General features: G+C 39.1%; 52 protein-coding genes and 1 riboswitch (1 of these 53 running past the window's edge). Of the genes, 28 read left to right on the forward strand and 24 right to left on the reverse strand.

What is annotated here, in order from left to right:
- Nucleotides 1-50: 50 nt before the first annotated feature.
- From QL986_RS02450 to QL986_RS02470, 5 genes are all read right to left on the reverse strand, one after another.
- Nucleotides 51-743, reverse strand: coding sequence for a hypothetical protein (locus QL986_RS02450; protein ID WP_290191088.1), 693 nt, complete (start codon nt 741-743; stop codon nt 51-53).
- Between the two features lie 77 nt (nt 744-820).
- Nucleotides 821-1099 carry a peptidylprolyl isomerase PpiC gene (ppiC, locus tag QL986_RS02455; protein WP_008464312.1) on the reverse strand — a complete coding sequence of 93 codons (279 nt, stop codon included), beginning with the start codon at nt 1097-1099 and terminating at the stop codon, nt 821-823.
- 84 nt (nt 1100-1183) lie between these two features.
- Nucleotides 1184-1603: a DCC1-like thiol-disulfide oxidoreductase family protein gene (locus QL986_RS02460; RefSeq protein ID WP_290191089.1), complete on the reverse strand. Its 420-nt coding sequence runs from the start codon at nt 1601-1603 to the stop codon at nt 1184-1186.
- 23 nt (nt 1604-1626) lie between these two features.
- Nucleotides 1627-2151 (reverse strand): response regulator, encoded by a 525-nt coding sequence (locus QL986_RS02465; protein WP_290191090.1) that lies wholly within the window; start codon nt 2149-2151, stop codon nt 1627-1629.
- A complete protein-coding gene (locus QL986_RS02470) occupies nt 2148-3386 on the reverse strand; it encodes an ATP-binding protein (protein WP_064663846.1) in 1239 nt (412 codons plus the stop codon). Before QL986_RS02470 ends, QL986_RS02465 begins: the two co-directional genes overlap by 4 nt.
- A gap of 380 nt (nt 3387-3766) precedes the next feature.
- Between QL986_RS02470 and QL986_RS02475 the strand changes: the two genes are divergently transcribed.
- Nucleotides 3767-4846: a ketoacyl-ACP synthase III gene (locus tag QL986_RS02475; RefSeq protein WP_028834141.1), complete on the forward strand. Its 1080-nt coding sequence runs from the start codon at nt 3767-3769 to the stop codon at nt 4844-4846.
- An 89-nt stretch (nt 4847-4935) separates the two neighbouring features.
- Nucleotides 4936-5322, forward strand: coding sequence for a VOC family protein (locus QL986_RS02480; protein WP_008464296.1), 387 nt, complete (start codon nt 4936-4938; stop codon nt 5320-5322).
- Between the two features lie 39 nt (nt 5323-5361).
- On the opposite strand, the gene QL986_RS02485 is transcribed toward QL986_RS02480, so the two are convergent.
- Nucleotides 5362-6723 carry a leucyl aminopeptidase family protein gene (locus tag QL986_RS02485; RefSeq protein WP_013463121.1) on the reverse strand — a complete coding sequence of 454 codons (1362 nt, stop codon included), beginning with the start codon at nt 6721-6723 and terminating at the stop codon, nt 5362-5364.
- Nucleotides 6724-6806: 83 nt separating this feature from the next.
- A complete protein-coding gene (locus QL986_RS02490) occupies nt 6807-7229 on the reverse strand; it encodes a hypothetical protein (RefSeq protein ID WP_013463120.1) in 423 nt (140 codons plus the stop codon).
- 104 nt (nt 7230-7333) lie between these two features.
- On the opposite strand from QL986_RS02490, the gene QL986_RS02495 reads away from it, so the two are divergent.
- From QL986_RS02495 to QL986_RS02505, 3 genes are all read left to right on the forward strand, one after another.
- The gene (locus QL986_RS02495; protein WP_076921669.1) at nt 7334-7492 is read left to right on the forward strand and encodes an oxidoreductase-like domain-containing protein; all 159 of its coding nucleotides are present in this window, start codon (nt 7334-7336) and stop codon (nt 7490-7492) included.
- Between the two features lie 332 nt (nt 7493-7824).
- Nucleotides 7825-10395 (forward strand): TonB-dependent receptor, encoded by a 2571-nt coding sequence (locus QL986_RS02500; RefSeq protein ID WP_290191091.1) that lies wholly within the window; start codon nt 7825-7827, stop codon nt 10393-10395.
- Nucleotides 10396-10539: 144 nt separating this feature from the next.
- Complete coding sequence (locus QL986_RS02505) at nt 10540-11982, forward strand: tetratricopeptide repeat-containing sulfotransferase family protein (RefSeq protein WP_290191092.1); 1443 nt, start codon at nt 10540-10542, stop codon at nt 11980-11982.
- Here QL986_RS02505 and QL986_RS02510 read toward each other — a convergent pair.
- Nucleotides 11951-12859: an alpha/beta fold hydrolase gene (locus QL986_RS02510; RefSeq protein ID WP_290191093.1), complete on the reverse strand. Its 909-nt coding sequence runs from the start codon at nt 12857-12859 to the stop codon at nt 11951-11953. The two genes, QL986_RS02505 and QL986_RS02510, sit on opposite strands and share 32 nt — an antisense overlap.
- A 129-nt stretch (nt 12860-12988) precedes the next feature.
- Between QL986_RS02510 and rlmF the strand changes: the two genes are divergently transcribed.
- Nucleotides 12989-13921 (forward strand): 23S rRNA (adenine(1618)-N(6))-methyltransferase RlmF, encoded by a 933-nt coding sequence (gene rlmF / locus QL986_RS02515; protein WP_290191094.1) that lies wholly within the window; start codon nt 12989-12991, stop codon nt 13919-13921.
- Between the two features lie 19 nt (nt 13922-13940).
- A complete protein-coding gene (gene ltaE, locus QL986_RS02520; RefSeq protein WP_290191095.1) occupies nt 13941-14945 on the forward strand; it encodes a low-specificity L-threonine aldolase in 1005 nt (334 codons plus the stop codon).
- Here ltaE and QL986_RS02525 read toward each other — a convergent pair.
- The 4 genes from QL986_RS02525 to QL986_RS02540 form a co-directional block, all read right to left on the reverse strand.
- A complete protein-coding gene (locus QL986_RS02525) occupies nt 14928-15512 on the reverse strand; it encodes a thymidine kinase (RefSeq protein WP_008112278.1) in 585 nt (194 codons plus the stop codon). The two genes, ltaE and QL986_RS02525, sit on opposite strands and share 18 nt — an antisense overlap.
- 80 nt (nt 15513-15592) lie before the next feature.
- Entirely contained in the window at nt 15593-16060 is a 468-nt protein-coding gene (locus QL986_RS02530; RefSeq protein WP_290191096.1) for a methylated-DNA--[protein]-cysteine S-methyltransferase, read from the reverse strand.
- Nucleotides 16057-17409, reverse strand: coding sequence for an AlkA N-terminal domain-containing protein (locus tag QL986_RS02535; RefSeq protein ID WP_290191097.1), 1353 nt, complete (start codon nt 17407-17409; stop codon nt 16057-16059). The genes QL986_RS02530 and QL986_RS02535 overlap by 4 nt, the downstream gene beginning before the upstream one ends.
- Nucleotides 17410-17479: 70 nt before the next feature.
- The gene (locus QL986_RS02540) at nt 17480-17968 is read right to left on the reverse strand and encodes a GNAT family N-acetyltransferase (RefSeq protein ID WP_290191098.1); all 489 of its coding nucleotides are present in this window, start codon (nt 17966-17968) and stop codon (nt 17480-17482) included.
- A gap of 266 nt (nt 17969-18234) precedes the next feature.
- On the opposite strand from QL986_RS02540, the gene QL986_RS02545 reads away from it, so the two are divergent.
- The 3 genes from QL986_RS02545 to bfr (QL986_RS02555) all read left to right on the forward strand — a co-directional run bounded on the left by QL986_RS02545 (nt 18235) and on the right by bfr (QL986_RS02555) (nt 20719).
- Nucleotides 18235-19089, forward strand: coding sequence for a cation diffusion facilitator family transporter (locus QL986_RS02545; protein WP_290191099.1), 855 nt, complete (start codon nt 18235-18237; stop codon nt 19087-19089).
- Between the two features lie 680 nt (nt 19090-19769).
- On the forward strand, nt 19770-20243 hold the full coding sequence (gene bfr, locus QL986_RS02550) for a bacterioferritin (RefSeq protein ID WP_024602407.1): 474 nt from the start codon (nt 19770-19772) through the stop codon (nt 20241-20243).
- An 11-nt stretch (nt 20244-20254) separates the two neighbouring features.
- Nucleotides 20255-20719, forward strand: coding sequence for a bacterioferritin (bfr, locus tag QL986_RS02555; protein ID WP_008112262.1), 465 nt, complete (start codon nt 20255-20257; stop codon nt 20717-20719).
- Between the two features lie 106 nt (nt 20720-20825).
- Here bfr (QL986_RS02555) and QL986_RS02560 read toward each other — a convergent pair whose 3' ends face one another.
- The gene (locus QL986_RS02560) at nt 20826-21020 is read right to left on the reverse strand and encodes a (2Fe-2S)-binding protein (protein ID WP_013463106.1); all 195 of its coding nucleotides are present in this window, start codon (nt 21018-21020) and stop codon (nt 20826-20828) included.
- 719 nt (nt 21021-21739) lie between these two features.
- Entirely contained in the window at nt 21740-22102 is a 363-nt protein-coding gene (locus tag QL986_RS02565) for a TIGR02391 family protein (RefSeq protein ID WP_290191100.1), read from the reverse strand.
- A 148-nt stretch (nt 22103-22250) separates the two neighbouring features.
- On the opposite strand from QL986_RS02565, the gene QL986_RS02570 reads away from it, so the two are divergent.
- From QL986_RS02570 to QL986_RS02580, 3 genes are all read left to right on the forward strand, one after another.
- Nucleotides 22251-23606 carry a DUF4041 domain-containing protein gene (locus QL986_RS02570; protein WP_290191101.1) on the forward strand — a complete coding sequence of 452 codons (1356 nt, stop codon included), beginning with the start codon at nt 22251-22253 and terminating at the stop codon, nt 23604-23606.
- Nucleotides 23607-23616: 10 nt separating this feature from the next.
- Nucleotides 23617-24879, forward strand: coding sequence for a DUF4041 domain-containing protein (locus QL986_RS02575; protein WP_290191102.1), 1263 nt, complete (start codon nt 23617-23619; stop codon nt 24877-24879).
- 388 nt (nt 24880-25267) lie between these two features.
- Nucleotides 25268-26893, forward strand: coding sequence for a methyl-accepting chemotaxis protein (locus tag QL986_RS02580; RefSeq protein WP_290191103.1), 1626 nt, complete (start codon nt 25268-25270; stop codon nt 26891-26893).
- Between the two features lie 95 nt (nt 26894-26988).
- Here QL986_RS02580 and QL986_RS02585 read toward each other — a convergent pair whose 3' ends face one another.
- Entirely contained in the window at nt 26989-27300 is a 312-nt protein-coding gene (locus QL986_RS02585; RefSeq protein ID WP_290191104.1) for a hypothetical protein, read from the reverse strand.
- 178 nt (nt 27301-27478) lie between these two features.
- Nucleotides 27479-27580: riboswitch (yybP-ykoY riboswitch) on the forward strand.
- A gap of 84 nt (nt 27581-27664) precedes the next feature.
- Between QL986_RS02585 and QL986_RS02590 the strand changes: the two genes are divergently transcribed.
- A complete protein-coding gene (locus QL986_RS02590; RefSeq protein WP_290191105.1) occupies nt 27665-28222 on the forward strand; it encodes a TMEM165/GDT1 family protein in 558 nt (185 codons plus the stop codon).
- 106 nt (nt 28223-28328) lie between these two features.
- On the opposite strand, the gene QL986_RS02595 is transcribed toward QL986_RS02590, so the two are convergent.
- The 3 genes from QL986_RS02595 to QL986_RS02605 all read right to left on the reverse strand — a co-directional run bounded on the left by QL986_RS02595 (nt 28329) and on the right by QL986_RS02605 (nt 30989).
- Nucleotides 28329-28853 (reverse strand): DUF6436 domain-containing protein, encoded by a 525-nt coding sequence (locus tag QL986_RS02595; RefSeq protein WP_290191106.1) that lies wholly within the window; start codon nt 28851-28853, stop codon nt 28329-28331.
- Complete coding sequence (locus QL986_RS02600; RefSeq protein ID WP_290191107.1) at nt 28837-30303, reverse strand: methyl-accepting chemotaxis protein; 1467 nt, start codon at nt 30301-30303, stop codon at nt 28837-28839. Before QL986_RS02600 ends, QL986_RS02595 begins: the two co-directional genes overlap by 17 nt.
- Nucleotides 30304-30434: 131 nt before the next feature.
- Nucleotides 30435-30989, reverse strand: coding sequence for an isochorismatase family protein (locus tag QL986_RS02605; protein WP_290191108.1), 555 nt, complete (start codon nt 30987-30989; stop codon nt 30435-30437).
- A 159-nt stretch (nt 30990-31148) separates the two neighbouring features.
- Here QL986_RS02605 and QL986_RS02610 point away from each other — a divergent pair, with 159 nt between their 5' ends.
- Nucleotides 31149-35648: an EAL domain-containing protein gene (locus QL986_RS02610; RefSeq protein WP_290191109.1), complete on the forward strand. Its 4500-nt coding sequence runs from the start codon at nt 31149-31151 to the stop codon at nt 35646-35648.
- A 42-nt stretch (nt 35649-35690) separates the two neighbouring features.
- Here the strand turns inward: QL986_RS02610 and QL986_RS02615 are convergent, their stop codons facing one another.
- Complete coding sequence (locus tag QL986_RS02615; protein ID WP_290191110.1) at nt 35691-36584, reverse strand: cation diffusion facilitator family transporter; 894 nt, start codon at nt 36582-36584, stop codon at nt 35691-35693.
- Between the two features lie 223 nt (nt 36585-36807).
- On the opposite strand from QL986_RS02615, the gene QL986_RS02620 reads away from it, so the two are divergent.
- Nucleotides 36808-38232: a diguanylate cyclase gene (locus tag QL986_RS02620; RefSeq protein ID WP_036955060.1), complete on the forward strand. Its 1425-nt coding sequence runs from the start codon at nt 36808-36810 to the stop codon at nt 38230-38232.
- A gap of 120 nt (nt 38233-38352) precedes the next feature.
- On the opposite strand, the gene QL986_RS02625 is transcribed toward QL986_RS02620, so the two are convergent.
- Nucleotides 38353-38940 (reverse strand): cysteine hydrolase family protein, encoded by a 588-nt coding sequence (locus QL986_RS02625; RefSeq protein ID WP_058155876.1) that lies wholly within the window; start codon nt 38938-38940, stop codon nt 38353-38355.
- A 151-nt stretch (nt 38941-39091) separates the two neighbouring features.
- Between QL986_RS02625 and QL986_RS02630 the strand changes: the two genes are divergently transcribed.
- The 4 genes from QL986_RS02630 to QL986_RS02645 all read left to right on the forward strand — a co-directional run bounded on the left by QL986_RS02630 (nt 39092) and on the right by QL986_RS02645 (nt 43597).
- Nucleotides 39092-40066, forward strand: coding sequence for a helix-turn-helix domain-containing protein (locus tag QL986_RS02630; RefSeq protein WP_058155874.1), 975 nt, complete (start codon nt 39092-39094; stop codon nt 40064-40066).
- A gap of 59 nt (nt 40067-40125) precedes the next feature.
- Nucleotides 40126-40995 (forward strand): patatin family protein, encoded by an 870-nt coding sequence (locus tag QL986_RS02635; protein WP_083494679.1) that lies wholly within the window; start codon nt 40126-40128, stop codon nt 40993-40995.
- Nucleotides 40996-41332: 337 nt separating this feature from the next.
- Nucleotides 41333-43357, forward strand: a complete 2025-nt coding sequence (locus QL986_RS02640) for an ATP-binding protein (protein WP_290191111.1) — start codon at nt 41333-41335, stop codon at nt 43355-43357.
- 48 nt (nt 43358-43405) lie between these two features.
- Nucleotides 43406-43597: a DUF3185 family protein gene (locus tag QL986_RS02645; protein WP_290191112.1), complete on the forward strand. Its 192-nt coding sequence runs from the start codon at nt 43406-43408 to the stop codon at nt 43595-43597.
- A 95-nt stretch (nt 43598-43692) separates the two neighbouring features.
- On the opposite strand, the gene ahpF is transcribed toward QL986_RS02645, so the two are convergent.
- The gene (ahpF, locus tag QL986_RS02650) at nt 43693-45270 is read right to left on the reverse strand and encodes an alkyl hydroperoxide reductase subunit F (RefSeq protein WP_028834166.1); all 1578 of its coding nucleotides are present in this window, start codon (nt 45268-45270) and stop codon (nt 43693-43695) included.
- A gap of 166 nt (nt 45271-45436) precedes the next feature.
- Complete coding sequence (ahpC, locus tag QL986_RS02655) at nt 45437-46006, reverse strand: alkyl hydroperoxide reductase subunit C (RefSeq protein WP_008115650.1); 570 nt, start codon at nt 46004-46006, stop codon at nt 45437-45439.
- A gap of 297 nt (nt 46007-46303) precedes the next feature.
- Between ahpC and QL986_RS02660 the strand changes: the two genes are divergently transcribed.
- From QL986_RS02660 to QL986_RS02670, 3 genes are all read left to right on the forward strand, one after another.
- Nucleotides 46304-46723: a DUF3429 domain-containing protein gene (locus tag QL986_RS02660; protein ID WP_010389229.1), complete on the forward strand. Its 420-nt coding sequence runs from the start codon at nt 46304-46306 to the stop codon at nt 46721-46723.
- A 67-nt stretch (nt 46724-46790) separates the two neighbouring features.
- Nucleotides 46791-47189: a hypothetical protein gene (locus tag QL986_RS02665; protein ID WP_290191113.1), complete on the forward strand. Its 399-nt coding sequence runs from the start codon at nt 46791-46793 to the stop codon at nt 47187-47189.
- Nucleotides 47190-47195: 6 nt separating this feature from the next.
- A complete protein-coding gene (locus QL986_RS02670) occupies nt 47196-48005 on the forward strand; it encodes a class I SAM-dependent methyltransferase (RefSeq protein WP_024601082.1) in 810 nt (269 codons plus the stop codon).
- Here the strand turns inward: QL986_RS02670 and QL986_RS02675 are convergent.
- The gene (locus QL986_RS02675; RefSeq protein ID WP_290191114.1) at nt 48002-49612 is read right to left on the reverse strand and encodes a GMC family oxidoreductase N-terminal domain-containing protein; all 1611 of its coding nucleotides are present in this window, start codon (nt 49610-49612) and stop codon (nt 48002-48004) included. The two genes, QL986_RS02670 and QL986_RS02675, sit on opposite strands and share 4 nt — an antisense overlap.
- Before the next feature lie 89 nt (nt 49613-49701).
- Between QL986_RS02675 and QL986_RS02680 the strand changes: the two genes are divergently transcribed.
- From QL986_RS02680 to QL986_RS02690, 3 genes are all read left to right on the forward strand, one after another.
- Entirely contained in the window at nt 49702-50703 is a 1002-nt protein-coding gene (locus QL986_RS02680; RefSeq protein ID WP_290191115.1) for an AraC family transcriptional regulator ligand-binding domain-containing protein, read from the forward strand.
- A gap of 37 nt (nt 50704-50740) precedes the next feature.
- Nucleotides 50741-51742: a Gfo/Idh/MocA family oxidoreductase gene (locus QL986_RS02685; protein ID WP_290191116.1), complete on the forward strand. Its 1002-nt coding sequence runs from the start codon at nt 50741-50743 to the stop codon at nt 51740-51742.
- Between the two features lie 193 nt (nt 51743-51935).
- Complete coding sequence (locus tag QL986_RS02690; RefSeq protein WP_058155863.1) at nt 51936-52802, forward strand: DMT family transporter; 867 nt, start codon at nt 51936-51938, stop codon at nt 52800-52802.
- 76 nt (nt 52803-52878) lie between these two features.
- Here the strand turns inward: QL986_RS02690 and QL986_RS02695 are convergent, their stop codons facing one another.
- On the reverse strand, nt 52879-53973 hold the full coding sequence (locus QL986_RS02695) for an NADH:flavin oxidoreductase/NADH oxidase (protein ID WP_290191117.1): 1095 nt from the start codon (nt 53971-53973) through the stop codon (nt 52879-52881).
- A gap of 374 nt (nt 53974-54347) precedes the next feature.
- Between QL986_RS02695 and QL986_RS02700 the strand changes: the two genes are divergently transcribed.
- On the forward strand, nt 54348-56762 hold the full coding sequence (locus QL986_RS02700) for a TonB-dependent receptor (RefSeq protein ID WP_290191118.1): 2415 nt from the start codon (nt 54348-54350) through the stop codon (nt 56760-56762).
- Between the two features lie 86 nt (nt 56763-56848).
- A protein-coding gene (locus tag QL986_RS02705; RefSeq protein WP_290191119.1) for a tetratricopeptide repeat-containing sulfotransferase family protein crosses the window boundary here: on the forward strand, nt 56849-57671 show its 5' portion. Its footprint extends 767 nt past the window's final position; the window shows 823 of its 1590 coding nt (coding positions 1-823); its start codon is at nt 56849-56851; its stop codon lies off the right edge, out of view.

Genomic DNA, 57671 nt, shown 5'->3' on the forward strand with positions numbered 1-57671 from the left:
TTATTATCTTCAATTGGGTATATTTCACCAGCTCAATATGAAACAGACTACTATGATAATTTAAACGAGTCAGGTAAAGTGGCCTGACTTAAACAAACTGGTCTCCGATGAACTCGGGGCGATTCAATATGAGGCTCAATAACAAAGTTATACTGAGGATGTTTACGTATTTCGGCTTTTATAGCAGTTACTGAACGCGGAAAATAATCGCCAAGTCCTTCATCTAACGCTTTTAACATGCTTTCATAACTCAAATCACCATTAACTGTTAAGCCATTGTTCTTTAATACATAATAATCAGACCAACTTTGCTTTTGTAAGGCTATGAACGGCTTTAGTTGTTTAAGGGTTTTTATATCTGAAAATTCGCCCAACCGGCTTTGTTTAACCATGAGCAAGCGCTTTGAATGCAGCCCATTATAAATAGGATAACTTGTGCGGATTAAATGTCTTTGCTCTGCAAGGGAGTTTGGCAAAGTTAACCAAGCTAAATTAACATCATCGTTACGTGTGAGCTCTTCTAAAATTCTTTTAGTATTCATTGGCTCAAGACTATAAGCAATATTGAGCTTTACATTAACCTTTGCAAAGCTCTTTTCTAATAATGTTAAAATATAGTGGTTTTTTGGTATGTCTTGGGTGCTTGGTTTGCCAAGCTTAAGGGTGATCGTTTGCTCAGTGCTACTGGCAAAAAATGACACTGCCATTAAAATTAAACTGCAGCATAAAATAATAAGCTTCATAGTTATTCCAAGTTGCTTTAGCAATGTAACAAACTAAACAAATGATAAGTATAGCGGCAACTTAAAATTGCGTTAGTTTATGTACGATAAAGCACCTTAATCACATGCCAACCAAATTTCGTTTTTACTAAATGCGGTTCTAAAATTGCACCACTAAAGGCCACCTTATCAAACTGTGGAACCATTTGGCCTCGTCTAAACTCACCTAAATCACCGCCTTTTTTACCCGATGGGCATGACGAATACTTTTTAGCTAAAGTTTGAAACTTTGCGCCTTTGCCTAATTGCTTGATGATGTCTTCTGCAATCTCTTTATGTTTTACTAAAATATGCAGTGCGTGCGCCGTATTTGCCATGAAAAAGCCCTTAAAACCTATTTACTAGTAATTAAACGCCGCGATTTTAGCACAGCCAATATATTCAGGCATCTATTAAAGCACTTATAAATAGTGGGCTTGGTCTTGCTTTGAAGGGATCCTGCAATAGTGATATTTACCAAATAAGGTATATCGATTTGATGCAATTTTATCATAAAGCCAATTATTAAAACTATTTGGCAACACACTAAATATACCACTAAGTTTCCACGGATAGCCTAGCTGTTTAATCACCTCAAAAAATGCATGGCTTTGTATAAATGCTTGAGCGTTTTCAATGTAAACCATAGAGACAAAATCAGTTGTCGAATAGCCAAAGTGCATTAATATTTGCTGTCCTTTTGGCGATTGCACACTGCACAGTTTAAATATGGCCTGAGGGTCGTGAGCAATAATAAAATTACACCACGCACTACAAAGCTTGCACTGGGCGTCGAACAGTATAATTTTTTGGTTTTTTATTAGCGCGGCGGTATGAGTCATTAATTACTTGCTCAAGCGAGGGCTTATTGTTGCACTGGTTTTTTTTGTAGCTTGCGCTGCAAAGTGCGTCTATGCATATTAAGCTGCCTTGCAGTCATTGATACATTACCGTTGTTGCTGTGCAATACATGTTGAATATGCTCCCACTCCAAACGCTCAGGTGACATAACCTCTTCAGGAATTTCGGTTACTGTCGATACCGGCTCTACTTTTAGCGCTTTTAGTAAGCTTGCCATATCGACAGGCTTAGTTAAATAGTCATTAGCGCCCAAGCGCATCGCCTCTACGGCTGTAGCTATACTTGCAAAGCCAGTAAGCAATACAATATGCGCCTTGGGTAACAAGTGTCGCAGCGGTGCAATAAGCGCCAGCCCATTTTCATCTGCTAACTTCATATCTAATAAAATACAATCAGGTTGCTGCTGGCGAGCCCTAAGTAAAGCCTCTGTTTGGTTATGTGCAACCTCACAGTTAAAGCTGTGTTTTGTTAAGCGCCTTGCCAAAGTGGTAGCAAGGTTACTGTCATCTTCAATAATTAGCAGCTTCATAGCGCCGACTCGGTTATTAATAGTGGCATTTGTATCTTGGCCACCGCCCCACCATCGGGGTGATTATAAACAGTTAACGAACCATTTAAACGCTCAAACGTGACATTTGATAACATAACCGCTATTCCCATGCCTTGCTCGCTGGGCATGAGCTGCCCGCCTAACTCCGCTAACTCTGAGGATAAAAAACCAGCGCCAAAATCCCGAATAATTAACGCAATACTTTGCGCATCTGGCTGTTGCCAACTCAACTCTAATTGCATTTGGCCTTTTTTTTCGTTAGCAAGCGCTGCATTTTGTAATAAGTTTAAAATAGCAGGTAGCAGCATGGCATCACTTTTTAATGTGGCTTTAGGCGCCTCATTAAGCCAGTTTATTTGTTGATTAGGGTATTGTAATAGCAACGTATCATGAATTTGATTTTGCAGCTGCTCTGCTTTTATAGGTGTTTGCGTGTTTTTATCTCGTAGCTGCATAGAGAGCTTTCTAAAATCATTAAGCTGAGTGCGACATTGCAGCAGGGGTGCTTGCATTTGCTGAATAATTTCATTGTTGGGATACTCTTCTACAAGCTCTTCAAACAATAATTGTAAATTAGCAATAGGCGTTGCTAATTGATGAGTAATTTGCGCCGCTGCGCCATCGAGAGTAACCAGTTGTTCACTACGCAACTGTTTCTCTCTAACTTTGGCAATAGTGCGCTCACGTTGTTGTAAAGCACGGTTCATTGCACCAATAACCAACGCAATCACGCAGGCACTGATAACAAAATTAACCCACATGCCAATAAAGTGGCCACTCATGTTCATTTGGTGCATGCTATGCTCTGGCATTTTAATCAGTAGCATGCTGTAGGCAGCGATAGCCAGCACAGCAATATAGGCAAGCCCACGAGCGCTCAATGTAATTGCCGCTATCATAATAGGTAACAATAATAACGACACAAATGCGTTAGTTGCACCGCCACTTAAAGACAACAAAATAGTTAAAAAAAGTACGTCAGCGGTCAGTTGCATCAGCATGCCAACTGGCTTTGCTTGGCTAACATTTCTATAAGCAAAGATACTTGCTAACTGAAAAACCGCCTCAAGCGTAATAACGGCTAGCAACGGCATGAGCGCAATTTGATGCTCTAATAAAAAATAAACGCTTAACACCGCAATAAGCTGCACAGCAATGGCGCCACTGCGCAGCATTAATAACCGGCTAATAGCAGGATCGGTTTTAATTAACACAATAAGATTCACCTGACTGAATATACATTGCTTTGTTATCCATTATAAATAACGCTTTTTATTCTAATGATTTCATAATATGCGCCTCATATTAGCTGCTCGCTCAGCCGCACTCAAGCATATATGGTCAACAAAGTATTCGAATTCTAATAATTGTAGAAAGCCTATGAGCTATCGTGTAAAACACGCACAATCATTAAAAGCATTTAATTAACACAATAAAAACAAGCCACTTACCTTTAAACAAAAATGCAGCAAATAGTCCGTAAAATAGCAGTAATTACTAAGCAAACCATGCTATAAACTAGTGTTAACAGCTAATTTTTGATATAACGTCCTCATTAGACGAACACGTCATACCACTTTTAAGAGAACACACTATGCCTTACGCACATATCACTGGTTGGGGTAAATGCATTCCACCAGCAAGCATCAGCAACGACGAAATAAGTGAAATTGTAGATACAACCGATGAGTGGATCACCACTCGCACAGGTATCAAGGCACGAAGAGTTAGCCATGTAAGTACTGCTGAACTTGCTAGTGTGGCTGCAAAACATGCCATTGCTTGTGCTGGCGTAGATGCAAAAGATATCGATTTAGTTATTTTAGCAACGTGCACCCCCTCAACAGTAGTCGCAAACACCGCCTCATTAGTACAAAAAAATATTGGTGCCACAGGCGCTGCAGCCATGGACACCAACGCGGCATGTTCTGGTTTCTTATATGCTTTACAAGCTGCGACAGCGCAAATTCAAGCTGGCATGATCAAAAAAGCAGTCGTTATCGCGGCTGAGCGCATGACGTGGTATGTAAACTGGGCACGACGCGACAGCGCAGTATTATTTGGTGATGGTGCCGGTGCCGTTGTGCTTGAAGCAGCAGAAACACCTGCAGGCTTATTAGGGACTAAAACCGGTTGTGACAGCGAAGATCGTGATATTTTACACATTACTAATTTTGGCAGTGATTTAAATAAATATGAGCCAATTGGTCCATCAGACCTTTTATTTGAAGGCCGTGAAATATTTAAACGTGCCGTTAAAGGCATGAGTGAAGCCTGTGACGACGTGCTTGAACAAGCCAATCTTAAGTTAGACGATATCGATGTACTAGTTCCGCATCAAGCCAATCTACGCATTATTCAAGCTATTCAAAATCGCTTAAAAGTGGATGACGAAAAAGTAATGGTCAATATTGGTGAATATGGCAACACCTCTGCTGCCACCATTGCAATTGCATTGTGTGAAGCCGTTGAGCAAGGCTTAATTAAACCGCATGCAAACATTATGTCGGCGGCATTTGGGGCTGGCCTTACTTGGGCGGCAAGCTATATAAAATGGGGCGAGCGAGTAACGCCTATTGCTATTAGTGATGCTGAGCTTCCACCGTGTGATAAAACGGGTTTAGAGCTTGTTGCACCGGCTGTAAAAGCGTGTAAAGACGCAGAACCTAGCTAAAAGCTAATATATATGACCATGCACATGTATTGATAAACAGCGCACTGCTTTTAGTGCGCTTTTTGCTTTTTGCTTTTTAAGGAAAATATATGCAACTACTAGGCATTCATCATGTAGCCATCATTTGTAGCAACTACCCACGCTCTAAACATTTTTATAGTGAAATATTAAAACTCACGATTATTAATGAGCATTATCGTGCACAGCGTCAGTCTTACAAACTCGATTTAGCTTTACCTGATGGTAGTCAGTTAGAATTATTTTCGTTTAATGATGCGCCAAGTAGACCAAGCTACCCCGAAGCACAAGGACTTAGACATTTAGCATTTAAAGTTGGGTGTATTAATACTGCTAAACATTATTTAGAGTCACACAATGTCATCGTCGAAAATATTAGAGAAGATGAAATAACCGGCAAAAAATTCACCTTTTTTGCCGATCCAGATGGCTTACCCCTTGAGTTATATGCACTTTAACATCAAATAACTCAAGGTAAACCTTAACCCAAGTTCAGGTTAGTTAAATCGATTTTGTAGGTAAGTAAATACTGCACGAATACCCAGTGCTTCACCACCAGCTGGACGCCCGGGTAATGCACGTAAATTCCATGCCATTACGTCAAAGTGAACCCATGGTGTATTTGGCTCTATAAACTCTTTCAAATAAAGCGCAGCGGTTATTGCGCCACCAAATGGCGTACTTGCACAGTTAGCCATATCAGCCACATCGCTTTTCAAAAATGGTTTGTATTGTTCGAATAACGGCAATTGCCAAACAGGGTCGTTAACTTGCATTCCCGAGTCCATAATGGCATTTGCTACAGCGCGATCCGTTGAGAAAAAACCTGGTAACTCCGTACCTAACGCAATACGGCACGCACCAGTTAATGTAGCAAAATCAATGATTAATTCAGGATCATCGTTTTGTGCTTCGCTTAAAGCATCACACAACACTAGTCGCCCTTCCGCATCGGTATTGTCTATTTCGACCATAATACCTTTACGGGTTTTTACTACATCGCCAGGGCGAAATGCATTACGCGAAACAGCATTTTCAACCGCAGGCACTAAAACACGAAGGCGTATTGGTAAGTTAGCGGCCATAATTAGCTGAGCCAGGGCAATAACATGCGCGGCCCCACCCATGTCTTTTTTCATGTTGCGCATGCCTGAACTGGGCTTTAAATCCAGTCCACCGGAATCAAAACACACGCCTTTACCGACTAACGTAATTTGTGGCGCATCAACCGCTCCCCACTTTAAATCGAGTAATCGTGGTTTATTTTCACTCGCGCGCCCTACCATGTGAATAGTTGGGTAATTTTGCTCTAATAACTCATCACCTATCCACTGCGAAAATTCACCGTCGAATGTATCTGCTAGGTCACTCATGACTTGTGATAAGTGCTGCGGCATCATATCGGCAGCTGGGGTATTAACTAAATCGCGTGCTAAATTAATGGCATCCGCTTGTTGTTTTACTTGTTCATATAATGTTTTATCAGCAATACCAAGCTGAGCTTTAGCGGTGGCTTTTTGTTTGTATTCACTAAACTCATAACCACCCAAGACAAAGCCTAAAGCAAGTTGAGCAACTAAAGACTCATCACCTTGAATTTGATAACAACCCGCAGGTAATTTACTGGCAAGCTCGCCAGCAGCCCAAAAATCATCAGTGCTTTGCATTACACAAAATACCTGACTTAGTTCACCCGTTTCTGGGTTTGGTACTAGTGCGAGTCCTGATTTTTCAAAATCTGTGTTTGCTAGCCAGCGCTGTACAAAACTCGGTTGCTGCGTAAGCCAATCGGTTAGTTCGTTTTTAACGATAAATGATAGAGGAATTCCTGAAGAGGTATGACGAAGTAAAGCACTCATTAAATGACTCACATAATAGAAAATGATGCCTTAGCATAACAATAAGCACTATTAAAAGGTATAGCTAATTATGTTCTGCTAGCTTACTTCTTCTTTGAGGGCGTTGAGTCTTGCTCTTGGTTTTGTTGAGCAATTTCTTGATCAATTTCTTTAATCGGCTTATTCATACTAAAAGAACTCGGTAATACATCAACACCTACTAACTGCCCTAGTTTAACAACCAGTGGAATAGTTAATGGTGCAAACGGTAATAACGCAAAAACGCCTAGCCCTAGTCCTTTTAATATATCAACAAACTGCTCGTTGGCGCGTTTTAGTTCTGCTTTATTTGTTTGCCCTTGGGTATAACGCCTATAAATTATTAGCATTTCTTTGGTTTCTTGCCTTTCTTGGGCAAGCGCAATTTTAAGCGCGACCATAGCACGACGAAAGCGTAGTTGTTGTCGCTTTTTACTTATTTTAGCAACCCGCCAGGGTGCACGATGGATAACTTTATATAATCGCATAGCCTGTATTCTCACACAGCGCTTTCAGTTCACAAAGAATAATTTACACGCTTTATTCAATCATTTATTCTTAAAGTTCATTTTCCTCAGTTTTAATTAAAAACATGCAAAAAAACATACCCAACACTAAACCCGAAAGGCCAAAGTCTGATGAGTGCTGCGGCGGCGGTAGTTGCTGTCCATGTGTATGGGATGAGTACAAAGAAAAACTTGCACAGTGGAAAAAACATCATGGTGAAAATATCAATAGCAAGTCAGTTTAATTCAATAATAGAAAGTAGCTAAAATAGCTTATTTAATTAATAACTATGTATCAATGCCTGCTTTTGCCCCTTTTCCCTGCCCTACTTATGATTAACTCTGCGTTATTTTTAGATAAATCATTTGTTTCAACTTGTTAAATAGTGGTTAATTACCCATTGCCCTCTTTAGTTTTTTTATCTATAGTCTATTTCGAGGACTCACAGGAGGTGCGCTTAGTTTATTAAGCTTTTAGGAGTGAGTTAGCAATATCTGCTCCCCATTGAATGTGAACCGTCCACAATAAAGTCATTAAATAGACTATACAAATCAATTCTAACTGGGGATATTTAGAATGAAATTAAAAAGCAATGCGCTTCAACAGGCCATCAAATTTGCTCTAGCAACAACAGCCGCAGGCTTATTTGTTTCTGGTTCAGCAATTGCTCAAGAAGAGCAAACCGAAGTTAAAGTAAACAAAAATGTAGAAAAAATTGCCGTAGTAGGTACGCGCTCTGCGCCTCGTTCTATTGGTGACTCTCCTGTACCTATCGATATTATTGGTGGTGAAGAGCTAAGTAAATCAGGTAACACTGATATGCTAGAGCTATTAAAAGGGGCTATTCCTTCTTTAAACGTACACTCAATGCCAATCAGTGATGCTGCTTCATTAGTGCGCCCTGCAAACTTACGCGGACTACCTTCAGATAGCACACTAATTTTACTTAACGGTAAACGTCGTCACCGTGCTTCAGTTATCGCCTTTTTAGGTGGTGGTATTAACGATGGTGCGCAAGGTGCTGATATTTCAGTAATTCCAAGTATTGCACTAAAACAAGTAGAAGTACTTCGTGATGGTGCTGCTGCACAATATGGCTCTGATGCGATTGCTGGGGTTTTAAACTTCCAACTTAAAGATGCCTCAGAAGGCGGATCTTTCGAAGTTCGTAAAGGCCAATATTACGAAGGCGATGGTGATACAACCCAAATTTCAGGTAATGTGGGCTTACCATTTACCGATAGCGGTTTTGCAAATTTAAGTTTTCAGTACAAAACTGCCGACGCAACCAGCCGCTCAGTGCAACGTTACGATGCTGCACAGCTTATCAAAGCTGGAGTGCCAGACATTGCTCCTATTACCCAAGTATGGGGTGCGCCTGAGGTAGATGACGACATCTCTATCTTTGGTAATGTTGGCTTAGAGCTTACTAACGACTCACAGTTTTATATGTTTGGTAACTACTCAGAGCGTGATGTACGCGGTGGTTTTTATTACCGTAACCCGCATACTCGCCCTGGTGCATACTCAAATGACGGTGGCGAAACACTGCTTGTTGGTGATTTAACCGGTGATATGAGCGGTAACTGTCCAACCATTATGATTGATGACAACGTTCTTGATAACCCTGACTACATTAATGGTGTAGCAAATAACCCTGATTGTTTCGCATTTAACGAAATGCTTCCGGGCGGTTTTACACCAAACTTTGGTGGTAATATTACAGATACGTCACTTACTATCGGTACTAAAGGTGAGTTTACTGGCGGCTTTTTAGAAGGCGCTTATTATGATCTAAGTGGTACGGTAGGGTATAACGAATCTCGCTACTTTATATACGACACAATCAATGCTTCACTGGGTCCAGATAGCCCGCGTGATTTTAGCCCAGGTAAATATGAACAATTAGAGAAAAACTTTAATTTTGATATTTCAAAAGGGTTTGACTTTGATTTAGCTTACGATGTAAACATTGCCGGTGGTTTAGAATGGCATGAAGAAACCTTTACCGTAGTGGCAGGTGATGAGGCTTCGTTTATTGCAGGTCCATTAACTGATCAAGGTTTTGGTATAGGTTCTAACGGTTTCCCTGGATTTAAACCATCAGATGCAGGCGAATATGACCGTCGAAACTATGCAGCTTACATTGATATTGAAGCGCCATTTACTGAAGAGTTCCTAATGGGCTTAGCGCTTCGCTACGAAGATTACGATACCTTTGGTTCAACCACTAACTATAAGTTAATGGGTCAATACCACTTGACTGAAGATCTAAATATTCGTGGCTCTATCAGCACCGGTTTCCGTGCGCCTACCGTTGGCCAAGCGAATGTTAGTAACGTACAAACTAACTTAAGCAGTGGTGTACTAGTAGATTCGGCATTGTTACCACCTACAAACCCAATTGCTATCCAACTAGGTGGTACTGAACTTGAGCCTGAAGAATCACAAAGCTATACCTTTGGTGCGGTGTATACTATTGGCGATTTATTCTTAACGGTTGATTACTACAACATCCAAGTAGATGACCGTATTAGCCAATCAGATAAAATTGAACTTAGCCAAGCAGATAAAGACACGCTTGAAGCTGCGGGCGTACCTAACGTACAAAACCTTGCGCAAGTTAGTTTCTTTACTAATGACTTTGACACCACTACACAAGGTGTTGATTTAGTTGCTAACTACTCAGCTGAATTGTTCAGTGGTAGCTCTACATTTAGCTTAGCGTACAACTGGAATGAAACAGAAGTAACACGCTCAAGTGATATAACTGGTGCATTTAAAGTTAGTCGTCTTGAAAATGACTTACCTAATCACCGTGCAACACTGAGCTGGGCACAACAATGGGAAAGCTTTTCAGCATTTTCTCGCCTTAACTACTTTGGCGAATACCAAGGCGTTCACGTAGATTATGATGAAACAGCTAAAATGGCTGACGCAGCTGTCACGTTAGATGTAGAAGTAACCTACTTCATGAATGACTCAATTAGCTTCTCATTGGGTGCACAAAACTTACTGGATCAAGAAGCAGAGAAACTTGATTTCACAGTGGCACCAAATAACAACTGGGGTGGTAAGTACTACGAAACATCTCCATACGGAATTAATGGTGGCTTTTACTACGCTAAAGCAACCTATACTTTCTAACATGTGTTAATGATAATTAAAGGCGAAATGTGTAATGCATTTCGCCTTTTTATTGCCCTTTATAAACCCATTTAAAATGACTTTTACACTCGCATTTTTTGTGACTTTGGGGTTATAGTAAATAAAAAGAATATTAGTTGTATTATGCTACTAAAAAAAGCGGACCAGTTATTATCACAAAACAAGCTCAGAGAAGCTGAGTTTCATTACAAAATGCTATTACAAGCAGAGCCTGATAATGGTGACGCCCTGTTTGGCTTAGGTAAAGTAGCACTGCGTTTAGAACAATTTGATGCCGCTGTTTATATACTACAACGAGCGTGTCAGCATCTCCCTTATGCATTAGAACCTTTGTATGCACTAAGTGATGCATTTAATGCGGTCAACTCTCCTGAAGATGCGCAAAAAGTACTCGAATACGCAACAAGTATTGCCGCAGACAACCCAGACACTCATTATTATTTAGCCCAGCACTATTTAACCTTTGGCGAGCTTGATAAAGCGCATGCCACGTTTGAGGAAGCATTAAAGCTTGGAATAGCACCAGTTACGGCTTATGTTTTATTTGAATTGGTACAATTAGGGCGCTTTAATAAAGCAAATAATTACATCGATCAGTTACACCACTTTTTAACGCAAACAAATAACCTACGCTTAAAAATGGTCTGCTACTATGCTTTAGCTAAAAGTTACGACAAGTTAGACGATACTGATCAAGCGTTTAACTATTTTGTGATTGCCAATCAGCAACAACACAAACTCAGTGAATTTAATACTGAAGATTTAATTGAGTTTTATGATCAACTTATTGAATATAATAATGAAAGTGTGTTCAATTTAGCAAACCTAAATAAGCAGTATCCTGTTACGCCCGTGTTTATTATTGGTATGCCACGAAGCGGCTCAACCTTACTGGAGCAAATGTTAGCAGGACACAGTCAATGGGCAACGCTTGGAGAAGACACCAGTATTAGTAATAAGGTAGTCGCTTTTTTAGAACATAAAACAGGGTTACGCTACCCTCAATGCTTAACTAAACTAACAACGCCTTTAATTAACCAAGCCAGAGCTATATATTTAGATACCTTAAGTTCTTCTGGGAGCAATTGCGCATTTGTGATCAATAAACTGCCTAGCAACTACCAAAACTTAGGGTTAATTTATATTTTATTCCCAGATGCTAAGTTTATTAACTTGACCCGCAACTTTAACGCAACCGCATTTTCAGTGTTTACTAATTACTTTGCTGAAAACGAACCCTATTTTTGTGATTTAAATGAATTTACTTTGTACCATCAGCTTTATGAAAAACTGATGAGCCATTGGCAGCAATTTAACCGCTTAACTATTTATAATTTAAGTTATGAGCAGTTAATTGAAAACCCTAAAGATCAATTAACCGCACTATTGAGTTTTACTGGCTGTGAATTTGAACAGACTTGTTTAGACTTTTACAAAAATAAAAGCGCCGTTACAACGCTCAGTAAACATGCCATCAGGCAACCTGTAAATAACAAAAGCCTTGATAAATGGCAGCGTTATGAAGCCCCTTTACTTAGTTTGCTCTCGTTGCCTCAAACCAATTAAGCACATCCATAAACTGTTCTTGGCGTGCCTGTGGGTGAGTAAGCATATTAATATGGTCGTAATCTACTTTGTGCCCAAAGCGGCGGCCATATATTTGCATTTTTTGCACCCCAGTACCTGACTCATCAATAAACTTTTGAATATCGATAGGCTGTGCCAATGCTTTATCTTTTACTGCCGCAATATGTAACGTTGGAGGAAGCGTGAGATTTGCTAATGTTTTAGCGTAGTCAAAGCCATCATCACTGTCTATCCACGGGTTTTGTTTCGCCCACTGCATACTTTGATAATGCGACTTTTGAGTTTCATCATCACTGCCCCACTTTAAGCGTTTTGCTGGTAAATAACCGTGTTTTTTCGCTAATATTGGCGCCATAAAATACCAAATTAAATTGGCCTGAAATAACTTTTTAGGGTGGTTATTAAATAGCGAACGCTTTGAACCAAAATAGGCACATGCTTTTACATCGTTTATCAGCTCAGGAAAGCGAGCAAACACGCTATTAAGCAGCACCCCACCCCAAGAATGGGCAACTAAAAAGTCAGGTTTTTTACTCTCTAACTGTTCAATTTTTTCAATAAATGCCGGAATATCTTCAACAATCGCCTCAGTTTGTCCATACCGTGCTTGCTTACAAATAGCAGGTTTACTTTCACCACGCCCGCGTAAATCAGCTACGTAACAACAATACCCTTGTTCAGCTAAAAAAGGCGCTAACCCTTTATTGCTATGAGTGTAAAATATTTTGCCATTTTCTACCGCACCATGAATTAATAACACCACAGGGCCGCTCGGCTTCTGATTGGCGATACGGCGCAAATGCAGTGTTTGATGGTCATCTAATTTAATAAAAACAGACTCTTGAGTAACTGCCAAAGCGAATTCCTTATAATTGCTAACAACTCATCCTACCAGTAATACCTGGTAAGCCAAAGGGAAAATTATGCACTTTTTTTGTCTGTATTTGTTACTATTGGCTTTTATTCCTGTTGTTAAAAAAGCCTCATGAAAGCAAAATCAACTCGTTCTAAATTACATCCGCGCAATCAACATAAAAATGGTTACGATTTTAATTTGCTTACCTCGCAAACCCCTTCGTTAACTGCTTTTTTAATTACGACTCCAGCAGGCAATCAAAGTATTGATTTTAGTAATAACTTAGCTGTAAAAACCTTGAATCAGGCGCTATTAAAAAGTCATTACAACATTAACTTTTGGGACATTCCTGAGCACAACTTGTGCCCACCTATTCCAGGTAGAGTAGATTATATTCATTACTTAGCTGACTTAATCAGCGAAGATAATCAGCAGGTTATTCCCACTGGCCGACAAATTAAAGTGCTTGATATAGGCACTGGCGCTAACTTAGTTTACCCGCTAACGGGCAATAGCGAATACCAATGGCATTTTACTGGCAGCGACATAGACTCTGCAGCAATAAAAATAGCCAAGCAGCTCACTCAGTTCAATAATCTAAAAATAACGCTTAAACAACAAAAAAATCCCGAGCATATTTTTAAAGGGGTGATTAATGCGAAAGATTTGTATCATTTAACGATGTGTAACCCGCCATTTCACGCCAGTGCAGAAGAAGCCAGTAAAGGCAGTGAACGTAAATGGAAAAACTTAGGCAAAGCGCCTTCGCAAGCACTTAATTTTGGCGGACAAAGTAATGAGCTGTGGTGTGAAGGTGGTGAATTAGCATTCATTTCTAACATGATCAAAGAAAGCAGGGATCACAGTGGCCAAGTAATTTGGTTTACCTCGTTGGTTTCTAAAAAAGAAACTCTAGCAGCCTTAGAAGCACAGCTAAAACAACAGCCTATTAGTGAATTTAAAATTGTTGAAATGGCACAAGGGCAAAAAGTCAGTCGCTTTATTGCATGGAGCTATTTTGATAAAGCCACCCGAGAACAAATTTGTGAAGAATTAGTATAAAGCCACTTAAGGACACCCCATGATAGATTTTCGCTCAGATACAGTAACAAAACCGTGCAGCAAAATGCGGGATATTATGTATCATGCCCCCGTCGGCGACGACGTTTATGGCGATGATGAAAGTGTAAACCAATTAGAAGCTTATGCTCGATTACGTTTTAATGTGCAAGATGCACTTTTTTGTAGCTCAGGCACACAAACAAATCTGCTTGCATTAATGGCCCATTGTGAACGCGGCGACGAGTATATATGTGGTCAAAATGCTCATAACTACAAGTTTGAAGGCGGTGGCGCTGCCGTTTTAGGCTCTATTCAGCCACAGCCTATTGAAAATGAAGCCGATGGTAGTCTATGTTTTACTAAAATTGCTGCAGCAATTAAACCCGATGATAGCCACTTTGCAAAAACCCGCCTGTTAAGCCTTGAAAACACCATAGGTGGTAAAGTACTCGGTATTGATTATTTACTCAAAGCACGCGAATTTGTTAACCAACATAACTTAGCACTGCATTTAGATGGCGCTCGCGCTTTTAATGCCGCTGCCGAGCTTAACCTTGATATTAAAGAAATAACCCAACATTTTGACTCTGTATCTATTTGCTTATCAAAAGGATTAGGTGCACCTGTTGGTTCATTATTGCTTGGTTCAACAGCATTGATAGCCAAAGCAAGACGCTGGCGAAAAGTGCTTGGCGGCGGTATGCGCCAAGCGGGTATATTAGCTGCTGCGGGGCAATATGCTTTAGAAAATAACACTCAACGTTTAGTCGATGACCACGCTAATGCACGTTATTTAGCAAAGCAGTTAAATAACGTGGCAGGTTTTAACGTAAACATGAGTAATACCACAAACATGGTTTACGCTACGTTTGATAACAACATAAACATCACAAAACTAGCAGCCGATTTAAAAGCACAGGACATTGTGTTTAGCCCAAGTAAGCAACTTAGGCTAGTAACCCATTTAGGTATTACCAAAGCGGATATAGATACCTTTATTAAAGCCTTAACGGCCCATATTTAACGCGGCTTTATAATGTTTGCGGCACACCGATTCATAACGGTCGTTGCCGCCAATTTCTACTTGGTTGCCATCGGCAATAGCCTCGCCATTTTCATCGGTACGTAATACGTGATTTGCTTTACGCCCACAATGACACACCGTTTTAAGTTCTATTAACTTATCAGCCCAAGCAAGTAAATATTGCGAGCCGCTAAATAACTCACCTCTAAAGTCGTTTCTTAAGCCGTAACACAATACGGGAATACCTAACTCATCGACTACATCGGTTAACTGCATAACTTGGTCTTTTGATAAAAACTGACATTCATCCACCAGCACACAATGGCGTTTTTTATCACTATTGAGCGATTTTATTAGCTCGTATACGTCTTTATCCGCATCATAAATATGTGCATCTGCTTGAAGGCCTATACGTGAGGATACTTTGCCAACACCGGCTCTATCATCGATAGCCGCCGTGAGGATCACCGGCTCCATACCACGTTCTTTATAATTGAATGCAGATTGTAGTAAGGTGGTTGATTTACCTGCATTCATTGCAGAGTAGTAAAAGTATAATTGCGCCATGGCCGTGCCTTCAAATAAAAAGTGCGCTTATGCTACCCTAAAGTGCAGAGAATACAAATTTGGATACGTTATTTAGCTATTTATTTTGCTTCGTGCTCTAGTAACCATTGCTTGCGCTCTAGGCCACCGGCATAACCAGTTAGCTTTTTATTTGCACCAATGATGCGGTGACACGGCACAATAATACTGATTGGGTTTTTTCCATTTGCAGCCCCCACCGCTCTCACAGCTTTAGGGTTGTTTAACTGCTCGGCAATATCTTTATAAGTCGCCACTTTTCCATAGGGTACGCTACACAATGCTTGCCATACACTTTGCTGAAATGGCGTGCCGCCAGTATCAAGTTCTAAATCAAACTCAGTACGCGTATGAGCAAAGTACTCATTAAGCTGCGCCACACAAGATAAAACATGCGAATTAGTCACCTTATTTAAAGGCGTGCTGATATAACTGGTCGGTGGATAAAACCCCACATAACTAATACCATTTTCAGTTGCCTGGATAATAATATCGTCAATCGGGCTGGGTAAACTGGTTTGCACTATCATAATTGCTGCCAAAGTTGAAAAGTTAAGTAAGATCGAAATGGTGCACAGTTCGCAGATTCAAAAGAGCTTGCTGCCGCTTGTGCCTTTTTAACGCCTAAATCGCCATCGAGTAAAATATCGGGCTGGCTTTGGCCGCGTAACTTTGCATAATTAACCGTCCATGGGCCAATCCCTTTTAAACTAAGCCATTGATCTAAGTCATCATAATCGGGATTCACGGCACAAAATTCAGCGAGGTTATGCAGGGCATTTTTACGCGCCTGTGGCATTTTAAAGAATGCAAAATCACTGTGTGCTAACACTTCAGGCTCAGGAAAATAGACCTGCTGGTGTTGCTTTTCACCAAGCTGTGTTACTAAATTAGTCACTAGGTTGTGCGCGGCCGCTACACTGACTTGTTGCCCAAGTACAGCCCTGACTCCCGCCTCAAAACTTGACCAAATACCCGGTAACCTTAAGCCTTTAGTAAGTGGAAATGCATTATTAATGTGTTCGCTTAAATGCGCCTCAATTAAATAAGTATCTGCATCTAAATCAAGCACACGGCGAATGTTGTTAATAACTGGCTGTAAATATTGCGTATTATCTATATCAATTTGCACCCGAAAATGATGTTTATCTGCAACAAACTCAGCATCAAAGCGCCCTCTACACGATTTATAAGTAAAAGTACGCCCATAACTAGTTGGCGTTAACCACTCTATTGGCTGAATTAATCGTTTTGCTAAAAAACCATGCAATGCCTGCCAGTTATACGGCGGACGAAAAGGCAAAATTAAGGTGAGCCCAATATCAGTTGGGTGCTTGGCGGTTCTGAGCGCTGAGGGCGCAATATTAAGTTGTTTTAAAAAAGCATCATTAAAACGCCTAACACTTTTAAAGCCTGAGGCAAACGCTATCTCGGTAAGCGGTAAGCTAGTTTCTTGAATCAATTTTTTTGCAAAATGACATTGGTTAAACAATCGATATTGCGTGATAGAAATGCCAAAATATTGAGAAAATAATCGCCTTAAATAACGGCTGCTTATTCCTAAACGCGTGGCGAGCTTTTCGCAGTCGTGCTGATTATCCTGATCAATTAATTGCTTGGCTCGTAGAGCCGTTGTTTTTGTTCCCTGCCAAGCCGCACTTCCTGGTGCACTATCGGGCCGACAACGAATACAAGGCCTGAAACCAGCTTGCGCGGCAGAGTGCGCAAACTGATAGTAAACCACATTTTTTTCATGAGCTGTAGGCGCAGGACAAATTGGCCTGCAATAAATACCGGTACTTTTAACGGCTACATAAAAAAGCCCATCGAAACGCGCATCACGACTTTGACGTGCTTTTTGCCAGTGCTGATCACCCATAAAATGCTCTTGTAAATTAGGTAGCGCTTAGCTTAGCAAAAACTAAGCGTATTACTGGCCATATTCGGCACTAATCTTTATTTGCAAAATCAATCAATGCTTGGCCCGTTAAACGATATATAATCCATTCATTCTGTGGCTCAGCGCCCATGCTATTGTAAAAATCAATCGCGGGTTTATTCCAATCAAGCACTACCCACTCAAAGCGACCACAGTCTTTGCTTATTGCTCTGTTTGCCAGCTCTTTCATGATAGCTTTACCGGCACCATTTCCACGGCTATCTGGGCTAACATATAAATCTTCTAGGTAGAGGCCATTTTTACCTAACCAAGTCGAGTAGTTGTAAAAATATACGGCAAAACCAATTGGCTCATCATCTTGTAAACATATTAAACTGTGCGCCGTTGCGCCTTCACAAAACAGGGTGTTTAAAATGGCTTGCTCATCGGTTTTAACTGCATCAGGTTCTTTTTCATAAATAGCAAGCTCATTGATAAAGTGTAGAATTGTTTTTGCATCACTTGGCTTTGCATCGCGAATTTCTATTGCTGTGTTCATTGTTATTGACCTTTAAAAAACTACTTTTATGCTTGGTAAGCATCTAATTTAATATAAAAAGTGCTTAACTAATTATGATAATTTAAGCCATTAATACATTTATTTATACCCTAGCATATCGTTTTATATTCAATAAGTAACGTTCATGAGCTTATTTCAATTTATTCATTAGGGCATTAAAAAAACAAATTAAAACAACGCTTTTATATATGGCAAAAAGTTGTCATTATGAGTACACAGTAAAGCAATGAGGAAGTTTAACTAAAATGGGTCATGGTCATTCACACAGTCACGTTGATGATAACCAAAGTGATAAACAGCTCACTCTTGCCGTATTTATAAATGTTTTACTGACTGCAGTGCAAGTTGTTGGCGGCGTATTTTCTGGCAGCCTTTCATTAATTGCTGATGCATTACATAACCTAAGTGATGCGGCCTCTATTTTTATTGCCCTCGTTGCCCGAAAAATTGGCAATAAACAGGCTGATACAACCCATCATTTTGGCTACAAACGCGCAGAAATACTAGCAACCCTTTTTAATAGCACTACGTTAATAGTGATCGGGGGTTATTTAATTTTTGAAGCCATAAATAGTTACTTAAACCCGCAACCAATTAACGGTTGGATTATTGTGTGGGTTGCTGCCTTTGCACTGTTCATTGATTTAGTCACTGCGTTATTAACTTATAAAGCCGGCGCTAAAAACAATATGAATATAAAGGCAGCGTTTATTCATAACGTGTCAGATGCAATGGCCTCAATAGTCGTTATTATTGCGGGTACTTTAATTATTTTATATCAGTGGTATGTGGTTGATTTAATAGCAACCATTTTAATATCACTGTATGTAATTTATCATGGGGTGTTATTACTGAAAGCCAGCTGCAGTATTTTAATGCAAGCAGCCCCCATTGGTTTTGACCAGCAACTTATCAGTAAAAAGTTACTTCAACAATTTGCCATTACTCAAATAAAATCTATAAAGGCTTGGCAGCTAGACGATACTACCACTCACTGTGAAATTGTGATGCAAACAGATACACCAATTGAGCTTAATGCCATAAAACAGTATCTACATGACGAGTTTGCAATTGAACACTGTGTAATCGAGTGTTACTAATCACTGTTTTCAATAACCAAAATGATTACATTAAAGCTCTAATTAGGTTTACTTATATATTAGTTAGACTTCTCAGCGGTTTTTATTTAAACCGCTACAAAAATACGATAGATAAGTATTATCACAAATTAATTAAATTAGAGAGTACTGATAGTTGCTGCTGCAAGATGCAACATTAAGTTTTCAGCTTTATCTGCTTTTTTCACGGATATTTGTGTAAACAATAAATGTCCACTTCCCTGCTCCTTAGCCTTTCTTACTTGATTAATTACAGAGCCGTGAGCTGGGTGCAAACACATCCCCCCGCTACAATAGCAATAATTAGATTACGAGAGTGGCTACAAAATAAATTGAGTGAAAAAACTCAGTTGTGTAAATATTTCAGTTTTACTGTATTCATCCCAGAATTCGAAGTAATAAAGCGTAAAAGAACAACCTCAACACTTAGAATAGCTGCAATACTTTACTTAATAACCTTAGTAAGTATGCCTTTTTATGTTATAAAAAATGTAACTTACTGATCTAAAATACAAATAACAACTTGTCCATTTGTCAGCCAGCAATGTAAACTTAAACGAGAATCAAACTCAATATTAACCATATGATTTATAAGTAAATTACTTGCAATTCTGTGCCTATATACTAGACTAGCCACAATTAGAATTTTTAGGATAAGCGCTATGAAAGGTAATCAAAAAGTAATCGACGCCTTCAATACATTGTTAGCTAACGAATTAGCTGCTATTGACCAGTATTTTATTCATTCTCGTATGTACGACGATTGGGGCTTAAACAAACTTTATGAGCGTCTTAACCATGAAATGGAAGAAGAAAAAGATCACGCTGATTGGTTAATTAAACGTATTCTTTTTTTAGAAGGCGTACCAAACATGACCAAACGTCGTGACCTCTTAATTGGTAGCGATGTAAAAAGCATGATGCAAAACGACTTAACCTTAGAACTTGAAGTGGTTGAGTGTGTTAAAGAAGTTATTGCCATCTGTGAACAACAGCAAGATTATCAATCACGTGAAATTCTAGAAAAGCTATTATTTGATACCGAAGAAGATCATGTTTACTGGTTAGAACAACAACTAGGTCTAATTGACAAAATTGGCACTCAAAACTATCACCAGGCTCAAATGGGCGAATAAGGACTTATATTATGAAAGGCGATAAAGACGTTATTGCAGCACTAAATAAAGTACTTGCTAATGAGCTTGTGGGTATTAACCAATACTTTTTACATGCACGCATGTTTAAAGATTTTGGTTTTAGTAAACTAGACAAAGCTGATTACAAAGTATCAATACAAAAAATGAAAAACGCCGATCGTTTAATTGAGCGTATTTTATTTTTAGAAGGCCTTCCGAATCTTCAAGATTTAGGACGCTTACGCATTGGCGAAAACAGCGAAGAAATGATTGCCGCTAACATGAGCTTTGAACTTGATACAGTAGATGAGCTACGTGCTGCCATTAAACTAGCCGAAAGTAAAAAAGATTATATTAGCCGTGAAGCGCTCGACAACATTTTAAATGAGCAAGAAGAACAAATTGATTGGCTAGAAACACAGCAACTGCTGATCAAAAACACTGGGCTTGAAAACTACTTACAATCGCAACTGTAAGTTAAAGTTATAAATACAAAAAAAGCAGCTAAGGCTGCTTTTTTTATGTTTAATTTTTAAATGTTAAACCAATTCGTTTAGATAGAGGCAATTACATAGATTACTATTAAGCCACTTGATCGGTTATATCTGCAATTTGAATCAGTTTACGATTGAGTATCTTTTTAGTACAGCAACAACACTTACCGCACTGGCTGCCCACTTTAAGCTCTTTAGTTAGCTCGCGCATGGTAGTAGCACCATCGTCGATGGTTTGCTCAATTTTTTTATCGGTCACACCGTGACAAAGACAAATATACATGAATACAAACAACTCTTACTTTCATTTAGTAGGTTTATACTAATCTAAACGAAAATAGTTATCAATTGGTTTTTTATAAAATTTGATTTTTTTGCATTTTTTTTGGACAGCGCCACTTAAGTTGAGAATTCGCGGCAGCTTGAGAATTGTTTGAATTTCATTCGAAGTATGGCACTTAAATTGAGATTTATTAACTAAAGTCCCACCTTGAATTTAAGTAGGTTCAGGGTCTGTTGACCTTTCAAGGTTAAATTTGCAGTAGTCTGTTTGGTCTTTAGGCAAGGCAGAGTCTATGTGGTGTGGTTATTCCCCATAAATAGGCGATAACGCAGCATCAATGCCAAACAGGCGCTGCCCGAAGGGTTCTGCCTAGGGGCAATTAACTCTTTGTTGCTCGATTTTTACTTAGCCCACTAGGTTACAAATCTCGCGTCGCGATTAAATCCCCCCTAGTTTGAACAAATATTAATCCGTAAAGGCCAACAGACCCTAAGTTTAGGTAAATAGTTGAATGATTGAAATGAATTACATTAAGTCTGAAGAAACCTTAATGTATAAATATATAATTAGTGCGTGGGCTATTTCCGGTTTGTGCCACAAGCGGACATTTGTAACGCCGCTATAAAAGACGCGCGTTAGCGCGTCCAGTGGAGGCCGTTTTTTGGCCGGAACGATTTTTGATAGCCTTGTTAACACGGGTGTTACACACAATTTTAGCTTTAATGGGTATTGTCTAGCTTCCTGTGAATAAATGATACCGTTGACAAAATATCCAGTGCATCTAGCTCACTCATGGGCCACGATATTTTTGGCGCATGAGCTACAGGATTCCTAACTGCGCCAAACAACCCTACAATCATATTGCTAAAGCCTTTTTGTTCACTGATTTCTGTATCTGTTCTCAGAGCGTTTATCTTTAAGATTGGGTGCTTAACAGAAAATGCGGTATTAAATAGATCTGCGCCATCTTTTGTTAAAGATGACATATTGCGAATTCGTTCTGCAATACCCTTTACGGCTTCAAGGACAGCATGAAAGTAATTTTCATCGACTAGTTCAGCCCGACAATAATTGAAAACCACTACACGTTAATAAATGTAAAAGCTGAGCATGTTGATATGGTAATTATGGTTTGGATTTCGACAAAAGTGCGATTAAGGAAGTTACTGTTCGGAGGTAGTGTTGAATATATTCCATACAAAAGATAAGGTAATCCAAAAGCATAATAAAATGAAGGGAAATATGATTGAGGGAATAGACATACACGTTTACTTTTGGGCGCTATTTTGCGGAGCCATAATTGTTCTCGCCATCAAAGCGAAATCTAATCACACGAAACGAATTGAACAAATTGCTGAAATTCAACGTCAAAAGGAAAACCTTGAAAATGAATCTGTTGAAAATCAGGTTGCCAAACTTGAAGGTGAGTTAGAAGAAGTGAAAAGGAAAATCACTTCTGGTCAAGAACATTTTAAAACACTCGAGGAATCCACTGAGAAGCTTGAGCTAGAGAGACAATATATCGAAGTTGGATTACTGCCACCTGTTTATAGCTTTGATGACAGAGAAGAACTTAAAGCTCAAATCAATAAATGTTATGCGGATCAGTATCGTGTCATAAGCAGAGGCCTGGCAACAGACGCATACTCAAAATGGGAATGGTTTGGCTGCGAAAAAACTGGTGCACGAATGGTCGAAGATTACCGATATCTTTCGCTCAAAGCATTCAATGCAGAATTTGATGCCATACGAAAAATAATGCGCCATTCAACTTATGATACGGCGGTTAATAAACTACATCGTGTAAACGAACAACTTGGTAAACTGGGCGAGACGGCTAATGTAACCATCTCAGCAGAATTCTTTAATTTGAAAATCAATGAGTTAAACGCTTGGCATCGAGAACTTTTATACAGAGAAAGACAGAAAGCGGAGAGGAAAAAACAACAAGCTATCCTCCGTGAGCAAAATAATCAATCCGGAGATGAAGCCGATGACCTTGAAGACGAAATATCTTACCGGAGCTCTGATCTGAAAAAAGCCCAAGCCTTAGCTTTAAAACTGCACGGGGCAAGCGCTAAAGTCATGGAAGAAAGAATCCAAAAGATGAAATCTGAAATTGCCAAGTTAGAAAATAAATTTCAACGCGCAACCTCGCAAGCACAGATCACAAAGGTCGGCTACATATATGTCATTTCAAACCTAGGTACTTTTGGAGAGGGTGTTGTTAAAATCGGAATGACTCGAAGACTCGAACCGATGGATCGCATTAATGAACTTGGTGACGCAAGCGTACCGTTTAAATTTGATGTGCACACGATGGCATTTGTGCAGAATGCTCCAGAAATAGAGAAGAAACTTCATAGAAAGTTTGACGAACAACGAGTGAATGTGGAAAACAATCGTAAGGAGTTTTTCAAGGTAAGCCCCCAGCAAGTAAAAGCTGCAATGGACGAACTGAATGTGTCAAGCGACTGGTACTTTGATGTAGAAGCCAAGGAATACAGAGAAAGTATTTTGATTCGTGAAGCAATGAACAAGCAATCGCACGAAAACCTAACTGGGTCAATTCCGGCATCAATATAAGGACATAACCATGCTCATAACAATTATATTATTCATTTGTGCATTAGGTGCATTTTTCTTGTGGAGGAAATCATGCGCAGCGCTTGAAATGGTCGAAGCAGATGGTAAGAAAGTTAGAGATGCGTACTTCCCTGTATCGAGGGCAGAAGACAAGCTAAAACAAATTAAAGAGAAATATTCAGACTTACAGATAAAGTACAATAAGACATTCAGCAGACTACGTGACAACAAAAAAAAACTTTCATTGTACAACCTTGGCGTGGGTACCTCTGATGATACTTCTTACGCATTTATATCGGAAACGAAAGAAGTCAGAAAAATTGAAGCAAAACTTGCTCAAGTTAAAGAAGACTTAAAGGAAATGGTAAAAAACAAAACAGCTTGTATCTGCAGTATGAGTAAAGACGTAAGAGTTAATGGTCGCAAAGCTGGCGCTACAAAACTATTCAATCGTGAAATAAAACTCCGGATCCGCTGTTTAGATAATGAGTTTAAAGCGGCATGTTCAATGGTTGATTGGAACAACATCAATAGGCTATCTCAACGCGCCCGTGAAACATTCGACGATATAAACAACTCAGGCCGTATAGTTAAGACGCAATTGTCTGAAAGTTATTTCAGGTTAAAGAATAAAGAGCTCCAACTAACATATGAATTGAACCAGATCAAAGCTGACATCAAAGAAGAACAACGTGAGGAAGCACGTATAGCAAAAGAAGCAGAGCGAGAAGAAAAGCGTATAATTGATGCTGCGAATAAAGCTAGGAAAGATCGTGAGATTATGGAGAAGCTGGTTGCGCAGGAGTTGAGCAAACTAGAGTCCAGCTCTGATGAGCAAAAGGAACTGTACGAGCTGCACAAATTGGAACTGGAAGTGTTGAAGAAAAGAGAGGTTCGCGCACAATCGCTCGCTCAACAAACACGAGCTGGTTACGTTTATATAATCTCTAATAGAGTGTCATTTGGGGAGGGGATGGTAAAAATTGGCATGACTCGAAGAGCAAATCCAGATGAGAGAGTCAAAGAACTCGGAGATGCTTCTGTACCAGAACTGTTTGATGTCCACGCATATATATATTCGGAAGATGCCCCCAGTTTAGAGAAATTTCTACATAACGAATTCAGCAAACAAAGAGTCAACCTAGTAAATCATCGCAAAGAGTTCTTTAAAGTGGATGTTCAAAGCGTTGTTAAGGCACTCGACAATTACCAAGAAGATTACGAGATCGAATTGGAGCCGCATAAAGACACTGACACGTTAGCAGTGGCATAGTGGCAAGCTGCTGTGGTAGCTTTTGTATTGCGCTAGCAAGGCGTTACCAACATCTTTCTCTAGCACAGAGCGGTTCTTCGGCTCTAACACGTTTTTGTCCAAAAACGAGTTTGAGCGACCGTCTGTTTCTCGCTCTAAGCGGCAGGTAGAATATCAACAGAATTTGCTTGGCGTTTTGCAAACAATGACAAGATTACCTACCCCCCTATCTGCAGTAACAATAATAAAGATTGATTGGATTATGCGAGTAAAAGCTTTTTGAAATGAGACTTGAGTTATTAACTTAAAGCGCAAGAATTATAAACCCTGAATAATTTTCATATAAAAATTCAGTAAAATTTTTTATCCATATTATACTTTTTTATTATTGCTGTAATTTTGGATAACTATGTTAAACAATTATTCTGTGCGTACCCGTTTAGCCGTGCTTGCATTGCTACCAATTATGATTTTTTTAATTACATCGTTTTTTTCAATAAACACAATGGGAAGGTTAGTAGCAGGGATTGATAGTTTATACGACGACCGTGTCGTACCACTTAAGCAAATTAAACATGTGTCTGATAATTACGCTGTAAATATTGTTGACTTACTTCACAAGTATCGTGCTGAGTCTATTACCAAATCAGCGCTTTTAGCGAATATTAATGATGCTAGAAATACGGCTGATAATGAATGGAAAGCCTACCTGAGCACACAGCTAACAGCTGAAGAAAAGCGCTTAGTAGATAACGTTGAAAGCAAACTACAGTCCGTGCTTACGCACTTAAATAATTTAATTTTAAGCATTAATAGTGGTGAGTTTTTATTAATCCCACAAAAGCAATTTGTTTATGAGCTTTACCAATTATTTGATCCGCTGAGTGCCAGCTACCAAGCTTTAATTGATTTACAACTTAAAGAAGCGAGTGATTTTAAAGTTAAAGCCGATGATAATTATCAATTTATAAAGTTGATTATGAGTGCCACGATCGCAATATTAATTTTGCTGTTACTGATTGTTGCTTACTTTATTTATTCTTCGATACAAAATCCATTAATGTCATTACGCGATACCATAACGCACATTGCAACCAATGCTGATTTAACAGCTCGTGCTGAGGTTCAAGGTAAGGATGAGATTGCAGATACCGCATCTAACTTTAATGATATGCTACTTCGGATCCAAGGTTTAGTAAAAGATATGGCGGGCGCAACGCTGACACTTGCCTCTGCAGCTGAAGAAATGAACTCTATTAGTGTTCAGGTTGCCAGTACAGCAACGCAGCAAGAGCAACAATCGGCTATGATTGCAACTGCAATTACTCAAATGAGCAGTGCAATAGAGCAAGTTGCTCATAACGCGCAAACAACCTCCGACAAGGCTACAAGTGCCGACATAAAAGCAGGCCAAGGGCAGCAAGCTGTTGCTGATAATATAGAGTCAATAAATACGCTCTCAGCTTTAGTTAATACTAATACGCAGCTCATCACAGATCTAAATTCTCAAACCAATGATATAAACCAAGTTGTTATGATGATTCAAAGCGTTGCTGAGCAAACTAACTTGTTAGCCTTAAATGCAGCCATTGAAGCAGCAAGAGCTGGCGATTCTGGTCGTGGTTTTGCCGTTGTAGCCGATGAAGTAAGGCAACTTGCCCATAACACCCAAAAAGCAACCGCCAGTATTAATGAGATGATCACTAAACTACAAGATATGACTCAACAAGCGGTTAGCGCAATGAGCAACGCAGAAAGCAGCGCTAAAGAAAGTGTTGATCACGCTCAGTATTCATCACAGGTGCTAAGCGAAATTAACCATGAAGTTACTGAAATTGCAGATATGAATACTCAAATATCAACCGCAACACAGGAGCAAAAAATGGTCGCAAATGAGCTAAGCAGTAATATTAATGAATTTAGCGCCAGTATCACGTCGGTTAGCGAAAGCTCACAGCAAAATGCACAGGCATCACAAGAACTCGCACAACTGGCGGCAATGTTACAAGGGCAAGTTAATGTATTTAAAGTTTAGGTTATTTCATTTACCCGCATGTTGGGGCTTATACCTTAAATGAAAGCCTTATTTGCCATCATTTAAAATTATTAATTGATGGCATGCTTGTTACTTTAAGCACTAGTTTGATTTGACAATATATTTATCCAATCACTGGGGTTTGAGAGTATAAACTGATACGAGCTGCCATCTTGCGTGAAAACCTCTATCGCATCAGCTGTTATTGGAACAAGGCCTGCGCCTTTGCCTTTACATTCAACCACTTTTAAAATTGTATCACGGGCAATTGTATATGGTTCTAACCCTAATTTTTCATTAAAAGGTTCAAAATTTAAGTCGGTTTGCGTAATCCAAAACTTTCCGTCCGCTTTCATAACTCCATTTTGAATGGTTGCTATTGTTGATTTAACGACAGTTGATTGCATATTTAAATTCCTTTACACGTACATATAATTTCAAATTGTTCAACTTCCTTCTGTTTATTATTACAGCTAATTTGATAGCCAAAAGCAAGTTTATTTGTGCACTAACGACACAAAGCTACCTTTTAAATTTAAAAGTTACCCGAATATATTTACCTACTTTAAACTTTGTGGAATAATCGCTGCCCTCTTAGGGGAGTAGCCCGCTCAGTAATGAGTAAACTTATCAACATAATTGCACCTCATGTGCATGGTAAGTTTGTAATGTTGTAGCAAGCGTTATCGGCGAGACCTAGGTAGACACTATCCTCATGGCGGGAGATAGCTGTTTGCCTTGGTTTAGTATTCCCGCCTGAAGATTATATTAATGGATATTTTTTTAACCTCTACCGTCACTGTTGCCCTTGCTGAAATAGGCGATAAAACCCAGCTTTTATCTTTACTATTAGCTGCTCGCTTTCATAATAAAATTGCACTTATTTTAGGCATTCTCGCTGCTACTATTATTAATCATGGTTTATCTGCATGGTTTGGTGATTGGCTAAGCGGGAACTTTGCCGTCGAATACTTACCTTGGATAGTCAATATAAGCTTTATTGTGGTAGGGCTGTGGCTACTTATTCCAGATAAAGATGAAGAAGTGAGCCATAAATACGACCGCTATGGTGCATTTTTAGTGGCCTTAATCTTATTTTTTATTGCTGAAATTGGGGACAAAACACAAATTGCAACCGTGTTGCTCGGTGCACAATATCAATCAGTATTTTGGGTTACGCTGGGTACTACAGTAGGCATGTTAATTGCCAATGTCCCTGTTATTTATGCCGGTAAGGCGTTACTAAAAAGAATTCCATTAAATACCGTAAGAGCGATAGCAGCCAGTGTTTTTGTACTGTTGGGTATTTATGGTTTAGTGACTATATAATGATTAAATAACGTTTAAATCACTCTTTAATCGTTAAACAATAAAAAGCGCTTACCTACTTTTATACACGTTAGTTGTAAGCGCTTTTTATATAAGGGTATATGATTTAGGCGTTATTTACACAATAGCAGCCTTTTGTATCCGCTATTAATAATGATGAGTTAAATCCGGCCTGTAAATTACTAATAACGGTTTCCACAAAGCCACTACCTTGAGAGCATGCCAGCCCTTCAGATAAAGGCCCTGCATAAACAAACTCACCATTTTTATCAATTAAAACGGCGGCAGGTGTGGCAGGGATCACTGATTTTAACTCATTATTTAATACAAAATTTTGCACTTCAACGCCTTGGTTTGTAGCAAAGCGTTGCAGGGCTGATAAATGAGGCTGTGCTTGAATTGTACAGCCGCAATTTTCTTGCGTAATAATCACAAGTTGAGCACTGTCTTTGTTTTGCCACAGTACTTGGTTTTTAAATTGCGAAAACCAGTTTTGTTGTTTAAGCATTTTATTTTCATCAAACGGCTTTAATTGCCCAAGTTGAAAATACACTAAACCCGACACAACAACGACAAGCCACACACCAATCAATACAAAAATAAAATAGCGCTTATTAGTTAAATTTTGCAATACTTTGCTCTAACACGTCGATACTGACATCAATCATTTGTACCTTGGCGGTGAGTTGTTCAACAATTTTTCCATCTTCATGTTGGCGTTGGCGCATTTGATCTGTGCTAGTTGCAATCTGTTCGGTATTTCCAGCCTGTTCAGCAACTACTTGCGCAACCGAGTTAGAGCTTGAAGATACGGCCTGTATTTGCTCACTCATTGACGAAATATTTTCTTTCATGGTGGCACTAATTTTTGTTAGATCTACAACAAACTCAACACACTGATTCATCGATTGTGTTGAAGTACGACTATTATTCACCAAATCTGTTAACGTTGATGCTATTTTTGCTGTTGTTTGCTGGCTGTTATTCGCTAAAGAACGAACCTCATCTGCAACTACAGCAAAACCACGACCATGCTCGCCCGCTCTAGCGGCTTCAATTGCAGCATTTAAGGCTAACAAGTTAGTTTGATCGGCTATACCTGATATTTCATTCAACAAACTTGTAATTACATCACCAGCAGCCACTAAGTGGCTTAACTGCTCTTCTGTATTGGTTAATAACGTGAGCAACTCTTTGCTTTTACTGTCTGTTTGTAACACTTCTTGCAAAGCAACATGGGCAGAATCGGTAATATTGCTGACTTGCTGCTTTAAAATATCACTTTCTTGCTCAACCAGTTTAAAGCCGTGGGCTACTTGTGAACCTGAATTGGCAATATCATCGGTTTGTATATTTCGGTGCTTAGCACTGTCTGCCAGCTCATCATGCACATTAATAAGTTCTTGAGAATTATTTTTTAATGAATCGGATTGAGTTTGAACCTGTTTTATAACATCCGACAAGTATTCTAGTAGCGTGTTAAAACCTACCACGGCACTGCTATTGGTATCATCAGCTCGCATTGAGAGTTTAATTTGATTAGGGTCTTGCATTATTTGTTCAGTGGCATGGCTTAACGACAAACCTGCACGACGTTCGCGTTGTAATGTTACGGCAATAAAGCCAGCAACCAGCGCTTCAACAATGGCATAGGCCGCATGAATGAGTACCGTTGAAAAAGCTAAACGATCAGGGTCGAAAACATAAAACCCAGTATTTTGAGTCTGCAGGTAATAAAAAGATAAATGATGAATAGCAACAAACACGATGGCCGTAATAAATACCCGCCATTCAACAAACATTATCAGCATTGCTAAGAAAATAAATATTTCGAAATGCACCTCAATAAGGCCATACGCTTGCTGAATATGTAAAAATGAAAACATCATAATTGCAGCAGCGACGACATGAGGTGTAATTTTACTTTCGGGTTGGGTTTTTAATAACCAAATAGGAAGCAAGCATAAAGGCAAGCCGACCAGAAATGCCTCTGTTAATGTATCAAAATAAAGGCCTATACCAATAGACTCTACAAATAATAAACAGAATATGATTGTAAACAATCGACTCACACTAGACATAAAAACCTTAATTAATTTTATAATAATTAAACACGCTCATTGTTAGTATAACCTACAACAACTCGCAATTTTTTATCTTAAATCAAACCAAGAATAATTGTGCTGCTTGATTTAAAAATGTTTTTAGTGCGCTACTTAACTATTGATAGTATTTGTTTAAAAGTAGACGTCCCTGCTTTTTTTGTCCATTGAAATATAATAGTTTCAACGCAAGATATTATAGCACCTGCTTGACGAAGCTGCTCAACCGCAATGGCTTTATGCTCTACATTTCTTGAGGCTATTGCATCAGTAGCAACTGTTACTGCAAACCCTTGTTGTAGTAAATCTAAACATGTTTGTAACACACAGACATGCGCTTCAGTGCCAATAACAACTATGTGTGGGCGATTTAATTGCGAAAGAGTATCTAAAAAACCGTCTTCGGCGCAGGCACTAAAATTTATTTTTTCAATATACTGAGCGTTTGGTAAAGCTTGCTTTATTTTCTCATCACTTTCACCTAGTCCTTTTTTATAATGCTCTGTAATTATTGAAGGAATTTGATGAATAGCACTTGCATTTGCAAGCTGTAAAGCACAATCTAAGGTGGTATTAAATGAAGCTATAGCGGGTGCCAATTTACTTTGTAAGTCGATTACTAAAAGTACGCTATGTTCTAAGTTGATATTTTCTCTAAAATTCATCTGTAGTCCTTTTACTTTAATTAGAATAACGTGTAATGCCCACACAAAAACACAACAATTAATTCACATTTAATGCTTTTTGTAATTTTTAAATTAAACTCATGTTATATTACACCAATACTAAATACCAAACTTGTCAGTTAAAAAGGGTAAGTGCTTTTGAGTAAGTTTTTCTTTGTTGTTCATATATTTTTATTAGTTTGCATGCAGCAGAGCTTTGCTTCACAAACTTATTCTGAACAATTACAACGTATTACTAGCAACGAACAACTGTCGCAAAGCTTTATAGTGAAATCAATACAAGATGATATCGGTTACGTTTGGATAGCAACTACCCAAGGCCTATTTCGATTTGACGGTTACCGAGCCACCCCTTACGAAAGCGCAACAGGTTTAAAAAACAATTATGTAATCAATATCTACAAAGCTAATGACGGCAAAATAATAGTTAGCACACAACTTGCTGGAAGCTATTTAATTGACCCACATACTTTAACTGCTGAGCAGATATATTCAGGACATTTGAATCAAAATGAAGAAAAGTTTTCTCCCATTACTGCAGTCGTTGAGCAGCCTACAAACTTTTATTTTTCTATTGATTCCCACGTGTACCGTTTTGATAAAAAATCAAAAAAACTAGCACTCGTTGCATCTTTGCCTGATGAAAACATATTTATTCGAGCATTATCACTGCACCAAAATGTATTATATGTTGGTGCCGATCAGGGACTTTACGCTTATAGCTTTGACAATAACGAGCTCCAACAAATAGTACTCAATGACACCCAAGAAGTTACCAATGATAGTAACAATGTAAAATTTTTATCTATAGATGATGAACTTGGGTTGCTAGTTGGTACGGTTGAGGGGATGTATCGGATTGCTTTTAATGAAAATAAAAATATAAATCCCTTGGAATTATCAACACTAATTAATGACTATAATATTTGGGATTATGTAAACACACCCTATGGTGAATTTATTGCTACAGAAAGTGGGCTATTTGAATTTGATAGAAAAAACACAAGCATTAGCCCTATTTTAAACTTCAAAGATAGTAACTACAACGTAACAGAGAACACGATAAACGATATTATGTTTGATGAGTCGGGCTTACTTTGGTTAGGTTCTAGAACACATGGAATATTTACTTGGGCAGCACAAACAAAAAAGTTTAAAAAAATAACCTTACCTGAAAATAATATTGTAAACACTATTTACCAAGATAATAGTAAATTACTGTGGATAGGCACTGACGATGGGCTTGTTCAGTATAACTTAGAAACCCAAAAGAGTGACTTATATCTACAATCTAAAGATAGCAAAGCGGTCTATGGCCTATCGGCTATAGGTGATATTTTCCCTGCATATGGCAAAGGCGATAACTACCTATGGCTAGCAACTTTTTCCGGGCTCGATCTCTTTAATAAAGAAACAACAACATTTGAAAAAAACAAATACATTACTCAGTACAAGTTAAATACCGACTATACGTTCGGCATTGCACAAGTTGCACCCGATACTTTTGCTTATATTAACAATGATAACTTTTATATATTTAATGGTAACACAGGCGAAAACCGAGTTATTAATGGACTAAAAGAGCAGGTATCGCCCATGCTTGCATATACGTTTCATACCCCCTCTGAGGCTTTCCCTGGCGAATTACTGTTAAGTACCTCTGACACGCTTTATCGATACAACGAAGAAACAGCGACTTTAATTACTATTTTTGAATCTAAAACAGCAAAAAACAATCTTTACCATACAGTAGAGAATTATTATTACGATGCTAAGCGAGGGCTGCTGTGGTTAGCCACCACCCAAGAAGGCTTAATTGCAGTAAACGCTAAAACATATCAGCAAGTGCATGTATTTGATAAACACAACTCATTAAATACTAACTCTATTTTTAAACTTATTGCAGATAATAAAGACTTTTTATGGATAAGTACTGATAACGGTCTTTATCAACTTAATTTAGATACGCTTAACATCACCACGTACACAATAAAAGATGGCTTAAGTAACAATCACTTTACAGCTCTAGCAGCATTAAGGTTACACAACAACGAGTTAGCGTTTGGTAACCGTAGCGGCGTGCTAATGTTTGACCCAGAGCAATTTGATAATGAACAGCGAAAAATCAATAATAACTTAGCAATTACTAATATTAGTTTGTTTTCACAAGCCCTTAATTACTCCCCTTCAAAATACAGCACTGATCCATTAATGCTTAAGCACGACGATATGGGCTTAACGGTGCGGTTTTCAAATTTTGATTATAAAAATATTAATAAAATCTACTACAAAGTTGAGCTTACAGGCCCTTCGTCTTTGAGCTACAACGATTTAAAATCTAACCAGGTGTTTTTTACTAAATTACAACCTGGTGATTATATTTTGTCTGTGTCTACTCAACAGCGAAATGGGGTGATCACAAGTGACCCCATACAGTTAAAATTTAGTGTAGCTTACGCCCCTTGGCAGTCTCCTATTGCATATACTTTATATTTTATTGCTATTGTTGTTATTTTGTTTTTATTTTTCTGGCAATACCGAAGCCGTAAAATTGCAATTGAACAAGCTCACCGCGCCGCTTTGCACTCTAAAACACAAACTGAGCTGGCACTAAAAAGTAATAAAAGCGGTGTATGGAACTATAGCTTTGCAGATAACTCAGTAAATACAGATAGAGGCGCAGAGCTTGGCTACGAGAACTTACCTGAACGCATCGATATAAGTAGTTTTTTTAATATTATGCATCCTGATGAGCGTCGCAGGCTACAAAGTAAATGGAATACTTTTACAAACCAAACTAAGCAAAAACATTGGCAAGCTACTTATCGTTTACGGCACAAAGATGGGCACTGGTTATGGTTTCATGATTTGGGGCAAACTATTTATAATGAAGACACTAAAGAGCCTCTTTATGTGTCGGGTATTTTTACTAATATTACCGAGCAGCTGGCAAACGAACAACAAGCCAAAATATTAGGCGAAGCATTTAGTCAAATAAATGACTTTTTACTTATTTTAGATGAAGACCTCGTGCCATTTTCAGCCAATAACAGCTTTATGGATGTGTTTTCTGATGAAGGCAGAGAGGGGGTTGTTACCTCAAAATTATTTATTAATGCCATTGGACAAGCTAAGTGTAGAGAGTTTGCAACAATTTTAAAAGCACTTAAACCAAAAGAAAACTGGCGAACAAATGCTTATGTAAAGACCACAAAAGCTGAAAAACACCCTATTCATTTAAGTGCCACAGCCGTTGCTAATGAAAAAGATAAAGTCAGTTATTATGTTATTGTTATTACCGATTTAACAGAGCAGAAACGCGCTGAAAATGAGTTACGCTACCTTGCTAATTACGATGCGTTAACGGGCTTACCTAATCGTAGTTTAATGAATCAAAAAATCGAAAATGCCATTACAAGCGCCGCTAAAGACGATTCGCAATGCGCTGTTATATTTATAGATTTAGATAAATTTAAACCCGTCAATGACTCTTTTGGCCATGCAGTGGGTGACAAACTATTGTGCAATATTACCGAGCGAGTGAGCCAATACTTAGGTGATGACGCTACATTTGGCCGCCAAAGTGGTGATGAATTTTTAGTGTTAGTTGAAAACGTTACCTCAATGGCCTCTTTACAACACACTCTCAACGAAATGAGCAAAGAGCTGGCTAACAAGGTTATTATTGAAGACTTCGCTATTAATATATCAGCCAGTATTGGTATTGCATTATACCCATACGATGCAACATCGACCGATGCCCTCATACGTAACGCAGATATTGCCATGATGCATGCTAAACAAGCAGGCAGAAATGGATTTCAGTTTTTTAATGAAAAAATGAATGAGCAAATTAAACAAAAGCTTATTCTTGAAAACGACTTAAAAGATGCTGCTAGGGATAATCTGTTTTTTAATCACTATCAACCTATTGTTAATACACTAGATAAAACAATAAGTGGGGTTGAATTACTCATGCGCTGGGAAAACCAAGGCAAACCGGTTTCTCCCGCTTTATTTATACCTATTGCTGAAGAGACTGGCTTAATTGATATGTTAACTGAGCAAGCATTACAGCGTGCAATTACTGAGCTTGCTCCACTTTTGAACATTAACCCGTTGTTTTACATATCGTTAAATTTGTCTCCAAAACATATTTTAAAGGCCAACATAACGCAGCAGCTCAGCTCCATACTAGAAAAAGCACAGATAAAACCACAACAACTTCGTTTAGAAATTACAGAAAACACGCTATTAGAAGATAAATACAAAGCGGCTAAGCAACTAAAAAGCTTACAGGCTGCTGGGTTCAAACTGTTTCTTGATGATTTTGGCACTGGCTATTCATCGTTAACTTATTTGAGTCAATTTCCAATTAATGTGATAAAAATAGATCAAAGCTTTGTTAATAGTATTGGTATTGATAAAGGGGATGAATCTATTATTAAAACGATTTACTCACTCGCTGAAAACTTAGAGTTATATTGTATTGCCGAGGGTGTAGAAACGCGTGAGCAGCTAGACTTCTTGCGTAATATAGGCTGTTATCAGTTACAAGGGTATTACCTTGCTCGCCCTATGAGTGCTAACGATTTAATGAGCCCGGAGTGCTTCGAAAAAATTATTGATTTGATATGAAACTAAAAGCGACTTAGTTAAGTCGCTTTTAGGTTTAACGCATTAGTGTATGTGCTTGCATTCGTAGCTTTCTATTTGTAATACGCTGTTGCGCACATTAAATTTATCTGCAAGCAGTTTAATTACCTTTAAGCGGCACTCTTCATCATGTTTTTCTATAGTACAGTGTTGTTTTAGCACAACATGAGCACCAACAATAACCTTTTTGTTTTTACGAACAACAGTGACATTGTGCACATTTGCAACATGTTCCATGGTGGTTATTTCTGTTTCAATTTCGGCCACTTTAGGTAACTTAGCTTTATTTGAACGCAACCCCTTGAGACAGCTAATAATGACCTTAATACCGGTAAACAAGACAAAAGACGCAATTAACATGCTCGATAAAATATCAATTACATTCCAGCCTGTTATGTATATAAGTACACCAGCAGCAAAAGTAGAAACCGTTGATATTAAATCAAAAAACGAGTGTAAAAACACGGCATACACATTAATGCTCGCCTTACGGCCTTTATAAAGCACCCATGCCGCTGCGCCATGAAATAAAAAACCAATAGCAGCAATTACCGACATCAAGTAACTATTAATAACCAGCTCATGTCCCCCTTTATGATGCATAAAGCGCTCAGTGCCCTCATATAAAATAAGTGAACTAATGGCTAGGTATAAAACGCCGTTGATCAACCCCCCTATTAGCTCTGCTTTTTGATGGCCATCGTTATAGGTTTTAGCTAAATGAATAGCAAAGCTAGACGCAATGAGAGCAATGAACAAAGAGCTATTATGAACAAACAAATGCCCTGCATCAGCAAGTACTGCAAGTGAGTTTGCGTAATACGCACCCACTAATTGAATCACCATAAATGAGCAGGTAATTGCAAGTGCAATTAACAAACGGCGACGAGAAGCATGATGTGTGGTTATTTCTGTCATGAAATATAATAGACCTTCACTAAAAATAAAGTAAGCTTATGAAATAAAGCAAATTGGGAAATACGTAATGATATACAGTCACAATTGTAATACGTAGGCCAAATAAACGCACTAAAAACTTAGTAAAACACAAAAAACTGTACTAAAAATAACTAAGCAGATACAAAAATAATAATTAATTCATAAATATGGTCAGTTATCATATTTTAATGCGGAGAAACCCGTGAGCCATGACTCAAACAATACAATTTGGCAGGTTTTTAATCTAATTAATTTGGCGGTGATTGTTTATGACAATAAAACACATAATTACATCTTAAACCAACATGCCAAAACGTTACTTAACATAAATAGTGACGACGCGCTTAGCAGCGATGTTTTTAACAGTATTACGCTTCGCGACTTTAATGATGATACGGTTGTTACCGTTGAGCAATTATTCACATCTACTATAACAGCTGTTTTATTAGAGTGTGAATTCACGCCTCAGCTTTTAAATGTGAACCACTCAATCATTGATGACTCTGTTTCTATGATCACTTTAGAGCAAGACCATAGTCATGCAGAGCAATATAATTTTGACCATATTATTTCAAAAATATCCACCAAACTAATTGATATTCAAAATGACAATATTGATCAACAAATTAACTTTGCACTCAAAGCCATAGGCACCGTTTGTAAAGCAGATAGAAGCTACTTATTTGAATTTAATACCGATAGTGAAACTTTAACCAATACGCATGAATGGGTGAACACCGGCATAACTGCCTACAAAGATAGGTTGCAAAACGTCCCTAAAGCCGAACTACCCTACTTTTTTGATGTAATGAACTTAACACACCTATTTAAAGTTAATGATGTTGCTCAGTTACCACCGGAAGCGAATTCAGAAAAAGCAGAGTTTGAAGCGCAGAGTATTCAGTCTGTTTTATGTGTTGGCCTGCGCTATGACAAGGAGCTTGTTGGTTTTATTGGCTGTGACTGTGTTAACACAAAACGCCAATGGAGCAAAATAGATTTAATAAGAATCAAGCTCGTAGGCGAAATTATTAATAACGCACTCAAAAACATAAACTATAAAAAAAAGCTGCAGTTAGCCCAAAAACAATTAATTAACGCTAATACAAAATTAAATAAGTTAGCAAACACCGATGCACTTACTGACATTGCCAACCGCCGATTTTTTGATACTTCCCTAAAGAGCGAAATTAAACGCTCTGCAAGACAACACCAACCAATTAGTTTAATTATGTGTGATATCGACTTTTTTAAGCGCTATAACGACAATTATGGCCACCACAAAGGCGATGAAACGTTAAAACACGTTGCTCGTGCATTAAAAAGTTTATGTAAACGTGAGGGTGACATAGCAGCTCGCTATGGCGGTGAAGAATTCGCAATCATTTTACCTGCTACGAATATAGAGCAATGCCATAAATTTGCTTTGTTAATTGAGCAAAAAATAAAAGCACTGAATATTACGCATGAGTTCTCTCCTATTGCCCCTTACATAACACTTAGCTTTGGTTGCTTTTGTAGTTATCCAAATGCAGATACACACACAGAAACCCTGATAAAAAGCGCTGACATTGCTTTATATAAAGCAAAGAAAGCTGGCAGAAATCAAATATGTATTTTTGAATAATAAACAATCATAAATTACTCTTTTCACAATGAAAGTCATATCATTATATTAATAACCACTTTGTGCTATTTAAATGAACAATAAATTGCCCATTTAAATTTATAAATTAAAAACACTTTCTTAGCTTAAGTCATCAGCACTTGGGATAACCACGCCATATAAGTCATTAATGGTTGCTAAGGCACTTTTATGTAGATCAGATGCCAACACATCACTCACTGAAGTTTGTAATGGCCTTGTAGCGCATGCGTCAGCGACTACCGTTGCGTGGTTACCTCTTAAAAATGCACCTTGCGCTGTAAATGTCACACACATGTGGGTCATAAACCCAACAATGATCAATTTATTATTACCAATTACATCTACTTGTTCGCCTAAGTCTGTTCCAACAAAACTATCGGGAGCTGTTTTAACGATAACTTTTTCATCCGCAATTGGCGCGACACTTGAGTGTATTTGGCCTATTTCGGCATTAATATCGTAAGGCGAGCCTTCACCACCATCATGCATAATATGAATAATTTTAGAACCAGCAGCACGTGCATCAGCCAGTAAAATTGCCGCATTATTAAGAGCATCTTGCCACCCTTCTAACTCCATAACACCTTGTGTATAAGTATTTTGATAATCAACAAATATAAGTGTGGCGTTTTTAAGTGAAGCGGGTGTTGAGTCAAGCTCATTAAGTTCACGAAGTGTCATCGTCATAATTTATCCTTTAATACCGAGTTAAATTTAAGTTTATAAGCTATCACGGCTGTGACAGCCGTGTTGCTGCGTTTGCACCGTGACAGCTTATACTTTATAGTCGGTTGCAAATAGTGTCCTAAAGGACGGTAGTCGATGATATTAGGCCAAAATGACATTACTCTATGAACATACCGTTGCGATTGTTGCTTATAACAATATCAGTTTATTTCACCTATCTATTCCGTGTAGTATTTTTGGTGAAGACTTAGACCGCGTGGGCGCTCGTCCATATAAAGTTACAGTATGTACAGAAACTGTAGGTCTGGTGCCAACACTTTCTGGCTTTCCCATAGAAATAAAACAAGACCTGTCAATACTTGAAACTGCTGATACTGTCATAGTACCCGCGTGGTGCGATCCTGATATACCCGCCTCAACAGCTTTACTTAATGCACTTCGCCGTGCACATGCTCGTGGAGCAAGAATGGTAGGTTTATGTTTAGGCGCTTTTGTGCTTGCTGAAGCAGGTATATTGGATGGCAAAACAGCATCAACCCACTGGGTATGGGCTAACGACTTCGCACAAAAATACCCAAAAGTAAACTTTGATAACGATGTACTGTACATTGACGAAGGAAATGTTTTTACCTCAGCAGGCGCCGCTGCCGCAATTGATTGTTGCCTACATTTATTACGTCGTGATCACGGCGCAGATGTTGCCAACAGCGTGGCCAGACGCATGGTTGTGGCGCCTCACCGCAGTGGAGGACAAGTACAGTACATAGAAAAACCCATTCCTCGACACATCGATAGTAACCGTTTAGAGCCGGCTATCACTTGGGCACTAAAAAATTTAACTAAACCTTTAACAATCGATGAACTCGCCAGTAAAGCAAGTATGAGTCGCCGTAATTTTTCTCGACTTTTTAAAAAAGCAATGGGCACTACATTTACACAATGGCTGCTGAGTCAACGTCTAACCATCGCGCAGCAGCTATTAGAAACAAGTAACCACAATATAGATAGAATTGCTAATCAATCTGGGTTTTCATCGAGTGTTAGCTTTCGACAACAGTTTTTAGCCGCTTTCTCTATTTCACCTTCCGCTTACAGAAAGCAATTTAAAAGTAGCGAGCCGCAATAAAAAGTTACTCGCACATACGCAAATCACTTGTTAGCATGAGGTATTATCAAAGGATGGAAATGAGCATGACGAACAATAATCATACGTTAGTCGTTGAAGGTGGTGCAATGCGCGGTATTTTTGCTGCAGGTGTACTTGATGAGTTTTTAGAGCAAGGATATCAACCCTTTAATCGGTATTTTGGAGTATCAGCTGGTGCTACAAATGTGGCAGCCTATTTATGTAAGCAGCCAACACGCAACTACAAAGTGATCACCGATTACTCCTGCAGGCCAGAATTTATTAATCTCGCACGTTTTATCAAAGGCGGCCATCTATTTGATTTAGATTGGCTGTGGCAAGAGACAGTTCGTGAAATCCCCTTGAATACCGACGAATTCTCGCAATCTCCTTACGATTTTTATATTGTTGCAACGGCAATAGATTCAGGTAAAGCTCACTATTTGCAAGCAACGGGCAATGAAATGGTTGAGCAATTAAAAGCCTCTTGCGCCATCCCAATCGCTTATCGGGATTACCCAACAATAAACGGGATCGCAATGACCGATGGTGGCGTTGCCGATTCTATTCCGGTAAAAAAAGCCTATGAAATGGGTGCATCAGAAATAACAGTTATCCTCTCCCAACCTTTAGGCTATCGTAAAAAAGACAACAAAGTACCGTGGTTAACTAAACAACTCTATAAACAGAGCCCAGCGCTTGCAGAGGCCGCCATACAGCGTTCTAAAAATTATAATGACAGTATTGATTTTTTGCACAATGCTCCGTCAGATTGCAAAATAAATATTATTGCACCACCAACAGGGTTTAAAGTCGGCCGCACCACTAAAAATCGAGCTATACTCAATTCAGGCTATCAAATGGGCATAAGTGAAGCTAAAAGTTACTTGGATAACCCTAGATTTGGTAGCAATGGTTATGAGCGATAAAACCATTTCAAACAGATTGCCCGAAGTCAAAATTGCATTTACTCATACACCCAAAGCTATTGAAATTATAAAATATGTTTATGGTGAACGTTACTCAACGTGCTTGAGCATACACAGGTAATACAAGAAGGGTTATTAATAAACAGTATGGACTCAGAAGAAATATATAGTGATATAACCCTGAATTTACATCTAATTCAAGCTATTAATTTTTAAACCCGCGAGTTAATGTAGTAAGGAATTATGTGTTAATGGCTTATTGTCAAAAAATAGATTATGTTTAGGCATAGTGCTTGCTTGTGTTCTTGTGTACGTACTAAATAAATTAAGGTTTTTTGTGAATTTTCTTCGATGCTTTCATAATATAGTCTCTGATCAACAGCTTAGCTTTGATCAAAAAATTGCAGACTTACTTGCTTTTGGGCTCGATGTTTTTCAGCTCGATTTGGCTATTATCAGCCGCGTAAAAAATAATTCTTACACTGTTTTACATGCTATTACCCCTGACAATTCTCTTGCTATTGGTACTGAGTTTGAGCTAAACGGCACCTATTGTACACATACTTTGTTGGCCAACTCTGCACTGGCATTTCATAATGCGTCGCAAAGTAGTATTGCAAATCATCCTTGCTATATTAATTTCCAATTGGAGGCGTATATTGGAGCGCCTATACGAATAGGTACTGACGTATTTGGAACTGTTAACTTTTCATCAGCTCAAGAATGCCCCCCTTTTAGCGATGAAGCTTATGATTATATTGAATTACTAGCTCAGTGGTTGGGCTCAGAATTTGCGCGCAATCAGGATAAAGTTAATCTCACTAAAAATAGTGACACCTTATTGAAACTTGAAAGCGTTGCAAATATAGGCACATGGGAAGTCGACCTAATAGACAATAGCATTTTTTGGAGCCAGCAAACTCGACGTATTCATCAAGCCGAAGAAGGCTATACTCCAAACATGGAAACAGCCATTGAATTTTATAAAGCGGGTAAAAGTCGAGATAGTATTAATAAAGCGGTAGAAAATGCGGTATCTAAGGGTGAAAAATGGCATTTAGAGCTGGAAATAGTTACCGCAAAGCAGCAAAATATTTGGGTGTCGACTTTTGGTGAGGCCGAGTTTAACAACGGCAAATGTGTGCGATTATTTGGTACTTTTCAAGATATAACTGAAGCCGTTAAGTTACGCGAAGAGTTAAAACAAAAAAAAGCACTTGCAGAACAACTCCTCCAAGACCGAAGTATGCTGTTTGCCAAAATTAGTCATGAGCTTAGAACCCCGCTTAATGGTATTACGGGAATGTTAGCGACTCTCATTGATGAACATGATTATGACAAGCGGGCAGAAAAAATTAAAGTAGCCCTTCGAAGTGCTGACATTTTATTGAATATTATTAATGAAGTACTCGATTTTTCAAAAATAAATCATGGTGAGTTAAAACTGGAGCCTCACCACTCTTTACTTAAAACGGTATTTACCGATTTGGTTTCTTTATATTCGGTTTTGTTTAGTAATAAAAACATTGAACTGCTAGCCACTAATCTCATTCCTAATGATGTTTGGGTATACTGCGACACCTCTCGATTAAGCCAAATTGTCTCTAATTTACTAAGTAACGCGTTAAAATTTACAGAGCATGGATCTGTTTCTCTCTATTCGCAATTAGCATTAGACACAAAACACCCTTTACTTACCATTAAAATAACCGACACGGGTCGCGGCATGAGTAAAGCGTATTTAAACTCATTATTTAAGCCTTTTACCCAAGAGGTTGATGCTAACAACAATAAAGGCGGCACCGGATTAGGTTTAGCAATTGTTAAAGAACTCGTTGGTTTTATGAATGGCAAAATTGAAGTAACGAGTGAGGTTAATGTGGGTACGTGTTTTACCTTAACTATCCCGATTGAACTTGGCAAACAACAAATACAGACACCGAGTCTTAAATCGATTAATAATCATGGTGCCAAATTATCAGTACTGGTGGTTGATGATAACGAAATAAACCGCCTTGTGTTAGAAGCTGCGCTGGATAAGTTTAATATAAAATCAGACTTTGCCATAGACGGCCAAGACGCAATTTTAAAGTGCAAACAAAAGCATTACGATCTTATATTTATGGATTGTATTATGCCAATACTTGATGGTTTTGAAGCTACCAAACAATTAAGATCTAATAACATATGTAGCCCCAAAAGCACATATATCGTCGCTCTGACGGCTAATGCTTCTTCCCAAGATAGACTAAGCTGTAAACAAGCGGGCATGGATATGTTTATAGCCAAACCATTTAAGCTTCCAGCAATAGAAGAAGCAATTACAAATACATTAAAAAGGCTGAGCGTAGCCACATTATAATAACGAGTGTCGCTCAGATTAACTTGCACTAGAAAACAAAGGATCATTATGACAAATAAAATTATTGGTATTGTACTTATTGTTATTGGTATCGCACTGGCAATATGGGGCTATGACGTTTATGACTCAGCAACCTCTCAGGTTACCCGGGCATTAAACGGCGAAACACCTATGGAAGCCTGGCTTGGCTTTATTGGTGGCGCAGTCTGTATTTTAGTGGGTATTACCCGACTTAAATAGCGCTCAAAAAAGCCGCCTTTGGAGAGGGCGGCTTGGGTGAACAAACAGCTATGGGTGAGAGCTGTTATATCAAGAGACTTTAAGCTAAAACACTATTAAGCAGCGCTTTGCTCTGCATCGGGCGTTTGACGAATTAAATAGTCAAACGCACCTAGGCTTGCTGTTGCGCCCGCCCCCATCGCAATAATAATTTGCTTAAATGGCGTAGTGGTTGCATCACCTGCAGCATAAACCCCTTGTAACGATGTTGCGCCTTTGGCATCAATGAGTATTTCACCAAATTGGCTCAGTTCAAGGTCGCTGTCTTTCAACCATTCGGTATTAGGTATTAAACCAATTTGTACAAATATACCGGCTAAGTTCAACTGTTTACTCTCGCCGCTAAGGCGATCGGTATAACTTAACCCCGTTACTTTTTTGCCATCACCAAGTACTTCCGTGGTTTGGGCGTTTTTAATAATAGTGATGTTTTTTAAGCTATTAGCTTTACGAATAAGTACCTCATCGGCGCGTAACGTATCAGCAAATTCAAGCACAGTAACGTGTTCAACTATATTGGCTAAATCAATTGCCGCCTCAATACCTGAATTACCACCACCAATAACCGCAACCGGTTTACCTTTAAATAGAGGCCCATCACAGTGCGGGCAGTATGCAACGCCATGGCCTTTATACTGTTGCTCACCGGGTACATTCATTTCGCGCCAGCGTGCACCGGTTGCTAGTACGAGTGATTTTGCTTTTAATACAGCGCCATTTTCTAAAGTAATATCATACCCATTACTGCCTTTTTGCAGGTTTGCCGCGCGTTGGTTGTGCATAACATCAACATCGTATTCTTTAACGTGTTCTTCCAACTGAGCCACCATTTTTGGCCCTTGCGTTGCTTTAATTGAAATAAAATTTTCAATCGCTAATGTATCAGCAACTTGACCGCCAAATCGCTCTGCTACAACCCCCGTATTTAGCCCTTTACGTGCAGAATAAATAGCTGCTGAAGCACCAGCTGGCCCACCACCAACGACAAGTACATCAAACACCGACTTTTCATTGAGTGATGCTGCTTGGCGCTGTGCACCTTTGCTATCCACTTTATTTAAAATATCAGTGAGGCTCATGGCCCCTTGGCTAAAAGGTTCACCATTTAAATATACAGCGGGTACAGCCAGTATGTTTCTTTGCTCTACTTCATCTTGAAATAACGCCCCATCAATCATGGTGGCTTTAATATTACTATTTGTTGCTGCCATAGTATTAAGTGCCTGCACAACTTGCGGGCAGGTTTGGCAACTCAAGCTAATATACACTTCAAAATTGAGTGTTTGCTCAAGTGTTTGTATTTGTTCAATGTCATCTTTACTTGCTTTACTAGGGTGACCACCCGTATGTAATAGCGCTAACACTAAACTAGTAAATTCGTGTCCCATAGGAACACCTGCAAAGGTAATATGGGTGTTTTTTTCTGGTGAATGCACCACCATAGAAGGCCTGCGGGCGCTAGTATCGGGATTATTTATTACACTAAACTTATCGCTTAGTGACGCTAAATCGTTTGCTAGACTTTCTACTTCTGTTGATTTTTTGCTGTCGTCCAAGGCGATAAGCAGCTCAACAGGCTGAGTCAGCGATTCAAAATGGCTTTTTAGTTGGTTCTTTATGTTGTTGTCTAACATGGCTTAGCCCCTTAAGGAAAATTAAAACAGCAAGGTTCCCATGCCATCAGTGCATGTGCGAAATTTTAGAAACGTGTGATGGCGTGGGAGAGTGCCCAGTGAACCTATACAGGCTCACTGGTATTAGAGTCATGTTCTACTCTAAATTTTTAGTTAGTGGTAAGGTTTAAATCTTACCAACTAGGTCTAGTGAAGGTGCTAATGTGTCTTCACCTGGCTGCCAAGATGCAGGACAAACTTCGCCATCGTGTGTTGCAATGTATTGGGCTGCTTGCACTTTACGAACTAACTCTTTAGCACTACGACCAATACCTAAATCATGCGTTTCAACAACTTTAATTTCGCCCTCTGGGTTCATTACAAATGTACCGCGAAGTGCTAAACCATCATCTTCAATCATTACACCAAAGTTACGTGTAATGCGTCCTGTTGGGTCGCCAATCATTGGGTAAGTAATTTTACCGATGGTGTCTGACGTGTCATGCCATGCTTTGTGCGTAAAGTGTGTATCAGTTGATACTGAATAAACTTCAACGCCCATTTCTTGTAACTGTGCGTAATGATCTGCAAGGTCACCTAATTCAGTTGGGCATACAAATGTGAAATCTGCAGGGTAAAAGAAAAAGATAGACCACTTACCTAATACGTCTTTTTCAGTGAGTTCTACAAAGTCACCATTGTGGTAAGCTGTTGCATTGAAAGGTTGTAATTTTGTGTTAATCAATGAAGTGCTCATAGTATTCCTCATTTATGTTTAGTGTATTTAAAAAGTTAACGCCTTGTGCGTTGGCTTGATTAATACAATAAGGCCATTGAGAAATTAAATAAAATTGATTGTTTAGATTAAAACAATCGATTTTTAAGATTGCAAACCCAAGGAGTGATCTACTGCTTACTTTTAAGCGTTAAAGCAGTTACAACTCAACTACCACTCATAGTCAGTTGCGCTATATAGATTTTAATAAGATTACACTGCACATCCTTGCTACAATAACATGGTTTACATTACACAACCTTCAAAGGCATTTCGTTTATGGAAAAATTCGTCAATCACATTCAACTAGGCTATTTAGGCTTATTGCCATTTTTAGGCTGTGTGGGCTGGCCGCTCATGTTTGGCAGTAACAGTGTAAATTTAGAGTTTTTTAGTTTTTATAGCATTGCTATTTTAGCGTTTATGGCGGGTAATTTATGGCATGCAGGGCAACAAAGCTTTGCCGATGCAATTAAAGCTGTGCTGCCGGTCATTCCTATTCCGTTTTTATCATTTTTGCCAATTGAGTGGATGCTTGCGTGGTTAGGCGCGAGTTTTTGGTTGGTACTAATCTTCGAAAAAGCGTCGATTCATTGGCAGGGTTACCACAAAGATTATCAAAAAATGCGCTTTGTGCTCACATCTGTGGTGTTTGTTTGTCATATTCTTATTATTGGTATGAGTATTTACCCTAAATAGTCTGCCATTACTTAACCATTGGTCTGTAATAGGGTAACATCCGCGCACTGTATTGAGAGGACACCCCATGATAGACCAATTACGCCAACAGCTTACTGACCTTGGTGAGAATTTTGTAGAAAAAAACGCTGCTTTCAAAATTAAAGTGATCCCGTTTTTTTGCGCTATTAGCATAAAAAAAGATCATAAAAGTGAGGGGCGTCTTTCTTTTTATTCAAATCAGCTCATTGAAATATTTATGGTGGTGTTGTTTGTTTTATTTGGCTTAGCCATTTACGACCCTCAAGCCGGTTTTACTCATGGCCCTATTCATATTGTGTTTGCTATTTTGATTACCTTTAACTTAATTCTTAAACAAGTTGCCATTGAAGGGTTAAAAACGCGTTTAGCTATGTATAGGTTGCATCAACAGCTGATTAATACACCGCATCCTGACACATCGCCTGTTACTAATAAAAACACATAATTTAATATGTATTTAAACCCAAATTGGAACATACTCACGGTAGGTGATGGCGACTTATCGTTTTCAAACGCGCTTTACAACCACATTAAACCGCAAAAGTTAGTTGCCTCAACCTATGATGCAGCTGCAACTCTTACAGAAAAATACCCCGATAACGCGCTTGCCTCACTTAAAGCACATAAAATTGATGTGCTTAATGAATTTGATGTCACCAACACACAATGTTGGCAACAACTAGCCGAGCACCTAAACAGCTTTGATGTAGTGATTTTTCAATTTCCACTTATTCCTGCGTTTATTGGTCGCGACGCATTTGAGAAAAATACACGTAATAACAGCATGAACGTGCTTAACCGTGCGTTACTGCATCAATTTATAAAATATGCCAATGAGTTTGCCTTGAACCCACAAGGCCCTGGGTTATGCTATATAACCTCAAAAGATGTTAAACCGTATCGTGAGTGGAATATTGAGGGGAGTTTAAATACCCATTTAAACGTGGCATATCAAGGACAAATGTCATTCGATATCAGTCGCTTTGATGGCTATAAAATTCGCAATGTCGACCGTGACAAACACGTCAAAGACACCAGCGGTATTACTTATGTATTTAGTGAAAATACACTACCCGAACTAAGTGATATGTTAACAACCCCTAATTATCTAACTGATGATTATTGCCCGCTTTGTCGTGTGGGGCCGTTTTTAGCGGATGAAGATAAAAACAAACATTTTTCCGCTAAAAAGCACCAGCAAATGCTCAAACTAGAGCAAGACTGGCAGCAATGGTTAACAGCGTTTTATAAGTCAAGTTAGTCACAAAGTGCAGCTTGCTTTATTAAGTCAGCTGCTTTTTCTGCAATTGCTATTACCCCAGCATTGGTATTTCCGGTAATAATACTGGGCATAATAGAGGCGTCTACCACCCGTAAATTTTGCACACCGTGAACACGTAATTCGCTATCAACCACAGCCATATCGTCTTGGCCCATTTTGCAGGTTCCTACGGGGTGATATTCTGTATCGGCTGTTTGCCTAATAAACTCAATAAGCTGCGCATCATCATTAATATCAAGCGGATACACCATATCTGCACGAATAGTATCAAACGCTTTGCTTTGCATTATGCTCAATGTTTTTTTAAGCCCAAGTAGCATAACCTGTAAATCATCGGGGTGGCTTAAATAATTAGGATCAATGAGTGGCGCACTTAAAGGGTTGGCATCCGCTAAACGAATAGTGCCGCGGCTTTTAGGGTGCATTATGCTGCTATGAATACTGTATCCATGGCCATAATGCAGTTTACGGCTGTGATCGTCCACCAGCCCAATAACAAATTCAAGTTGCACATCGGGCACAATAGAATCTGTAAATAAGTTTATAAACGCATGCGATTCGGCAAAGTTACTGGTTAGCTTTCCTTCGCGTTTGGCAAACCAATCAACGCATCCTTTTGCAATATTAAACGCACCACTGGCACTTATTCCAAATGTGCCTTGCGAATATTTTGCTTTGTATAATGGCACAACGGTTAAGTGATCGTGCAAATTACTGCCTACACCTTCTAATTGCGTTACAAGCTCAATGTTATGCTGCTTTAAATGATCTGCAGGCCCCACTCCCGATAACATTAAAAGTTGGGGGGAGTTAATCGCACCGGCACTTAAAATAACTTCTTTATGGGCATTTAGCACATAGCTTTTATTATTAACTGCAACTGTTACACCAGTTGCAGATTTCCCGCAAAAATTAATTTTATGCACCTGCGCATCAGTGAGCACGGTTAAGTTTTTACGAGCTAAATTAGGTGTTAAGTACGCTTTTGCCGCACTGCAACGCTCCCCTTTATGTTGAGTGACCTGCGATAACCGTGCACCTAGCTGTTGCTGCGCATTAATATCGTCATTAAGGGCTACGCCTTGCTCTTGGCATGCTTTTAAAAACAGCTGATTAACTGGGCTTGGTAAACTTAGCTCTTGCACATGTAAGGGGCCATTTACACCATGATATGGGCTGTTGATAAAGGTTTTGTTGTTTTCAGCTTTGATAAAATAAGGCAGCAAACTGGTATAATCCCAGCCGGTATTTCCCATAGCGGCCCAGTTGTCGTAGTCTTTTTTATTCCCTCTAATGTAAACCATGGCATTGATTGAACTTGAACCACCAAGCACTTTACCTCTGGGCATAAACCCACAGCGGTTATTAAGCTCTTTTTGTGGCACCGTATTGTAATGCCAGCTATTAATGCCATAAGGCACACTAGCTGCAACTCCCGCAGGCATTTGCACCATAGCACTTTGGTCACAGCCGCCGGCTTCAATTAAACACACACTCACATTTTTATTTTCAGATAATCGCGAGGCAACAACACAGCCAGCACTGCCTGCGCCAATCACAATGTAATCAAATGAGGTGGTATGCATAAAATATCTCCCATTAAAAAAACTACTTTGCATGGATTATCTGCTAAAAACTTGATATTTTTAGACACCTCTTCACTAATGCAACTGTTATGAGCAGCCTAATTAAAGCCACTTCTTTACAGGGAATTGATACATTAATTACCGAACTAGGTGGTGATAAAGCAAGCATTATGCGCCATTGCGCCATTGAGGTAACGTTAAACTCCCTTGAAACCCAAAGCTTAACTTATCGCCATTATGCCGAACTTTTAGAATACTGCGCTCATAGCTTAAACTGCCCAAGTTTTGGTCTTAAACTCGCTAGCAAACAAAGTTTTGATATTTTAGGGCATATCGCTATCGCCGCTAAAAGTGGAACTGATTTAGGTGAAGCGCTTACATGGGTAATTAAATACCTGCACTTACATACACCCGCACTTAATTTAACCACGCATACACTTGAAGATGACCAAAATATATTTTTATCATTCGAAATAAAACTCAAGCCATTACCTGTTATAAATCAAGTTATTGAATTAACAATTGCACTGGCGCTCGCCACCTTAAAAAAAGTGAGCCAAAATCAATGTAAACCCATTAAGGTATTTTTACCGCAAAAGCTTGATGCAAATATACGGGCTTACCATCAGCACTTTGGCTGTAACGTTATTGAACACAGAAATAGCGCCGGTATTTTAATCGCCAAAAACGATTTATTATTGCCACTTAATGTTTCTGATCAACACAAAGTACAAGCCGCATTAAACTTTTTAGCCGCTAATAATGCGCATACTCAGTCGTTACCTTCGCAAGTAAGTGCGCTTATTCGACCTATGCTGCCCCTTTTTCAATGCTCAAACCAAACGATAGCAACGGCACTTAATCTGCATCCTCGCACCTTGCATCGTGAACTTAAAAAACATAACACCAGCTTTGTAAAACTAAAAGATGCCACTCGCCGCGCATTATGTGAACACTATTTAATGCAAAACCAATTTTCTATTTCACATATTTCCGAGCTGTTAGGTTATCAAGAACAAGCCACATTAAGTGCCAGTGTAAAACGCTGGTTTAACTGCTCTGCTCGCGCATTTAGAGCAAAATATTGTTAAACTGCAAAGCTGTGTAAAATACATAAAAAGGCTAAACATGAATTTTGTGATTGTAGGTACCAATTTTATTAGCGACACCCTACTTGATGCGGCAAGTACTCTGAGTAATTTTAATTTATACGGTGTGTGTTCTCGGGCAGAAAGTAGCGCTGAGCGATTTTTAGCTAATCACCCCACTCATTCTCAGGCAAAAATATTTACCTCCATTGACGCTGTTTGCCAAGACGAGCTTGTAGAGGCAGTATATATAGCCGCACCAAATAGCCTGCATAAAGACTATGCTGTGCAATGTTTAGCTGCGGGCAAACACGTACTTGGCGAAAAACCTTCAGCAGCAAATAGTCATGAGCTTACTGCTATTTTAACGACTGCTCAAAAACATCAACGTTTGTACATGGAAGCGATGATGACAACGCATTTACCTAACTTTGCTATTTTAAAAAACGCATTAAAAAGAATTGGTACACCGCGTAAATTTATTGGCCAATTTAGCCAATACTCGTCACGTTACGATAAGCTCAAAAACGGCGAGCGCCCTAATACCTTTTTACCTGAATTTGCAAATGGCGCATTAGTAGACTTGGGTATTTACCCACTTTATTTACTTATAGCACTGTGGGGCGCACCAAACAGTGTGCACGCCAGTGGCGTATTACTAGAAACCGGTGTTGATGGTGCCGGCGATGTACTTTTAAATTATGCAGATAAACAAGCGGTAATTAGTTATTCAAAAATATCGCAAGGCGAGAACATAACCGAAATACAAGGTGAGTTAGGCCGTATTCGTATTGAAGCTATATCGCAACTTAAAAAAGTGGAATTCATCGCTAATAATGGCCAAAAAGAAACAATAAGTACAGATTTTGATGAGCATTTTATGAAGTATGAAGTGGCGCACTTTATTGAGATGATTGAGCAAAACACATTAGAGTCACATATTAACAACCACCAGCTTTCACGCGATGTGATGACGGTACTCGATACCGCCCGCGCCCAATTAGGCGTTATATACCCTGCAGATAGTAAAGCTGAGCTATAAATTTTCACTCAATCAGTCAGCCCTCAGTACCCGCAATCTCAATCTAAAAAAACAGTAAAGCTTATTTTTCATTCAGCCCAGTGATAGCCTCTCATCACTGGGGACTCCATGTAAAACGTTAATTTACATTTACCTGCGTAGGTAAAAGCAGGTAATATGCGCCGCAATTAAATGGCAATATTTAAGGACGACCATGCAAAAATCAACCAAAGAGCTATTACTGGCTATTTTATGCATATTGCTTGCAATGATCACTATTCAGTCTGGGGCTTCACTGGCTAAGCAGCTTTTCCCTATTGTTGGCCCTGAGGGCACAACGGCCTTACGTTTAGGTTTTTCTGCCGCTATTCTTTGTTTAATTTTTAAACCTTGGAGACACTTTCCGGTTGCAAGCCAGCGTTTACCCATCTTAATTTATGGTTTGAGCCTAGGCGGCATGAACATTCTATTTTATTACGCCATTGAACGTATTCCACTGGGTATTGGTGTTGCGCTTGAATTTACCGGGCCACTTGCCGTTGCGTTATTTTCATCAAGACGAAAGCGTGATTTATTTTGGGTTGCTTGCGCAATAACCGGAATATTATTACTGTTACCCGATATGAAAGGCCAAGAAAGTTTAGATCCAATTGGCGTGATTTTAGCTCTAGCAGCGGGTGCGTGTTGGGCAGGTTATATTTTATTTGGTAAAAAAACCGGCAGCCAAAGCTCTGGTGGCGCAACGGTAGCGATGGGCATGACCATTTCAGCTATTGTGCTTGTACCTTATGGTGGCATATCACAAAGTGCCGCATTTACTTGGGATATTATTCCGTTAGGTATTGCTATTGCGGTACTCTCTAGTGCCCTACCTTACACTTTAGAAATGATCACATTGCGGAATATGTCGCCGCAAGGGTTTAGCATTATGATGAGCCTTGAACCCGCTATTGCAGCACTCGCTGGCTTAGTTATTTTAGGTGAACTACTTAGCATTTGGCAGTGGCTTGCTATTTTATTAGTTATTATTGCCTCGGTTGGCAGCTCAACGTCAAACAGTAAAAAGCAGCCCGCTGCTTAATATTTAATTAAATATTAAGCTACCGAGACACACAAAACCCACGCTATTTGCTTGGGTTTTGTAGTTAAGTCATTCACTATTTTATAGGGGATGGCTTGCCATGTGGGCTTGAGCGCAAATATTGCTTTGGTGCCTGCACTTGCGCGCCCAACTCGGCCGCAGCATGCCAAGGCCAATGTGGGTTATATAAAATCCCCCGCGCTAAAGCGACACCATCAGCACGTTCATCACTAATAATACTTTCAGCTTGCTGCGCCTCGGTAATTAAACCCACTGCTATCACTGGCATATTCACAACCTGTTTAATGGCGGTTGCAAACGGCACCTGAAAATTCTTAGCAACAGGTATATCTTGCTCAGGGCTTAAACCCGCAGTGCTTACATGAATAAAGTCACACCCTAACGCGTCAAGCGCTTTTGCCAGTTCAATTGATTGCGGTAAATCCCAACCACCATCTACCCAATCGGTTGCTGAAATACGTACACCCACCGCTTTATTGCTTGGAAATGCCGTTCTTACAGCTTTAAATACGTCGAGTAATAATCGCATTCTATTTTCTAGGCTACCACCGTATTGATCATCACGTTTGTTTGCCAGCGGCGATAAGAACTGGTGTAGCAAATAACCGTGTGCGCCATGTATTTCTATTAAATCAAGGCCCAACTCGTCAGCGCGCTTTGCCGCATTAACAAAGTCACTTATGAGCGAATCTATATCATCTTGGTTCATCGCTTTGGGAATGGGGCTGTTTTCATCATAGGCAATGGCTGATGGCGCAACCGTTTGCCAACCATTGAGGTGATCGGGTATGAGTGCCCCACCGCCATCCCATGGTTTATCGGTTGAAGCTTTACGACCTGCATGGGCTAATTGAATACCAATAGGCATTGGGCTGTATTGTCTTACGGCCGTTAAACTTTTTGCTAATGCAGCTTGGGTAGTATCATCCCATAATCCTAAATCGGCGTAACTAATTCGCCCTTCGGGATTAACGGCCGTCGCTTCTAAAATAAGTAAACCCGCTCCACTTAAACTCAATTGCCCTAAATGAATGGTATGCCAGTCACTTGCAGCGCCATTGTTGGCCGAGTACTGGCACATGGGTGCAATAATAATTCGATTATCTAGGCTTAACTTACCAAGTGACAATGGTGAAAACAGCTTTGACATTATAAATCCTCATATAACTGACTCACAGCCACAGCTAAACTGTGCTGTTGGTGTTATCAATAATTAAACATGTATTTATAAAGGTTATGGGGGGGAATATTCATTTTTATAGTGTTTATAAAAATATAAGTAATGACGTTTTAAACTATTCATTATCCAGTTTTTATCTCTATTAAGCACAATTAATATTTTGGTTAATTTTAAAGCAACGCCTTTGTTTGTTTAATATACAGCGTGAAACACTCAAACTCACTTTTATATTTTTATTCTAAAAAAGTGAATTAAAATTCATATTTTTATTTCAATCACTAAAACACCCTGATACTATTAGCGCTCATTTATAAACACATTTTATTGAACTAGGATCACTTTTTATGTTTAAACCAAGCCTGTTAACCTTGGCTGTATCAAGCGCACTGAGCGGTGTATTATTTAGCAGTAATGCAGTGGCTCAAGAGCAAGTTATTGAAAAGAACAAATCGCTTGAAGTTATTGAGGTTACAGCAACGCGCCGAAGTGGCTCAATTCAAGCTGCGCCTCTTAACATTACCGCGCTCGATGCTGATGTAATGAAAGATCAAAACATCAGTGAGCTGGCCGATGTAGCACGTTGGGTACCGGGCTTAACAATTACAGATCAAGGTGGCCGTGCCGGTTCACCTATTATAGTCCGTGGTTTAAATACTAATTCATCAGGGCCTTCATCAGATGGTGGCACTGTTGCCACTTATATTAATGAAATTCCTGTCTCAGTTGATATGCGTTTAGTTGATGTAGAGCGTGTGGAAGTGCTTATTGGGCCACAAGGCACATTATATGGAGCTGGCACACTTGGTGGCGCTATTCGTTACATGCTTAAAGAGCCAGAGCTTGATTTCACCTCAGGTGAAGTATTTGGTGATGTTTTTCAAACTCAAGAAAGTGATTCGGTCGGTGGTGAAGCGGGCTTTATCTTCAATTTACCATTAATTGAAGACAAACTTGCTGTTCGTACCAGCTTAAATATTTATGAAGACCCAGGGTTTATTGACTACGCCTACACTGTTCGTGAACCAGGTGTATCGATTACCGACCCTGATTGGACAAACCTTGATGCAGTCAACAGCAATCTTAAAAATGTAAAAGACGCCAACGGTGAAACAACCACAACTGGCCGTATTTCATTGCGTTACAAAGCAAATGAGTCATTCGAAGGTACATTAAACTACTTCTATCAAAAGCAAGATACTGAGGGTCGTTCTATTGTTCATCACAACAGCCTTAATGCTAACAATGGCTTAAGTGATCGCATTGGCAAATACGAGTCAGCGTACCGTTATGAAGAGCCACGGATAAAAGAAGACCAATTACTGAGCCTTGAACTTAAAGCCGACTTAGGTTTTGCCGAGCTAGTATCAGCCACCGGTATTTCACAATTTGACGCCAATGGGCAACGCGACCAAACAGACCTTTTAATTCGCTTAGACTATGGCTACGAAGAGTTTCCCTCGTTTTCAGCCTATACCCGTGAAATTGACGAAAAAGACACCTTTACCCAAGAACTGCGTTTAGTCTCACAAAGTGATAGCGATTTAAGCTGGATTGTTGGTGGTTTTTACAACAAAACCGACATCGATGCATCAAGCAGAGAGTACACACCAGGCTTTGATCAGTTCGCGGTTGATAATTTTGGTGGCGCACAACTTAGACCAGACTCTTTAGAATATTTAGAAATTACTGGCAGCAAAGTCACTGAATCAGCGCTTTTTGGTGAAGTGGGTTACCAAGTAACCGATAAACTCGACATTACCATTGGCGCGCGTTTTTACGAATACGATGTTGAGTCAAAAGCGGCTTTTGACTTTCCATTAGCAAATACCTTGTATGAAGGTGCTGCACCTGATGCAATTTCAGTTAATTTTGAAGAAAACAAAGCGGGTGACAACGGTAATCTATTTAAATTTAATGCTAAGTATCAGTTTACTGATACTGTAATGGGATACGCCACTGTTAGCGAAGGCTTTAGAATTGGCGGCTCAAATGGCCTAGTCCCTTGTCCTGTGCCCTTACCTGAGGATCAACAAACAGGCTGTGGTACACCTGATGAAATGCTGTATGAAGCAGATACCACAACTAACTATGAGCTAGGCTTTAAAAGTACCTGGTTTAGAAGCCAACTACACTTTAACGCCGCCCTATTCAATGTTGATTGGGATAACGCACAAATTGCAGGGGCAACAACAGTAGGCCAACTACCGTATTTATCAAATGCAGGTAGCGCTAATGCGAAAGGGATTGAGATTGCCACGCGTGCAATTTTATCAGACTCATTTACTGCCTATGCAACTTATGCCTATACAAAAGCAGAGCTAACCTCAGACGCACCGTATTTATTTAATGCCGATGGCACTGATGGTGCGGTAGATGGCGACCGTTTACCAGGCTCGCCAGAGCATCAGTTCTCTATGGGGATTAACTACCAAACAGAAGTGTTAAATGATAAAACCCTCGATATTAACTACGGTTTAACTGCACAAAGTGATGTAATTTCAAAAGTAGGCCTACGTGACAACGGTGAAGCACTCCCGGGTTATAGCTTAAGTAATATTTCAGCTAAATTAACCGCCGATGCGTGGTCGGCCACTTTATATGTAGATAACTTATTTAATAAATATGCGGTTACCTCTGTTCGTCGCTCAGATGCGGATATTACAACAGCCAATGGCGCAGACATACAACGTAACTATGGTTACTATATTAATCGCCCGCTTACTGTTGGCATTAAATTTAACTATAAGTTTGAAATATAATTAAACGATAAGTTTAAGTACAATAAAAAGGCTCAAATTAATTTTGAGCCTTTTTATTTGTAAGTACATTATTTATAAGAGTATTCATGCAGCCAAACTTAAAGCAACTACACCAAAGCGCTATAAACAACTTAAACCAAGGCAACATTCAGCAAGCGCATAAAGCACTGGTTGAGCTAGTGACACAGCAGCCTGACTTTGCTGATGGCTACTTTTTACTCGCCATGGTTAATTTACAGGTTGGCCAAATTTATAAAGCAATAAAGATAATTGAAAAAGCATTAAGCTTTACTAAGTCTATTGAATATACAGCGCAACTTGCCAAGTGTTACGCCCTTACTGGCGATTTACAAAAAGCGAAAAGCACCGCCCTCGGCGTTAAGCCTGAACATATTAGTAAAGCACTTGATGCCGATACATTAGGCGTGGCACTCACCCAAGCGGGTTTACATCAGCATGCTGCTGACTATTTTAAATGCGCGTTAAGTTTGGCTGAAGCGAGTAATACTGGTCAGCCGCAGTTTTATTATAACTATGGGGTATGTGCTAAATTTTTAGGCCAGTTTGATAAAGCACAGCACGCGTTTGAAAATGCCATTTCACTGAACCCGCTTCATCATCAAAGTCATTTTGCCTTAGCCGATTTAACTAAAGTCACTGAGCAAAACAACCACATAGCGCGATTAAAAAACGTATTTGAACAGGTCAATCATCCTGACGCTAAACTGCATATAGGTCATGCGCTCGCAAAAGAATATCAAGACCTAGGAGAATTTTCAGCAGCCTTTAATGCATTACAACAAGGTAAAGCAGCTAAACTCGCTAATAAGGCGTTTGATAATCAAGCGTCTGAGGCTTTATTTTCACATATAAAACAGCTCAGTGATAAATACAAAAACCAACAAACGG

Origin of the sequence: Pseudoalteromonas sp. APC 3250 (assembly GCF_030407915.1) — a bacterium.
GTDB lineage: Bacteria > Pseudomonadota > Gammaproteobacteria > Enterobacterales > Alteromonadaceae > Pseudoalteromonas > Pseudoalteromonas tetraodonis.

What these genes read in the sequence shown, in the direction of transcription:
- QL986_RS02615 (WP_290191110.1), bottom strand. Translation starts at nt 36,584, where the DNA reads ATGACAGAAATAACCACACATCATGCTTCTCGTCGCCGTTTGTTAATT.
- QL986_RS02465 (WP_290191090.1), bottom strand. Translation starts at nt 2,151, where the DNA reads ATGAAGCTGCTAATTATTGAAGATGACAGTAACCTTGCTACCACTTTG.
- QL986_RS02450 (WP_290191088.1), bottom strand. Translation starts at nt 743, where the DNA reads ATGAAGCTTATTATTTTATGCTGCAGTTTAATTTTAATGGCAGTGTCA.
- QL986_RS02605 (WP_290191108.1), bottom strand. Translation starts at nt 30,989, where the DNA reads ATGAATTTTAGAGAAAATATCAACTTAGAACATAGCGTACTTTTAGTA.
- QL986_RS02675 (WP_290191114.1), bottom strand. Translation starts at nt 49,612, where the DNA reads ATGCATACCACCTCATTTGATTACATTGTGATTGGCGCAGGCAGTGCT.
- QL986_RS02580 (WP_290191103.1), top strand. Translation starts at nt 25,268, where the DNA reads ATGTTAAACAATTATTCTGTGCGTACCCGTTTAGCCGTGCTTGCATTG.
- QL986_RS02525 (WP_008112278.1), bottom strand. Translation starts at nt 15,512, where the DNA reads ATGGCGCAATTATACTTTTACTACTCTGCAATGAATGCAGGTAAATCA.
- QL986_RS02585 (WP_290191104.1), bottom strand. Translation starts at nt 27,300, where the DNA reads ATGCAATCAACTGTCGTTAAATCAACAATAGCAACCATTCAAAATGGA.
- QL986_RS02495 (WP_076921669.1), top strand. Translation starts at nt 7,334, where the DNA reads ATGCAAAAAAACATACCCAACACTAAACCCGAAAGGCCAAAGTCTGAT.
- QL986_RS02530 (WP_290191096.1), bottom strand. Translation starts at nt 16,060, where the DNA reads ATGATAGTGCAAACCAGTTTACCCAGCCCGATTGACGATATTATTATC.
- QL986_RS02500 (WP_290191091.1), top strand. Translation starts at nt 7,825, where the DNA reads ATGAAATTAAAAAGCAATGCGCTTCAACAGGCCATCAAATTTGCTCTA.
- rlmF (WP_290191094.1), top strand. Translation starts at nt 12,989, where the DNA reads ATGAAAGCAAAATCAACTCGTTCTAAATTACATCCGCGCAATCAACAT.
- ltaE (WP_290191095.1), top strand. Translation starts at nt 13,941, where the DNA reads ATGATAGATTTTCGCTCAGATACAGTAACAAAACCGTGCAGCAAAATG.
- QL986_RS02575 (WP_290191102.1), top strand. Translation starts at nt 23,617, where the DNA reads ATGCTCATAACAATTATATTATTCATTTGTGCATTAGGTGCATTTTTC.
- QL986_RS02630 (WP_058155874.1), top strand. Translation starts at nt 39,092, where the DNA reads ATGACATTACTCTATGAACATACCGTTGCGATTGTTGCTTATAACAAT.
- ahpC (WP_008115650.1), bottom strand. Translation starts at nt 46,006, where the DNA reads ATGAGCACTTCATTGATTAACACAAAATTACAACCTTTCAATGCAACA.
- QL986_RS02480 (WP_008464296.1), top strand. Translation starts at nt 4,936, where the DNA reads ATGCAACTACTAGGCATTCATCATGTAGCCATCATTTGTAGCAACTAC.
- QL986_RS02670 (WP_024601082.1), top strand. Translation starts at nt 47,196, where the DNA reads ATGTATTTAAACCCAAATTGGAACATACTCACGGTAGGTGATGGCGAC.
- QL986_RS02695 (WP_290191117.1), bottom strand. Translation starts at nt 53,973, where the DNA reads ATGTCAAAGCTGTTTTCACCATTGTCACTTGGTAAGTTAAGCCTAGAT.
- bfr (WP_024602407.1), top strand. Translation starts at nt 19,770, where the DNA reads ATGAAAGGTAATCAAAAAGTAATCGACGCCTTCAATACATTGTTAGCT.
- bfr (WP_008112262.1), top strand. Translation starts at nt 20,255, where the DNA reads ATGAAAGGCGATAAAGACGTTATTGCAGCACTAAATAAAGTACTTGCT.
- QL986_RS02505 (WP_290191092.1), top strand. Translation starts at nt 10,540, where the DNA reads ATGCTACTAAAAAAAGCGGACCAGTTATTATCACAAAACAAGCTCAGA.
- QL986_RS02535 (WP_290191097.1), bottom strand. Translation starts at nt 17,409, where the DNA reads ATGGGTGATCAGCACTGGCAAAAAGCACGTCAAAGTCGTGATGCGCGT.
- QL986_RS02685 (WP_290191116.1), top strand. Translation starts at nt 50,741, where the DNA reads ATGAATTTTGTGATTGTAGGTACCAATTTTATTAGCGACACCCTACTT.
- QL986_RS02680 (WP_290191115.1), top strand. Translation starts at nt 49,702, where the DNA reads ATGAGCAGCCTAATTAAAGCCACTTCTTTACAGGGAATTGATACATTA.
- ahpF (WP_028834166.1), bottom strand. Translation starts at nt 45,270, where the DNA reads ATGTTAGACAACAACATAAAGAACCAACTAAAAAGCCATTTTGAATCG.
- QL986_RS02490 (WP_013463120.1), bottom strand. Translation starts at nt 7,229, where the DNA reads ATGCGATTATATAAAGTTATCCATCGTGCACCCTGGCGGGTTGCTAAA.
- QL986_RS02700 (WP_290191118.1), top strand. Translation starts at nt 54,348, where the DNA reads ATGTTTAAACCAAGCCTGTTAACCTTGGCTGTATCAAGCGCACTGAGC.
- QL986_RS02485 (WP_013463121.1), bottom strand. Translation starts at nt 6,723, where the DNA reads ATGAGTGCTTTACTTCGTCATACCTCTTCAGGAATTCCTCTATCATTT.
- QL986_RS02460 (WP_290191089.1), bottom strand. Translation starts at nt 1,603, where the DNA reads ATGACTCATACCGCCGCGCTAATAAAAAACCAAAAAATTATACTGTTC.
- QL986_RS02645 (WP_290191112.1), top strand. Translation starts at nt 43,406, where the DNA reads ATGACAAATAAAATTATTGGTATTGTACTTATTGTTATTGGTATCGCA.
- QL986_RS02600 (WP_290191107.1), bottom strand. Translation starts at nt 30,303, where the DNA reads ATGTCTAGTGTGAGTCGATTGTTTACAATCATATTCTGTTTATTATTT.
- QL986_RS02540 (WP_290191098.1), bottom strand. Translation starts at nt 17,968, where the DNA reads ATGAACACAGCAATAGAAATTCGCGATGCAAAGCCAAGTGATGCAAAA.
- QL986_RS02560 (WP_013463106.1), bottom strand. Translation starts at nt 21,020, where the DNA reads ATGTATATTTGTCTTTGTCACGGTGTGACCGATAAAAAAATTGAGCAA.
- QL986_RS02665 (WP_290191113.1), top strand. Translation starts at nt 46,791, where the DNA reads ATGATAGACCAATTACGCCAACAGCTTACTGACCTTGGTGAGAATTTT.
- QL986_RS02475 (WP_028834141.1), top strand. Translation starts at nt 3,767, where the DNA reads ATGCCTTACGCACATATCACTGGTTGGGGTAAATGCATTCCACCAGCA.
- QL986_RS02545 (WP_290191099.1), top strand. Translation starts at nt 18,235, where the DNA reads ATGGGTCATGGTCATTCACACAGTCACGTTGATGATAACCAAAGTGAT.
- QL986_RS02635 (WP_083494679.1), top strand. Translation starts at nt 40,126, where the DNA reads ATGAGCATGACGAACAATAATCATACGTTAGTCGTTGAAGGTGGTGCA.
- QL986_RS02570 (WP_290191101.1), top strand. Translation starts at nt 22,251, where the DNA reads ATGAAGGGAAATATGATTGAGGGAATAGACATACACGTTTACTTTTGG.
- QL986_RS02660 (WP_010389229.1), top strand. Translation starts at nt 46,304, where the DNA reads ATGGAAAAATTCGTCAATCACATTCAACTAGGCTATTTAGGCTTATTG.
- QL986_RS02690 (WP_058155863.1), top strand. Translation starts at nt 51,936, where the DNA reads ATGCAAAAATCAACCAAAGAGCTATTACTGGCTATTTTATGCATATTG.
- ppiC (WP_008464312.1), bottom strand. Translation starts at nt 1,099, where the DNA reads ATGGCAAATACGGCGCACGCACTGCATATTTTAGTAAAACATAAAGAG.
- QL986_RS02590 (WP_290191105.1), top strand. Translation starts at nt 27,665, where the DNA reads ATGGATATTTTTTTAACCTCTACCGTCACTGTTGCCCTTGCTGAAATA.
- QL986_RS02625 (WP_058155876.1), bottom strand. Translation starts at nt 38,940, where the DNA reads ATGACGATGACACTTCGTGAACTTAATGAGCTTGACTCAACACCCGCT.